Consider the following 56034-nt stretch of genomic DNA (forward strand, 5'->3'; position numbering starts at 1 on the left):
ATGGTGTGGGCGTTTTGATTAAGCGTTAGAAACTAAATCATGCCAGAAATGGGCGCCCACCCCCACCTTTTCGCTTGCGCTGCCAAGCAATTTTCATCCGTTCCGCTAGTTTTGCAAGAGGCTCATAGGTGACCGAGGCGTTCGACTCTTCCATGACGTACCAGGAAGATCGCACGCTGGTGATGTGGTGCGCACAAGCGGCGAGCGCGCTTCCCAGGACGACGATCAGCAGCCTTCTCATTGCCTGCCTCCGTCCCCGGCACTCACATTCGTTCTCGGATGGGCACGGTTCACACCCTCCTCGATTCCGACCAATCTTTTACCGATTTCCGCTGACTCGAGCATTTTCTTTGTGTCATCAAGCTTATTTAAGATCAAGCCCAAGTGCGGATCGGAGACGACGACCGGATCCTTTTTCAAGGCCTCTCTGAATTTAAGCAAGACGTCCAGGGTGACGATCGGTGCGGCTGCTGAGTCCTTGCCACGCGCCAGCTTCATCAATTCGATTTCGGATCGCAGTAAAGCATGCATCTCGGCGACCGTGCGCGCGCTGTCGGCATTCACGGCGCCGACCGATCTTTCCAGTTGCGCTGTGGCGGAGAGGAGTTGCGTGAATCGCTCGGTAAGCGCTGCTTGAAAGGCATCTGCGTTGAGGTCGACAGTCACGTGAACGTTGTGCTGCCCCGCTGCTCCTCCGTCAGAGCCTGGGGCCGCTGGGGCCGGGGGGAACGCCTGACCTAAGGCAACAATTGCCGCGAGGCCGAGCGCCACGACTGCCGGAATAGCGACTGAACTCAAACTCATCAACCCGGTGGCGCTCAACATGTGCAAGGCGCCACTGTTGTCGCCTGCTGCGACGGGGACCTCGCTATTGATCTCCGATGCGGCCACTTCAGCTTCGCTGGCGTCGACCGCGCCCCTCTCGGGCGCCGGCCAAGCGCCTCCTGCCCTAGCATCGCGACCGAGAATCTTGTCGCGCATAACACTGTGGTAGCCCAATTCCCGATAGCTTTCAAATCGCACCTCGTCAAAAAATTGATCGGCTGTCGGATGGTGCGGAAAGGGATTGCGCTGATTCTTTTTTGCCAGAGCCGCGTAGCGGGTGATGTCGAGCGGTTCATCGCCGCTCAGCAAGGGTTTGATGTAAATCAGGACGCCATCGGTATCGTCGCCGTCGATGTCGGAATAACGAATGGTCGCCACCGAAGAGTGCTGATGCTTGTTCAAATCGCCGCGCGACCATTTTGGCGTCGGCAAGCCATGAGGAAAGACGATCGAGATGCCCAAGTCGATACGGATCTTCCGGACGGCATTCTCCAGGTCTTCAAACTGATACTTCGGATCGCAGCCAGCGTCGACCAAGACGATATGGTGACAGCGGCGTCGCACCATTTCATACAGTCCCAAATTTTCAAAATGCCCGCCGTCCGATAAATAGACATAAGCATTTTCATCGGTCGTACTTGCCAGCGATTCTTTTACCAACGAGGCCATGCCTCCCTTCGGTTCGCTGCGATCCCAACATTTTTTGCCGGCGTTGCCCGGATTGGGAAGCCACCAGCCGAGGCGAATATTAAAGAAAGTCATGGCGAAGGCGACCAGTGCCGATGTGTGATAGCCCATGTTCGGCGTTGCCGCCGCGCCAGAGATCGTCATGGCGCGCGCCAGAGAAATGCCATCTTGTCCGGTATAGGTGCCGGAGGGCTGAAACCCGGTGCAGGCAGCGCCCGCATGTAAGGGGGAAATCGTGTAACCGGCGGCCTTGCGCTGCTGCCATTCCAGGCGGCTACTCGATGGCTTGACCAGATTGAGGGCAATGTTCACCACGTGAAAGAGCTTACGGTCTGATCGATGCCTGGCATTCATCGCGTTGAATAAGTCGCGCATATTGCGGTTGTCGTTCGGGTCAAAGCCGGTGAATGGGTTCGGGTCCCGCCGGCTGTTGGATGCTCCCAAATACGCCCTGACGAGGCGGTTTCCGTACATGTTGTGCAGGGAAAAAGTGTTTGCACCAACAAAATATGATGAAGCGAACATCAGCGCCAGCAGACAAATGAAAATGGCGGCCACACTGCCGATCGGGGCTGACCTCGTAAGGTTAGCGTATTTTTCTGCGTGCGTCTGGCCGGACGAGTCCACGCCACACGCTACCGCGAGCACAAAACTGATCGCTATAACGATCGTAACGATAAAAACGGCGGCAGAGATTTCGAAAACCCGGTCGCCCAATGTTGACACCGCACTTTTCAGCTTACGCTGTACTGCGGAACCATGCTTGCTCCAATATCCATATGCGCCTGTCGCCAAGCCGAGCAGTCCTGCTGACCCGGCTGCCTCTTTCCCCCATTTGCATTCCAGAACCAGCCACGGTCCGAGGATAACCACAGAGGTAACGATAAGCCATGCAACTATCGTCCAGAAGATGTAAGCACTGGCGCGCGCCCACCATTCTCTTTCATCTTCGCGCGTATGGGTGGGATGCGACAGGCCCACATGAAGTGTCATGCAGATCCAGAGCGCGGCCAGCAGCGCCGGAACGCCAACGATCGCATACTTGCCGGAGAAATCGAATCCTGCATCGACGGCCCCGCCGCGAAAGGCCAGGCCGCCAACGAATTGTGCGATTGTGAGCAGGAGCGTACCTGACAGGGCCCCGGCGATGGTGAGCGGAATCATGCCGGCCCAGCGATTGTCCCGACTATGCGGGTTGCTTGGCTGCAGAAGAACAGCGGTCGCTTTGCAAGCAAATAATAAGACCGCACCACAAAAGGGAAAGAAAATGGCGCGAGGAAGATATGGCATGCCACGATGCTGGCTGAGAGCAGGAACGATCCAGCTGAGTAGCACGTTTGCGATCAAAATCGGCAGGTAGCAGTGGCCGATAAAGCTATTTTTGTTCGGGGGAGTTGTGGAATAGCCTGGGAGATTCCTGAGTATGTTCAAGAACCCAAAAATGCCGATGCTGAAGCTTAGGGTGAGCAATATCCAGAACGACCAGTTGTTCGGGTTTCTCATGAAGTGGAGGAGCATTGCCAAATGCGCGCGGGGCAGCATGATCAGCGCCGCCAGCAAAGGAAGCAGCACCATCCAGTGTAAAGCCAGGTTGCGCACGAACGTCGCCACCAAGGTCACCAAATCCATCGACAATCCATGTACCGGACTCAGGTAGTTGCTGTACGCCCGTAGCCGCTTGATCTGCGCTGGCTCCGGCGCAGCTGTCCTTGCAGGCGGGAGAGGATCCGCTGCAATCCTGTTAATCACAGCGGCAGTATCCCCGCCACTGCGCTCGATCCAACTTGAAAGCCAGCTAGCAATATATCCGCCGCCGGAAACCGATGACATGTAGTGAAATTGCTGCAGCCACCCCTGCTTCGCCAGCGCCTGGATGACGCCAAGCCCAAACGTTGCACTTCGTACGCCCCCACCGGACAGGCATAACGCCGAACGCTTATCATGGACTGGCAGATCGTGGATGCATCGACGCAAATAGATTTCGCGCCGCCGATCATTGCACTCCTCATCGCTGCAACTACCTCGGTCTTGCGCCGATAAGGTGCCAGCGTCGAATGCACCGTTCCGCTGTGCTGCGGCCGGTAGTGGATGATGGAGAAACTCAAACTCGGCTTCCAGGACTTCGATTAGTCGCAATGGACGCGCGCTGGCATTTTCTTGAGTCATAAGGCCCCGCAAAAGTTGGGCAGTAATCGCAAAAAAATGCCGGCGGTGCAGTGAGCGAGCCACGCGCCGGCAATTATACTTCTAGCATGTAGACTGATTAATATACGCCAAAAATCAGCGTGCGCCGGAGGAATATGTTTTTGACACGTATTTACAACGGTCCGGTTATTTCGTTGCATAACCACTTGGCAACCGCACCTTGGTCTTGGGCGGGAACTTAGAGTCCGGGATAACGCAATAGCGTCCGGGACAGATTGCATTTTGCGGAGAAACCCATCCACGAACCACCCGTGCGCCACGGCATGCGAGATGCATGGCGCCGCCGACGTAGCCTGCCCCCGCTCAGTTCATCACGGATACAAGCCGCGCACCTCGCGCCTGCAGCACGCGCGTGCACGCCACCACGAACGCGGCCGTCCTCAGCGACACGTCCTTGTCCTGCGCCACCTGCCAGATGGCTGCGAACGCATCGCGCATGATGCGCGTCAGGCGCGCGTTGATGTCTTCCTCGCTCCAGAAAAAGCTCGAGAAGTCCTGCACCCATTCAACGTAGCTGACCGTGACACCGCCCGCGTTGGCGATCACGTCCGGCACTACCAGTACGCCGTTCTCGCGCAGGATGTCGCCGGCCTCCGGCGTGGCCGGTCCGTTGGCGCCCTCCAGGATGATGCGCGCGCGAATCTGGCCGGCGTTATCGTTGGTGATCTGCTGCTCCAGCGCGGCCGGAATCAGGATGTCGCAATCGACGTTCCAGAAGCGCTCCGGCGCAATGCGGTCCTCGCGGCCGGCAAAGCCCACCACGCTGCCCGTCTGCGCCACGTGCGCCAGGCCGTTGATGACTTGCGCATGTCGTGGTGGCCCGTCGCCAGGTACACCATGCCTTGCGGCGTGCACCACATTAGCGCAGCACCGCCGGGACAGCGCCCAGCCACTCCATGTGTGCCGGGCTGCCCAGGCGTATTGGCGTCTCCACTTCCAGCATGGCGGCGCTCCGGGTGGGATCAGGCAGCGCGATGAATGGCGACGCGGGCGCGCCGGTAGTGGCAAGGCGTTCGCGCCAGTAGTGAACGCTCGCTTCCATGACGCCGATGAAGGCGCACCAGGCGCGCATCGTTTGTCCGGATTCGGCCTGTGCCTGCAGACGCGCTGGCCAGCGTTCGTGCTTCGTTGGCTCTTGCATGTCCGTGACTCCTGAGTCGATGGAGCCCCGCTTCCGGATGCCGAAAATGAGCAATGGAAGGTGGGTAAACAGACCGTTTACTTCCTGGTTCGGAAAGTTATGTACGTTATGCGCCTGCACATGGCGAAAGACGCATAGATACAAATGGTCAAACTGGTTAGTCTACATTCACCGAAGCAATTTTCGTAACCATGGCTTCGGCATGCATCAGATATGGCGCGTTCCAGTCGGCTTAAAGCACGCAATTCGCGACGCTACTTGGCACAAGCGGACCAACGGCTTGAGATCGAAATATGCATGTTGCATAGACCTATAAGCCCGGCATGCCGTTCACCAAATACCGATGGACATAGCCGGACAAAAACACAGAAATCAACTAACCAAATGTTGGGGAGACACGCGTGAAAGAGAAATCGATTTGTGCAGCGATACGACTTCTATGTATGACAGGTCTGATCGGCGGCAGTACTGCATTTTGCCTGAGCGCTAACGCTCAGGAGGCGGGAATACAGCGAGTGGAAATCACTGGCTCGGCGATCAAACGCATCGCCAAGGAAGGGGCGCTGCCGGTTCAATTTTTGAGCGCGGCGGATATCCAAAAAACCGGCGCCAAAAGCGTTGAAGAGCTCGTTCAGTCGCTCTCATCGATGCAAGGCTTTACCACTGCATCGGAGTCCGTGAACGGCAGCGGCGGCGGCGTTCAAAATGCCTCGATCCACAGTATCGGAGCCGCTTATACGCTGGTATTGCTGAACGGTCGCCGCATGGCGTCCTACGGATCGGGCAGCGCCGTCAACCTTGCCAGCATTCCGATGAGCGCGGTCGAGCGCGTGGAAATTCTGACTGACGGTGCTTCAACCTTATACGGGTCCGATGCCATTGCCGGCGTCATCAATTTCATTCTCAAAAAAAACCAGCAGGATTTTCGCTTTGATGCTGGCGTGAATCGCCCAGGAAAAAAAGGTGGAGGAAACTCCAATTTCTCGCTATCCAAAGGGTTCGGGGACCTCGACAAGGATGGCTACAACTTCCTGGTGACGTACGCGCATGACGCTCAACGCGAACTCAAGGCGAAGGATCGTGATTTCGCAAAAACCGGACTGCGGCGCTTTACCGAAAACGGAAAGAATTATTCCACTTACCTTCTCGCGGCCAATACCGCACCGGCGTCGGCCACGTTGAGCCTCAAGGACAACACGGTGAAGATATTCTCGCCTAGCTACTATAAAACCGGCGCCTGCGCTCCTGACACCGCATTTGTTGGCACGGCAGACGACAAGTCGTGTTGGTTCGACTACGCGGGGACTGTGCAGCTGGTTCCTAAGTCTGAGCGGGACAGTATCTTCTCGTCTTTCAACATGAAGCTCAATCCTGACCTGAATATTTTTGGTGAGCTTGTACTCTCAAAATACAAGCAGACGGCGCAATATGCGCCCGCTGCTCAGCGCCTGACTCTGCCGTTGAGCGGGGCTCTGTATGCCAATGAAGTGGCGCCGTATCTTGGTAAGATTGGCGTGTCGCCAGGCGACGTGGCATCCGCTTCGATGAATATCCGGTTCACGGACGCCGGAGGCAGGGCCAGGGACTATATTACAGAAGCAAAGCATCTCGCCTTGGGCGCTTCAGGCATGAAGAATGGGTTCGATTACTCGGCATCGTTTACGCACTCCGAGAATAGTCAGGAATCAAATTTTGTAGGCGGCTTCCTGAGCAAGAATGCCTATAACGACATTGTCGCTTCCGGTAAGTTCAATCCATTCGGTCCATCGGGTAGTTCGTCTGCTGTTCTGGCGCCGGCAATTCTGCATACCAACGAAAACAAGACCGAAGTAAAACTGGACAGGATAAGCGGGACGCTCAGCCACGCCTTGTTCGACGCACCTGGTGGCACTTCCCAGTTGGCGCTCAGTGGTGACTATTCGCAGCAACGTTACGATTTCATGCCGAGTCCAATCTCGCAGGGGGCGAACGCGCAACAGCCCAATTTTACCGATACCCCTTTGGGTGACTCGGCCGATCACCTGCCTGTCGCGGCCAAGCGCAACAACTGGGGCGCTTCCGCCGAGTGGATGACGCCGCTGTTCAAGACCTTGGAAGTGACGGCTGCGGCCCGCTACGATGCGTATTCGGCCGTGAAAAACAGCATGGTCTTCGATCCATCGGACGGCAAGCTGCTGCCTCCAGCGGAACAGGGTAATTCCAACAAGAAGGCGACCTACAAGCTCGCTTTCCGCTTCACTCCCGTCGAGAATTTGCTGCTCAGGGGATCGTATGGGACGGGCTTCAAGGTGGCGAATATGGATTCGATCGCTTCGCCGACCGTTCAGTCCGGCAATACTTCCGGGGCGTATGCTTGCCCTGTCAAAGCCCCGGATCCTCGCGCGGCGTACTGTACGGGAACGACGCAGCAGTACTTGCTCACGGGCGGAAATAACCTCTCCGGGGAAAGTGGGTTGCGGCCTGAGACGTCCAAGCAATACGCAGTTGGTGTTCGATTCGATCCGGTCAAGAGCCTGTCGCTAGGTCTGGATTTGTGGTCGGTGAACATGAAGGACCAGCTCACTACCCTTCCGGAACAGTTTCCCTTCGCAGATCCGGCCAAATTCAACAATAATTTCTCCGTTGTCTATGATCAGGGTATCGGCGCCAACAAGCTGGTCACACTGCTTCCGACCTTTAACCTGGCCGCAGCCCGATACCGCGGGATCGACTGGGACAACTCGTATTCAATGAAAACCGGCGTGGGCAAGTTCGACTTCAAGTGGAACGGCACCTACATGTTGAAATCCGAGGTCGACGTGCCTGGATCTCCTACGGAAAGCAGCGTTGGCCGGTTTGATGCATACAACAACGTCACCGCGCGCATTGTTTCGCGGCTGTCGGCCAGCTGGGCCAGTCATGATACCTACACCAACACCTTGGCGGTCAATTTCCGCTCCGGTTATCACGACCAGGAGTTGACGGCAGACGACAACACCTTAAAGCTGGTCAACGATGACGGCACCTTGCCGGTCGGGTTCACCGGTCTTAAACGTGACGTTAAAGCGTTTACGACCGTTGACTGGCAAACGCGAATTGTGCTGAAACAATACGCTAACCTGGGCATTTCCCTGGGCATTCGTAATGTGTTTGATGCAGAACCACCTCTCAGTATTCGTACTGCGGGCGGCGGAAATCAAGCGGGATTCGACGCGCGCTATGCAAGTCCGTTGGGGCGTCAGTTCTACGTCACTGGCGGCGTCAGCTTCTAAAACAAAGGGAAGTGCTCCTGGAGCACTTCCCGCGTTAGTGAGGTGTTGGATCGTCACGGTTTTGGCAAGCTGAGCTTGCCAAAACCCCGCTCAGTCCATCACGGATACAGGCCGCGCACCTCGCGCGCCTGCAGCACGCGCGTGCACGCCACGACGAACGCGGCCGTCCTCAGCGACACGTCCTTGTCCTGCGCCACTTGCCAGATGGCTGCGAACGCATCGCGCATGATGCGCGTCAGGCGGGCGTTGATGTCTTCCTCGCTCCAGAAAAAGCTCGAAAAATCCTGCACCCATTCAAAGTAGCTGACCGTGACACCGCCCGCGTTGGCGATCACGTCCGGCACCACCAGCACGCCGTTCTCGCGCAGGATATCGTCGGCCTCCGGCGTGGTCGGTCCGTTGGCGCCCTCCAGGATGATGCGCGCGCGAATCTGGGCGGCATTCTCCCTGGTGATCTGCTGCTCCAGCGCGGCCGGAATCAGGATGTCGCAATCGACGTTCCAGAAGCGCTCCGGCGCAATGCTGTCCTCGGCGCCGGCAAAGCCCACCACGCTGCCCGTCTGCGCCACGTGCGCCAGCAAGGCTGCCACGTCCAGGCCGCCTTCATGCACGATCGTGCCGCCGTGGTCCTGCACCGCCACCACCAGCGCGCCGGCCTCCGAAAACAGGCGGGCGGCGATTCCGCCCACATTGCCGAAGCCCTGTACCGCGACCCGTGCGCCCTCGATCTGCATGCCGCACTTGAGGGCAGCCTCGCAGCCGGCCACGTACACCCCGCGCCCGGTGGCGTCGCGCCGTCCCAGGCTGCCGCCCAGCGAAATCGGCTTGCCGGTCACCACGCCGGTGGCCGTGCTGCCCTGGTTCATCGAGTAGGTATCCATCATCCACGCCATGGTCTGCTCGTTGGTGTTCACGTCCGGCGCGGGAATGTCCTTGTTCGGCCCGATGATGATCCCGATCTCGCTGGTATAGCGGCGCGTCATGCGCTGCAGCTCGCCCTGCGACAGCGTCCGCGGGTCGACCCGGATCCCGCCCTTGGCGCCGCCGTACGGCACATTGACGGCGGCGTTCTTGACCGTCATCCATGCCGACAGCGCCATCACTTCCGACAGCGTCACATCCTGGTGGAAGCGCACCCCGCCCTTGCCGGGGCCGCGCGACATATTGTGCTGTACCCGGTAGCCCTCGAAGTGGGCGATGCTGCCGTCGTCGCGCTCGATCGGTACGTCGACCACCAGGATGCGCTTGGGCCGCTTGAGCGTCTCGACCCAGCGCGCCAGTCCGCCCAGGTGCGGCGTGACGCGGTCGATCTGTTCGAGGTAAACGCTCCAGGGGTTGTTTTCCTTGGGGACGAGGTAGGAGGGAATGTCGTGCTGGCGTGTCATGCGGCGGCTCCGTTGTTGTAGTTTGAAGGTGGTATCTTTTAGTGGATGATCTTGGCCAGGAAATCGCGCGCGCGGTCCGAGCGCTGGGTGCCGAAGAACTCGTCCTTGGTGCAGTCCTCGATGATCTTGCCCTGGTCCATGAAGACGATGCGGTTGGCCACCCGCTTGGCGAAACCCATTTCGTGGGTGACCACCATCATCGTCATGCCCTCCTGCGCCAGGCCGACCATCACGTCAAGCACTTCGTTGATCATTTCGGGGTCGAGCGCGGAGGTGGGCTCGTCGAACAGCATCGCGATCGGATCCATCGACAAGGCCCTGGCAATGGCCACGCGCTGCTGCTGGCCGCCCGACAGCTGGCCCGGAAATTTATCCTGCTGCGCCAGCAGGCCGACCCGGTCCAGGTACTTCAAGCCCTTGGCGTTGGCCTCGTCGGCGCTGCGCCCGAGCACCTTGACCTGCCCGATGGTCAGGTTTTCCCGGATCGACAAATGCGGGAACAGCTCGAAATTCTGGAACACCATCCCGATCCGCGCGCGCAGCTTGGACAAATTGGTTTTCGGGTCGCCCACGGCCACGCCGTCCACGCTGATGCTCCCTTGCTGGAACGGCTCAAGGCCGTTGACAGTCTTGATCAGGGTCGACTTGCCCGAACCCGACGGGCCGCAGATGACCATCACATCGCCTTTGCCCACCTGCGTGGTGCACTCGGTGAGCACCTGGAACTTGCCGTACCATTTGCTGATATTGTTAAGTTCTATCATTTTTCTTCTCCAATTGGAAAGCGCTAGCGGATGATCGCCACGCGCTGCTGCAGGCGGCGCACCAGGGACGACAGCCCCAGGCCCAGCACCAGATACACCAGCGCCACGAAGCTGTACATTTCGACCAGGCGGCCGTCGCGCTGGGCGACCTTGCTGGCGGCGCCGACAAAATCGGGAATCGACAGCACGTACACCAGCGACACGTCCTGGAACAGGACGATGGTCTGCGTCAGCAGCAGGGGAATCATGTTGCGAAACGCCTGCGGCAGCACCACGTGGCGCATGGTCTGCCCGTAGGTCATGCCCAGCGCCCGCCCCGCCCAGACCTGGCCGCGCGCGATCGAGCCGATCCCGCCGCGCATGATCTCGCAGTAGTAGGCCGCCTCGAACATGATGAAAGTGATCAGCGCCGACGTGAAAGCGCCCACCTGGACCGGCTCCTTGGCGCCGATGATCCAGGCGGCGATATACGGCACCAGGAAGTAGAACCAGAAGATCACCAGCACCAGGGGGATCGAGCGCACCAGGTTGACGTAGCCGGACGCCAGCAGCGACACCGCGCGGATGCTGGACAGGCGCATCAGCGCCAGCAGCGTCCCCAGCACGATCCCGCCGGTCATGGCCAGCGCGGTCAGCTTGACCGTGAAAACCATCCCGGTCTGGAACAGATAGACCCACGAGCGTGCGATCACGTCGAAATCGAAGTCGAGCGCCATCTCAGTGTCCCCCCGCCGCGCCGCCGGCGACGATCAAGCCGGGAATTGCGACTTTTTTCTCGATCCGGTGCATGATGAATACGACCACGGCGTTGACCAGCACGTAGACCAGGGTCGCGGCGCTGAAGGCCTCGAATACCTGGAACGAAAACTCCTGGATTGCGCGCGCGCTGGCAGTCAGTTCCATCAGGCCGATGGTCAAGGCCACCGAACTGTTCTTGATGATGTTGAGGAACTCGCTGGTCAGCGGCGGCAGGATCACCCGCGCCGCCATCGGCAGCAGCACGTAGCGGTAGGTCTGCGCCAGCGTCAGGCCGAGCGCGGTGCCGGCCATTTTTTGCCCGCTCGGCAAAGCGGCGATGCCGGTCGAGACCTGGACCGCCACCCGCGCCGAGGTAAACAAGCCCAGGCACAGCACCGCCGTGACGAACGGCGCGTTGGGCAGGGCCTTGATCCAGTCGCCGGCGGCTTGCGGCAGCACGTCGGGAGCGACGAAATACCACAGGAACATCTGCACCAGCAGCGGCACGTTGCGAAACAGTTCGACATAGCCGTTGGCCAGGCGTACCAGCCATTTGTTCGGCAGGGTGCGCACGGTGCCGACCACCAGGCCGAACGCCAGCGCCATGATCCAGGCCGTCAGCGCGGTGGCCAGGGTCCACATCAAGCCTGAGAATAAGGTGTCGAGATAGGTGCCGGCACCATCGGGCGCAATCTCCCAGAAGATGCGCCAGTTCCAGTGATAGTTCATAGTATTGTTCCAGGCTGGGCTACAGAAAAATTAACGCTTTTTGGAGGCTGCTTTTTGCGCGTCCGGCACCACCGCATACGCGGCCGGGTCGGGCGAATCGGTCGGCCTGGCGAGCACGTTGATCAGCTCGGGCGGCATCGGGAAGTGCAGGTTGATGCCCTTGGGCGGAATCGGCGACAGGAACCACTTGTGGTACAGGCGATACACGTCGTCGCCCGACTTGTAATAGGCGATGAGGGCGTCGTCGACCGCCTTCTTGAAGGCCGGGTCGTCCTTGCGCAGCATGATCCCGTACGGCTCGACCGACAGCGCGTCGGCCGTGATCTGGTAGTCGTCCGGCCGCTTGGCGTTGGCGCGTTGCGACGCCAGCAGGATGTCGTCGTTGGCCTCGGCCGCGGCGCGCCCGGTCTCGACCATCAGGAACGATTCGGGATGGTCCTTGCCGACCACGATGTTCATGCCCAGGTTTTGCTCGCGGTTGAGGATCGTCATCTGCTTGAGGGTCGAGGTGCCGGCAGTGGCCACCAAGGTCTTGCCCTTCATGTCGGCCAGCGTCAGGATGTTCGACGTCTTTTTGGCCAGCAGGCGGTTGGCGACCACGAACATGGTGGGGGCGAAGGCGACCTGCTGCTGGCGCTCCAGGTTGTTGGTGGTCGAGCCGCATTCGAGGTCGATCGTTCCGTTGGCCATCAGCGGGATGCGGTTGGCCGAGGTCACCGGATTCATCGCCACCTTCAGGGAGCCCAGGCCCGGCTGCTTTTGCAGGGCGGCGACCACCTTCATGCACAGGTCGATCGAATAGCCCTGGTACTGCTGCTTGTCGTCCAGGTAGGAAAAGGGAATGGAGCCGTCGCGCACGCCCAAGGTGATGACGCCGGTTTTCTTGATCTTGGCCAGCGTGCCGGTCGGTTCCTGCGCCTGCGCGGCGCTGCCGAACAGGGTTGCACTGAGCAGTACAACGAGATATTTTGCATGATTCATGTCAGATAATTCCAAAGGAGGTGAGAAAAGCACGAAGCGATAAACCGGCCGCCGGGCGGCCGGGGAGGAACTCGGCCGGATCAGAAGGCGTGGCGGATGCCAAGGTTGGCACCGGTGTTGCCGGTGCCATCCGTGGTGGCGTTGCCGACCTTGAAGGTGGCGCCATTGCGGTTGCTGATGCGCGCATACGCCGCATACACGTCAGTGCGTTTGGACAGGGCATAGGTGTAGCCGAGCCCCCATTGGGAAGCGTCGCGGTTGGCGTGCGTGGTGTCGTCATGCCGGACATACGAGGTGGTCACCTTGTGCGGGCCGAAAGGCACGTTCACGCCGACGATCGCGTCCTGGCTGCGCGCACCGAGCAGGCCCTTGTTGCGCGCGTAGCCCAGATGCCCCTCGAGCACGCCCCAGTCGTACCTGGCGCCGAGCAGGGTATTGGCGCTGCTGTCGGTGGCCAGCGCATTTTGCTGCTGATGCCAGCCCAGCCTGACGGCCAGGGCCTTGGCCGTATACGACAGCACCGTGCTGTAGGCGCGCTTGGCGGCTGAATTGTCCGGCACTTCACCCATGCCCACCGCCAGCTCCGCCGCAAAGCCAGATAATGTCGGCGACGTGTAGCCGACCATGTTGTCGAGGCGGGCGTTGGAGGCCGTGATGTTGCCCGCCTGGCCGGCCAAACCGTCGCAGAACGGATCGACGACGTCGCGCATGGCGCGGTAGTACGGCGAATACTGGCGCCCGAAGCTGACCGAACCGGGCGTGCCGGACAGGCCCAGGTAGGCCTGGCGTCCGAACAGCAGGCCGCCCTGGGCCGCGCTGCCGGTATCGATCTTCATGCCGTTTTCCAGGACGAAGTAGGCCTTGACGCCGCCGCCCAAGTCTTCCGTGCCTTTGAAGCCCAGCCGCGAACCGGAGGCGACACCGCTGCCCAGGGTGTTGACACTGCCCTCGGCGCCGCCCGTTTCGCGCACAAAGCCGACGTCGGCCACGCCATACACGGTCACCGCCGACTGCGCCATGGCGGCCGCCGGAACCAGGCTCGATGCCATGATGGCGATAATGATCTTATTCATTTGTTTCCTCTATTGTTTATCGTTTTTATATTTGATCGGCAATACCCGTCCATTCCACGCCGTGCATGGAACAGCTGAATTGACGCGTTGGGGAGTAAGCTAAATGGCGCCGCCGGGATAATCCGGAGCGTGCCGCAGGATATGCTTGGCCTTGTGGACCTGTTGCATAATGCCGAGTGCATGGCCGCGGAATACGTGGCCTGCCGGCGTTAGCGAGGGAGGATTGCAGCTGCGGTCCACCAGCGTGGCGCCGAGCCAGGTTTCAAGCGAGCGGATGCGCCGGCTGAACGCCGGCTGGCTGGAGTGCCGCTCGCTGGCGGAACGCGAAAAGCTGCGCGTATCGGCCAGGCAAAGAAAGTCTTCGACCCATTTCATGTCCACTGTTGTCTCCCGCTTATATTTATTTTTAATGGGCCGGCGCGATTGACCGTCACCCATTGCACTGCCGATTAGTCGGCATGTGTTTCCATCCCTGCCTCCTATCCATAGCAGTTTGCATGCCAGCAATGTAAATATTGCGAGAAGCGCCGCACCGCCTTGATTGGAATGGATATTTTCAATTATCAAGAAACGCCGATCAGCAGCGCGCGTGCGGTATTCCACACAAACCCGTTTTGCGGCGTGTGGATTTGGAAACCTGAGCTGTGGGATATTGCCGAAACTAATATCCGGCAGAATTTTCTGGGGTAAGATAGACCGCAGTCGCCTCCTCTTGCCGGACCGCGCCAACCCTAACCACACGCGCCGAGGTGAGCATTGCAGGCGTTCCGACAATTTGCCGTTCCCCGCTCCGCCGGCACGTTCGCGGCATGGGCCGCGATCATCGGCCTGTGCGCCGCCGTCGTCTTCGTGTATGCGTGGAGCGAACGGCGCGGCTATGCGCAGCTGGGCGAAGTCCAGGCGCAGCAGCTCGACCTGTACGCGGCGGCCCTCGAAAGCGAACTGGGCCGGCATGAATACCTGCCCGGCATCGTCGCCCTCGATCATGACGTGCATGCCCTGCTGCGCAACCCGGGCGGCGCCGGCCTGGGCGAGCGCGCCAACAAGCGCCTGACCAGCCTGAACGCGCGCGCCGGCTCGCTCGCCATCTTCGTGCTCGACACGGCGGGCCTGGTGCGGGCGGCCAGCAACTGGTACCAGCCGGAGACCAGTGTCGGCATGGATGTGGCAGCCCTGCCGTATTTTTCCGGCGCCATGCAGGGCGGGACTGCGCGCTATTTTTCGCGCGCGGCGGCGCGCAACTCGCCCGAGTATTATTTCGCCCAGCAAGTGCTGCAAGGCGGCCTGGTGCTCGGCGTGGTGGTGGTCAAGATCAGCCTCGACCCGATCGAATCGACCTGGGTCGCGTCGGCCGCGCAGTCGCACAACGATTTTTTCATGGTGCTCGACGCCGACGGCGTGATCGTGCTCTCGTCCGCGCCCCAGTGGCGCAACCGCAAGGCCGACCTGCAGGCCATCGACCAGGGCAAGCCGGTCGTCGCCTGGCGCGCGCTGAACCCGGGCGCGCCATCGACCCGCTACGCAAGCCAGAGCCGGCCGATGGCGCGCCAGGGCTGGCGCCTGCTCACGCTCACCAATGCCGCGCCGGTCAAGCTGCAGGCCGGGCAAAACGCCGTGGTCGCTGGCCTGCTGGCCGGCTTCCTCGGTTTGCTCGCGCTGTTCGTGGCGATGCGCCGGCGCGCGATCGCGAGCCGCCTGCACGCGCGCGAAGCGCTGCAGCGCGCGCACGACGAACTGGAACGGCGGGTGGCCGACCGCACCGCCGAATTGCATGCGATGAACGGCGCACTGCTGCACGAAATCGGCGAACGCGAACACGCCGAACAGGTGCTGCGCGCTTCCCAGGACGACCTGCTACACGCCAGCAAACTCGCTCTGCTCGGCCAGATGTCGGCCGGTATCACGCACGAAATCAGCCAGCCGCTCACCGCGCTGCGCTCGCTTTCCTTCAATGCCCAGCTGCTGCTCAAGCGCGGCGACCTGGCGCGCGTGGAAAAAAACCTGCGCTCGGTCAGCGACCTGACTGAACGCATGGGCCGCCTGACCGAGCAGCTCAAATCCTTCTCGCGCAAGACGCCCCTGGCCATGGCCCCGCTCACCCTGTCCAAGGCGGTCGACAATACCTTGCAGCTGCTGGAGAACCGGATCCGCACCGAACACGCCTGCGTGCAGCTGGACCTGGCGCCCTCGGTGCGCGCCCTGTGCGACGCCAACCGGCTCGAACAAGTGCTGATCAACCTGTGCGCCAATGCGCTCGACGCCATGCTGGACGCGCCGCTCAAGCACCTGGCCATCCGCCTGTGGAGCGATGACGGACGCGCCCACATCCAGGTCAGCGACAGCGGCGCCGGCATTCCGGAAGCGGTGATGGCGCGCCTGTTCGAGCCGTTTTTCAGCACCAAGCTGCCGGGCCAGGGTCTGGGACTCGGCCTGGCCATTTCGGCCGACATCGTGCGCGAGTTCGGCGGCACCTTGCGCGCGTCGAATTGTCAAGGCGGTGCCGTCTTCGAACTGGACCTGCCACTAGTAGAGGAAACAAGTCATGTATGAAGGTTTCACCATCGTGTTCGTCGAAGACGACCTGGCCGTGCGCAGCAGCGTCACCGAAACGCTGGAGCTGGCCGGGTTCGACGTGGCGCCGTTCGAGTCGGCCGAGGACGCGCTCGGGCAACTGCGCAGCAGCTTTGCCGGCATCGTCATCAGCGACGTGCGCCTGCCTGGCATCGACGGCTTCGAACTGCTGCGCCGGGTGTGCGCCTTCGACGCCAGCATCCCGGTCATCATGGTGACCGGCCATGGCGACGTCTCGATGGCGGTCGAGGCAATGCGCTGCGGCGCCTACGATTTCATCGAGAAGCCGTTCGCGATGGAGCGCCTGGTCGAGGTGGTGTCGCGCGCCATGGAAAAACGCGCGCTGCGCCTTGAAGTGGACTCGCTGCAGCGCCAGCTGCAGGACCGGCGCGGGATCGAGGCGACCTTGCTCGGCAACTCGCCGGCGATCCGCGAACTGCGGCGCCAGATACTGAACCTGGCCGATACGCCGGCCGACGTGCTGGTGTTCGGCGAAACCGGCACCGGCAAGGAAGTGGTGGCGCGTTGCCTGCACGAGCACAGCAAACGCAGCAAGGCCAACTTCGTCGCGATCAATTGCGGCGGCCTGCCCGAAAGCCTGTTCGAGAGCGAGATCTTCGGGCATGAAGCGGGCGCGTTCACCAGCGCCAGCAAGCGCCGCGTGGGCAAGATCGAGCATGCCGACGGCGGCACCCTGCTGCTCGATGAAATTGAAAGCATGCCGATGGCGCTCCAGGTCAAGCTGCTGCGCGCGCTCCAGGAACGCAAGATCGAGCGGCTCGGCTCGAACCAGGGCGTGCCGGTCGACTTCAGGATCGTGGCCGCCACCAAGAGCGACCTGAAGGAACTGAGCGCGCAGCAAAAGTTTCGCAGCGACCTGTATTACCGGCTCAACGTCGCCGTGCTCGAACTGCCGCCGCTGCGCGAACGGCGCGAAGACATTCCTATCCTGTTCGAACATTTTTCGCTGCAGGCGGCGCTGCGCTACGGGCGCGATGCCCCGGCCCTGGCCGCACACGACATGCTCAGGCTGATGGCTGGCGACTGGCCCGGCAACGTGCGCGAACTGCGCAACGCGGCCGACCGTTTCGTGCTGGGACTGCCGGGGATGCACCTGGACGCCGCCGCTGCGGCTGCGGCCCCGACGACGCTGGCGCAGCAGATGGACATGGTCGAAAAGACGCTGGTGGAGCAGGCGCTCAAACAGCACGGTGGACGTCCGCAAGCGATCTGCGAGGCGCTCGGGATCGGCAAGAAGACCTTGTACGACAAGCTGCACCGGCACGGCATCGTCATCGACGACTTCCGGCCGGCGCCGGGCGGCGCGCTCTAGCCGCCCGGGCAGGGGGCCTGCCCTGCAGGGCAGGCTCCGAGGTGGAACTTAGTAGGTATAGAACATCCGCTGAATTTCCTTGGTGCTGGTGGTCTTGGTCAGCGCCAGCATCAGCAGGATGCGCGCCTTCTGCGCATTGAGGGTGTCGGCCACCACGAAATCGAGCTCGTCGTCATTGGCTTCGCCGTTGCGCGCCAAGATGCCCTGGCCCACGCGGCTGGCCCGCACCACGACCGCGCCCTTGGCATGCGCGGCAACCAGCGCCGGCTTGACCTTGTTGGCCAGGCTGCCGTCGCCCACGCCGGCGTGGATGATGCCCTTGGCGCCCGCGGCCATGAACGCATCGACTGCTACCGGTCCGACGTTCGCATAGCCATACACGATGTCCACTTGCGGCAGCACCTGCAGCGCGCCGATGTCGAATTCGGTCTCGCTGGTGTGCTTGCGCATTTGCTGGCGATAGAAGAATGGCTTGCTGCCCTGGATATAACCGAGCAGGCCCAGTTCCGGCGTGCGGAACGAGTCCAGGGTCGAGGTATTGACCTTGGTCACGTCGCGCGCCGACTGGATCTGGTCGTTCATCGCCACCAGCACGCCCTTGCCGACCGCCTCGGGACTGGCCGCCAGCATCACCGAATTGTACAAATTGATCGGGCCGTCGGCCGAGATCGCGGTCGATGGCCGCATCGCGCCCACCAGCACCACCGGCTTGCGGCTCTTGACCACCAGGTTCAGGAAGTACGCGGTTTCTTCCAGCGTGTCGGTGCCGTGGGTGATGACGATGCCGTCCACGTTCGATTGGGCCAGCAGCACGTTGACGCGCTTGGCCAGGGTGAGCCAGTGCTCGTTGGTCATGTTCTCGCTGGCGATCTGGAACACCTGTTCGCCGCTGACGTTGGCCACCTTGGCCAGTTCGGGCACCGCCGCGATCAGGCGCTGCACGCCGACTGTGGCGGCGGTGTAGCCGACCGTGGTAGTGCTGCTGGCGCCGGAGCCGGCGATGGTGCCGCCGGTGGCCAGGATGGTCACGTTGGCCAGCTTGGGCGTGGCAGTTTCCGCCTGCGTGGCCGAGGCCATGCAGAACCAGAGGGCAAACAGCGCGATCATCGATTGCGCGGGATTTTTGTGAAGCATGCGATCTCCTAAAGGAACGGTGGTTTTGTGTAGGCGACGCCATGGTTCATGACGCGCTTTACTGCTGCGGGACGGCGAAAAGTCTGTTCGGCGATTAGCCCTATGATAACGGGCGAAGGAAGCCTGCCTTGCAAGGCAGGCTCGTTGCGCAGGGGCGCGGTGGAGCGCGCCAATTGCCTGCTTCACCGGTAGGCGGCCGGGTCGCCCGAATCGGTGGGGGCGGCAATCGCCTTTTTCAGCGCCGGGCTCATCGGCAGCTGGAGTGGCGCGAACCACTTGCGGTAGATCTGCTGCACTTCGCCGGACTTGAACAGCGCGACGATGGCTTCGTCCACCAGTTTCTTGAATTCGGGGTCGTTCTTGCGCACCACGATCCCGTACGGCTGCACCGGCAAATCGGTGGCGACGATGGCGTAGATGCCCGGGTCCTTGGCGGCGGCGACCAGCCCGTGCAGCAGCACATCGTCCATCACGAAGGCGACCGCGCGGTCGGCCTCGACCAGCGAAAACGCTTCGGCGTGATCCCTGCCCAGAATGATGTGCAGGTCGAGCCCCTGTGCCTGGGCGGTGTCGCCCAGCGCGTTGATGGCCGTGGTGCCGGCCGTCGAGACGACGGTCGAGCCCTTGAGCGCTTGCAGCGAATCGATGCGGGCCGTCTTTTTCGCCACCAGGCTGGTGGCCGCGACGAAGGTCGTCACCGAAAACGCCACCTCCTTTTGCCGCTCGAGCGTGTTGGTGGTCGAGCCGCATTCGAGGTCGACGATGCCATTGAGCATGAACGCGCTGCGGTTGGCGGAGGTGACCGGGCGCAGCATCACTTCCAGGCCGGGCGCCTTGAGCCGGGTGCGGATGGCGTCGACGATGCGATAGCACAGTTCGATCGAATAGCCGGTCGGCCGCTGCTGCTTGTCGAGATAGGAAAACGGGATCGATTTGTCGCGAAAGCCAATGCTGATGACGCCCGTTTCCGCGATTTTCCGCAAGGTCGGCGACTCCTGCGCCGCGCCATGGGGGGCGAGCGAGAGCAGTGCGGCAAAAGCGAAGAGCAGGTGTCTGTTATTCACGTCGTTTTTTCCTTACGGCCCGGGAATCCCAGCCGTCGCATGTTGTAATATTCCCATGAACAGGTGGCAACGACAATGCTTATGCAAAATTCACATGGGAGGCGATGGTGCTCCGGGCGGCAAGAGTAACGGGAGAGTGGGGCTCGATCAGCTTGTGCAGCTTTCCCCACGGCGTAACGCTGTCGCTGTCGGCGAGGAAGCGGTGGTTGCCCACCAGGCGTGGCCGTCACTTTAATTTTTTAGCTGTTGAGTCATCGTTGCAATGGGTAGAAATCGAATGCTTCGCAGCATGTGTGCTTGAGAAGCGCGAATAGCGGCGGGAACGTCCGTGCGCGCCACGAATTGCGCTTCCAGTTCTGCCGCCGCCGCTTCAATTCCTCCGACCATTCTCGTGAATTCGCGATTGAAGCTGCCGGCCCGGATGCCAAGCTGGTTGGCAAACGACGCCACATGTTCTTTGCGCAAGTCCCGGTAGTGCATCACTTCCGCGACAGGAAACGACATCGGAATGTCGGGCCATTGCGCTTCCCCCTGGCCGAGCAACTCGGGACGCACCCATGTACTGGTGCTCAGAAGGTCATAGTGCGGCGCGAGTTCATACCCCCCGGGGCCAGCGATCAGTGAGATGTTTTTCAGGTGTGCATCACTGTTCCCTATCAGGATGTTGTAGAGAGTCCATCGAAACAGCGTCAGCCGCGCCGTCGCGGGCGTACGGCATTTGCTCAATATATCCGTCAAGGCGGTGATGCCCGACTCGGCATATTTCGCCTGGGCGGACAGGGTCAGCAGCTGCAGCGCGTCGAGCGTGTGCAATCTGTCGACCTGGTCGCCGGTTCTCGTGCGGTCGAAACGTTCGATGATGTAAATCGGCGACGGCACATACCGCAATTCCACCTGTGGAACGGAAAGACCCATTCGCTGTGCAAGCCGCGCCGAAAACCATTCATTCACAGCGCTGCAAGGATAGTGCTCGCTCAAGACATCCGGTTTCAGGATATGGGTGGAAGCGCGCGCCCCGGTCGGTTCGAAAAGCTGCCCGTCAATCATGACGATGGCAAGTTTTTGCTGGGCTCCCGCCAGCGACATCTTTTTCGGTGCCTTGGCCGAGAGCGGTTGTCGCGGCATCGCCTTGATGCGTGCTTCAAGGTCGTCGTCGGACAGCGGCAGCAGGCCTGCTTCCGGCAACGCGTTGCCTGGTGGGAGCAAGGTCAGGGCGCCTGCCGACTCCGCGCCAAAGTGCGACAGCATGGTCCAGGCATCCACCCCGACCGTGACGTCGTTCTTCATGTACGTCATCAGCTGCTGCCTGGCTTGCGCCTCCGGTAGCAGATTATCGAAGAACCACTGGACTGGACGAATGGTTCCGCCGTCTTCATGTGGAACCGTCCTCAGAGGAAGGCCAGGAGAGAGTTCATATCCATGTTTGACCCAGGCCTGATCGTATTGAAACGACCAAACCCCGGTGTTTTCCGACAGCGTTCCGACGAAGGACTTGTCGAGGTAGGCGCACAGTTCGCGCTTCATGGTCGAGCTCGCTTTCTTGTCGTCGTCTTGCCATCCAGGTCAATGGAATTCTCATCAATTGTCGACGGCATGGACAAATGCATTTCGATTCCGAGCTCTTTCATTGTCGCAAAAAGTTTCTTGAGCGCTACCGTAGAGTGGCCTTGTTCCTGCCGCCGCAACAGGGTTTGGGAAGTCTCCAATGTCTCGGCCAGGTCGGCCAGCGGGACATTCAGTGCGAGCCGGGTAGCGCGGAGAACGGCACCCATTTGCTCAAACGATTTGATTTTCATGCTGCGTCCGTAACAGTGCAATTTTGCTCTATTGTAGCACTTCGCGTTTCGGGTTTTTACTAAGAGAGTGAAATTGCAGTATTGTCCTGAAATTGACGTTTGAAGCGAGCTAAAAGAGTAAAAACGCACTTTTAAGTTAATTTTGCCATGAACATTGCCTTAACAATGCAAAAATACTCTTTTACTTTCTGAGTCAGCCTCTGCAGGAAATAGCGTGGAGCCGAAACAGACCGCACTCGCGCGTTGATCACTTTCCTGGACAAATCTGACGAACGTGTTTTCTATGCAATAGAATTCCCGTTAACCGTGCTAGTCTCGCTGCAGTTTCCAGCAAGGAGGCACTATGCAAGGATGGATCACTCCCCTTAAATTGTTTGCGTACCTGCTCATCCTGCTGATGCTCGCATCCATCGGCTATGCGGCCATCATCTCGGTGCGTTACTGGCCCGCCATCTCGGTCTAGGAGGCGCCATGAACAAACGCCAAGCCCGCCTGTTTGCCATTGGCTCCTCCGTGCTCGCCGCGCTCGCCTTCCTCGCCCTGACGCTCGACAGCCACCGCCAGTTCGGCCGCCTTACCAACGCCGACAAGATCACTGCCCAGGTCACCCGGGGCAAGGATGTGTGGCACGAAAATAACTGCATCAACTGCCACACGATCTTTGGTGAAGGGGCTTACTACGCTCCCGACCTGACCAAGATCACCAAGCTGCGCGGCAACGCTTACCTCACCGCGTACATGAAGGACCCGTCCAAGTTCTACGACGAAACGCGGCACCGGCGCCTCATGCCCAAGCAGGACATCAGCGACACCGACATTGCGGCCTTGATCGCTTTCCTCGATTGGGTCTCGAATGTCGACAACCAGGGCTGGCCGCCGCGCCCCATCCTGGTCACCGGCGCCACCTTTCCCGGCACCGACGTCGGCGCGGCGGCCCCACCCGGCGCGCCCGCCGCCACGCCACCGGCGGCGCGGCCCACCACCAGCGACGACAATCCGGCCGCGCTGGGCGAACGCCTGTTCCGCACCACCGTGCCGGCATGCACCGCCTGCCATTCCACCGCTCCCGGCGTCAATCTGGCCGGGCCGTCGCTGGCCGGCCTGGTGGGCCGCACCACGGCCCTGCTCGCCGGCGGCGGCTACCAGGGCAAGGCCAGCGATGTGGACGGGTATATCCGGGAGGCGGTGACCTCGCCCAGCGCGCACGTCGTGCCCGGTGACATGTACTCGGCCAATGGCCAGTCCTTCATGCCCGACACCTATGGCAAGAGCCTGACGCCGGAGCAGATTGCCCAACTGGTCGCCTACCTGTCCTCGCTGAAATAAGCGTCATTGCCCAGCAACGCTGGAGCCGAATCGTTTTGCGGAGCTATTGCCATGAGATATAAGTCGCAGTCTGTCGCCTATTGGTACTTCGCCGTCGCGCTGTCCCTGTTCGGACTGCAGCTGGTGTTCGGCCTGCTCTCCGCCACCAAGTACCTGGGACCCGATCCCTTGCTGTACATCCTCCCTTTCGATGTTACCAAGGTCATCCATACCAACCTGCTGATCGTCTGGGTCCTGTGCGGCTTCATGGGCGCCACCTACTGGATGGTGCCGGACGAATCGCGCACCGAGCTGCACAGCACCAAGCTGGCCTACATCCAGCTGGTGCTGTGGGTCCTGATGGGCGTCACCGCCATCGTCGGCTACCTGTTCCGCTGGGGCACCGGCAACAAGCTGCTGGAGCAGCCATTGCCGCACAAGATCGTGATCGTGATCGTCATGCTGATGTTTCTCTACAACGTCGGCATGACGATCAAGAAATCGGGACGCCTGACCACCACCGAGGGCGTGCTGCTGGGCGGGCTCGGCCTGGCCGCCGTGCTCTACCTGCCGGCCTTGCTGCACTATGAAAACTACACCGTCTCGATCTACTACCGCTGGTGGACCATCCACCTGTGGGTGGAAGGGGTATGGGAAATGATCCAGGGCGGCTTCCTGGCCTATCTCCTGATCCGCCTGTCCGGCGCCGACCGCGAGGTCATGGAGAAATGGCTGTACGTGATCGTGGGGCTGGTCTTCATTGCCGGCATCCTGGGCACGGCGCACCACTACTACTGGATCGGCGTGCCGGCCTACTGGCTGCCCATCGGCGGCGTCTTCAGCGCCCTGGAACCGGTGGCCCTGGTCGGCATGGCCATGTACGCCTACTCGACCATCAAGCGCTCCGGCGTGGCGCATCCCAACAAGCTGGCCTTGCACTGGACCGTGGGCAGCGCCGTGTTCACCCTGTTCGGCGCTGGCCTGCTGGGCCTGGCGCACACCTTCCCCTCCGTGAACAAATGGACCCACGGCACCCTGATCACGGCCATGCACGGCCACGCCGCCTTCTATGGCGCGTATGTCATGATCGTGCTGGCCATGATCAGCTATGCCATGCCGGGGCTGTCGCGGCGCCCGGAACAAGGCACCGCGATGGGCTACTGGTCGTTCTGGCTGCAGCTTGGCGGCATGTTCGGCATGACGCTCTCGTTTGCGACGGCCGGCATCGCCCAGGTTTATCTGGAACGTATCATGGGCCTGGGCTTCCTGGATGCCCAGCTCAAAATCCAGATTCACTTCGTCATGCTGCTCGCTACCGGATCCATGTTCGCGATCGGGGTGGCGCTGTTCATCATCGACTTCTTCCGCTTCGCACCGCGCCTGGGGGCGCTTGAGGAAGGCGACCCGGCGGCGCCGCTGCCAAGGGCGCAGCCGGCGTGAGCAAGGACGATCCCGCGCCAGCGGCGCCCTATTACCTGGAAAACGCGGGCGAGGTGGCCTTGTTCGAGCAGTGCCACCGGCGCCAGCTGGCGGTCATGCTCAAGGGGCCGACCGGCTGCGGCAAGACGCGCTTTGTCGAATACATGGCCTGGCGCCTGCAGCGCCCGCTAATCACCATTTCCTGTCACGACGACCTCAGCACATCCGACCTGGTGGGACGCTTCCTGATCGGCGCCAGCGGCACCGCATGGCACGATGGCCCGCTGACCCGCGCCGTACGCGACGGCGCCATCTGCTACCTGGACGAAGTGGTCGAGGCGCGCCAGGACACGGTGGTGGTGCTGCATCCCCTGAGCGACCACCGGCGCATGCTGCCGATCGACAAGACCGGCGAAAGCGTGATGGCGGCGCCCGGCTTCCAGCTGGTGGTGTCCTACAACCCCGGCTACCAGCGCATGCTCAAGGACATGAAGCCGTCCACGCGGCAGCGCTTCGTCGCCTTCGATTTCGACTTCCCGCCGCCCGCGCGCGAGGCCGCCATCGTGGCGCACGAGGGGCAGGTCGACGCCAGCCTTGCCATCGCCCTCGTCACGCTCGGCACCCGCTTGCGCCAGCTGCGCGACCGCGGCCTGGCCGAAGTGCCCAGCACGCGCCTCTTGATCGCCGCCGCGCGCCTGATCGGCGGCGGCATCCCGGTGGCCGAGGCCTGCTGCGCGGCCATCGTCGCCCCCCTGTCCGACGAGCCGGCCCTGGTGGGCGCCATGCGCGACCTAGTCGGCGCCAGTTTCGTCTAGCCATGGCGGAGGCGGAAGACCTCATCACCGATGCCGCCCGGCACGCCACCATCTTCGTGCAAGCTTACTGGCGGCGCCATCGCCCGCGTCCCGGCCCGGCGCAGCTGGAATTGTGCGACGTGGCCGCGCGCCTCGATCTGCTGGCCCACGCCGTCTTCGGCCGCAGCTTCCGCCTGCGTCCCTCCCAGCCGCCGGCCCCGCGCACCTTCCTCGACAAGCTCCTGCGCCGCCACGAAGCGCCGCCGCCGGCCAGCGCGCTGCCGGGCACCGACGGCCACAGCATCTGGCTGCCGCGCGCCATCGCCAGCGGCATCGACGGCGTGCAACAGCGCGCGCTGGCGCGCTATCGCCTGCTGCTGCTGCAACAAGCCATGCGCGCCACGCGCGGCAGCGCGCTGCACTACCCGCAGCGCGAGAGCGCCTGGGTGCAAGCCTGCTACCACCTGCTCGAAGCGCGCGCCGCCGACGCCGCGCTGGAGCGGCTGCTGCCCGGCATCGCGGGCGCCCTGCAGGATTGGCGCCGAACGGCGCTGGCCGCGCGCCCCCCGCTGCGCACGCTCGCGCCCTCCCTGCACCCGCTGGAACAGGCGCTGCAAGCCGTCCTGGCGGGCACCCCCGCCGATGATGCAGGCACGCCGCTCCAGGTGCTGGAGCAGGCGCGCCGCATGGCGCCCAGCCTGGCCGCGCCGGGCGGGCAGGCGCAGCGCCGGGTCCTGGCAGGCGACGACTGGCTGGGCGAATTCATGCCGGCGCCCGCCTGCGCTGCGGCAGCTTCCCGCGCCGGCGAGCGTGAGGAGGAGTCCGGAGCGCGGCGCAGCGCCCGGCTGGCGCGCCGCCCGCGCGCGCGCCGGCAGGACGAGGATGACGAGCAGCCGCCGGGACCGATGATGGTGCAGACGGCCCAGCCGCACGAGCAGGCCGAAGACGCCCTGGGCGTGCAGCGGCCCACCGACCGTGATACCGGCACCGCCGCCGAGGACTTTGCCGACGCGCTGTCCGAACTGCCCGAAGCGCGCATGGTGTCCACGCCCGGCGCAGCGCGCGAAGTGCTGCTCTCGGACGACCCGCCCGACGCCCAGGCCAGGCGCCAGGGCATGGCGCCGCAGGCCGCCGACGGCGAAGCGTGCCCTTATCCGGAATGGGACTGGAAAACCCGTCGCTACCGCGACCCCGGCGCCATCGTCACGGTGCGCACCGCGCTGCCCGGCGCGCAGGCCACGGTGGACGCCATCTTGCGGCGCCAGGCGCCGCTGCTGCGCGCAGTGCGGCGCCAGTTCGAACTGCTGCGCACTGAGCGCACCCGGCTGCGCCAGCAGCTCGACGGCGATGCCATCGACCTGCAAGGCTGGATCGACAACCAGGCGCAGCTGCTCGCCGGCGGCAAGCTCGACCAGCGCCTGTACGAGGCCGAACGGCGCGGCCGGCGCGACCTGGCCGTGATGCTGCTGGTCGACATCAGCGGCTCGACCGACAGCTGGGTGTCCGGCCAGTGCCGCGTGATCGACGTCGAACGCGAAGCCCTGCTCATGGTCTGCGCGGCGTTGCAGGGCCTGGGCGAGCCGTTCAGCGTGCTCGGCTTTTCCGGCGAGGGGCCGGGTGGGGTGGTGGTGCATGCCATCAAGCGCTTCCCTGAACCGTATGGCAATGAGGTGGCGCTGCGCATCGCCGGACTGGAGCCGGAAAACTTTACCCGCGCCGGCGCCGCCCTGCGCCATGCCAGCGCCGCCCTGATGACGCAGGCGGCCCGGCACAAGCTGCTGATCGTGATTTCAGATGGCAAGCCCAACGACGTGGACCAGTACGACGGGCGCTATGGCGTGGAAGACTTGCGCCAGGCTGTCATCGAGGCGCGCCTGCAGGGCATCGCGCCGTTCTGCCTGACCATTGACCGCCAAGCTGCGAGCTACCTGCCGGCCGTGTTCGGCGAGCATGCCTACGCCCTGTTGCAGCGCGCCGAGCTGCTGCCCACGGTGCTGCTGGGTTGGTTGCGCAAGCTGGTTGCGTCGTGACGCGCCCGGCATCGGTGGGCGTGGCCCGGCCGCTGCTAAAATAGCATCGCTAAACTCCTGTTTCATAACCCAGCCACATGCGGGAAAAGATGCAGGATCGCCCGCCTCGAATATCTCCACGCGCCAACGCCCACCATGCACTATTATCAATATGCCAGTATACGGATCCATTATTTCGTCTTCGGCGCCTTCCTGACGCTTGGCATGATTGCCGGGATCTTGAACACGTCGTGGACCACCGTTCCTCAGAACGCGTTTCTCGGTACGGCTTCCTTGATTATTCCGTTCCTGTGCGGTGGCGTATGGCTGGTGACGACCTCGCTGCGCTTTCGGCTGACATTGACACCACATGCCCTCACCCTGCGCCGCGCTTATACGACCCGGACAATTGAACGCAGCGACATCGAGAGCTTCAAGGAGGTATACGATCGCAACTACGGCTCAGTCTTGTGGGTGCAGTCTCGTCGAAGAAAACGGTCCAGCATCGTTATCCCGTGCGTCTTCAAGGAGAAAGACGCCGTGATGGCATGGTTCCAGGGCATCCCGGCTTTAGCCGCTGGAATGACATGGCTGCAGCGACACGCGGCGGCCAGCCCGATCACTTGCCACGGCAGCGGTGACGACGAGGTCTTGCCGGCGTCCTGCTTGGCCAACTGACACACTGCGTTTGCTTCCAATTCATTCAAGGACCCAAGGATACATCCGACCATGGCAACCGAACCCGTCACGCTCTTCGCCGAGAAAAAAGAATCCCGCACTTGTCATTGCCGTGTTGCGGAAAATGAAGGCCTTGTACACGGTGGTCGGAACGGAAGACGCGTGGAGCGAAATCGTCGTCAACACGGGTGGACGGCTGGCGAATCATCGGCTGAGGATCACCCACGATCCCGATTACTACAGCGGGCCGGGGTGGCAGCTTCAGATGAACGGCATGCGCGGCTATTTCTCGCGCTTTCCGGAGGCGCCGGAACAGGCAAAGGTGCTCGCCCTGACTGAAAAATTCGGTTTCGTACTGGGCACGATCTGCGATCCCGATGCTGAACCCGGTGACGAACGATACGCCGTTTTGTCGGCGATCGCCGAAGCGCTGGACGCGGTATGGTTCACCCCATCGGCCATGCGCGATGCCCATGGCAGGGTGCTGTACGGCCTCACGGAATGCGACCCGGGGGCCACGTGGCCGGCATATGCCCCCATCCTGCCAGCGCCGGACGCGCTCAAGAACCAGCAACTGGCATTGAAACAAGGGGTATTCAGCGAACTGGCCTCACTCGGCTTTCAGCCTGCCGATTCCTTGCCCCTGCCCGACCTCGACGTCCGTGTGCGTGATGCGCACGAGGTCTGCACGCGGCTGATGGCATTGCAGGCCGTGTTCGCCTGGGCCGCAATACCCGAATATGTCGCCGCGACTGCGCTCCTGCAAGGCTACATCGAGCGCAACGAGCTGCGCGCATCGATGACGGAAAGCGAACTTGCACTGATTAATCTGCCGCGCCAGCGGTCGCAATCGCTGCATGCCAATACGGTCGGGTGGCGGCTGGAAAACATGTGGGCACTGGCATGGATCGCAGGCTTTGAGCGGGTGCCGGGACTCGATGCCAGCCAGATTTCCGATGACGTCGTCAAGGCGATGCTGTTCGACTTTCTGCCTGGCTGGAATGGCAATGCCGCCGCTTTCTCAGCGGGCGTCTCAGTGCGCCCGGCCAGCGAGGTGATCTACATGGAGTACAAATTCTACTGTGCCCATAACGCAGTCAGAAGTGCCCAACTGGGTGGCGCCACCGTGCCTGCGGGTTTCGACCCCGTCATGCATGGCGGCACCGTTCACGAACGCCGCCACTCCCTCACGTGGGCGCTGGCAGCAGGGGATGACTGGGACGATACCGATCTGAGCACCTGACGCACGCGCGCCCAGCCTCGATGGCGCCGGGTGATCGACGCATTCGTCCGCTGTTTATTTGTCGAGAATCACGATCGGCTGATTTTTTTCCACCACGTAGGTGGCCAGCTCGGACGTGATGCCGGTGCCGGTATTTTTTGCCGAGTGCACCGCGCCGGCCGGAATGTAAATCGATTCGCCGGCCTGCAAACGCACCGTCTTGCCGTTCAATTCATACTCGATCGAACCGCTCAGCACATACGCAATTTCCACACCCGGGTGCGAGTGCTTCGGAAACGAGGCGCCTGGCGCGAAGTCGACCCGGACCTGGATCGCCTCGCGTTGACTGTCGAACTGGCTGCGCACGGTTTCGGTGCGCGCAATCCCTTTGGCATCGAACTTCGGTGCCGGCTGTGCCATGACCTGCGTGGACACCAACACCAGCGATACCGCGCTGACCGCAATCTTCATAATGAAACTCATGATTTCTCCTGTGGGGCGGCTGGCCTCATGCCAACCGTATTTCTCGTTAATCCGAACGGACAAGCGGCGCTCGCCGATTGCCCTGCCGGTTTGTGTATTAAACTGCACGCCTTTCCGCCGCCCACCATCACGGAGTGCAAGTCTTGAGCAGTACTGAACCATCCAGCAGCAAGCCGATCCGCATCCTTCTGGTCGACGACCATCCCATGATCCTGGCGGGACTGGCCGACACCATTGCCAGCCAGGCCGGCATGTGCGTGGTGGGCGAACTCGAGGACGGCGTCGGCGTTCTCGATGCGTTCGAGGCGCTGCGCCCGGACCTCACCATCATGGACATCGCCATGCCCCGCATGGACGGCTTGCAGGCGCTCGAAGCGATACGCCGGCTGCACGGCGATGCCCGCGTGATCATGCTCACCACCCTGGCGGGCGATCACCAGATGCGCCGCGCGGTCGAACTCGGTGCCGCCGGTTTCCTGATGAAGCACAGCCTGCGCAAGGACTTGATCGATGCGATTGTCGCGGTGCACGCCGGCAGGCGCTGGATCCCGTCCGACGTCGCGCGCACGCTGGTCGAGCAACTGGGCCAACCCAAGCTGAGCGAGCGTGAGGCCGAGGTGCTGCGCAGCGCCGCCGCCGGCAACGGCAACAAGCAGATCGGGGCGCTGCTGGGGATCGCCGAAGACACCGTCAAGGCGCATATCCGCACCATCCTCGCCAAGCTGCACGCGCATGACCGCACCCACGCGGTCGCGCTTGCGGTCAAGCGCGGCATCATTTCCCTCTAGCCTGCGCCCTTGAGAAACGCCAGCAGGTCGCTGTTCACCCGGTCTTTATGGGTGTCGGTCAGGCCGTGCGGCGCGCCCGGATAGACCAGCAGTGTGGCGTGCTTGACGATGGCCGCGGCGGCGCGCCCGGAGGCGTCGATCGGAACGATCTGGTCGTCGTCGCCATGGATGATCAGGGTCGGCTTGTCGAATTTACGCAGGTCGTCGCGGAAATCGGTTTCGGAGAACGCCTTGATCGAGTCGTAGGTGTTCTTGTGGCCGGCCATCATGCCCTGCATCCACCAGCCGTCGATGAGGCCCTGCGACACTTTCGCGCCCGGGCGGTTGAAGCCGAAGAACGGACCGGCGGCGATATCCTTGTACAGCTGCGAGCGGTTTGCCAGCGATCCGGCGCGGATGCCGTCGAACACGTCGCGCGGCAGTCCGCCGGGATGGTCCGCGGTCTTGAGCATCAGCGGCGGCACGGCCGACACCAGCGCCAGCCCGGCCACGCGCTTGGTGCCGTGACGCCCGACGTAGCGCGCCACTTCGCCGCCCCCGGTGGAAAAGCCGACCAGGACCGCACCCTTCAGGTCCAGCGTCTCGATCAGCTGGGCCAGGTCGTCGGCATAGTGGTCCATGTCGTTGCCCTCCCACGGCTGGCTCGAACGGCCGTGGCCACGGCGGTCGTGCGCGATGCAGCGGTAGCCATGATCGGCCAGGAAGATCATCTGCGCTTCCCAGCTGTCCGAGTTCAGCGGCCAGCCATGGCTGAAGACCACCGGCTGGCCGTTCTTCGGCCCCCAGTCCTTGTAGTACAGCGTGACGCCGTCGCGCGTGGTCAGGGTGGCGGGCGGGCGCGTCCGATTCGATGGAGTGGCGGCGGCGGCGCTGGCGAGCGAGACGCCGGCGGCAGCGGTGGCCGCGCTCAGCAGCACGTTGCGGCGCCGCTGGTCCGGATTGGTATGGTTGGTCATGCTTTCCTCTGTAGTAGTCAATAGCGGGCATGGTGAACATGCCGGCCATAGCGTACCGTGCAGGGCCGCCGGCGCCATCGTCACGCGGAGTGCAAGCGCTCTAGCTCATTCGGGCTAGGCGCTACGCCGCCTCGGCATGCACACGCCGCCGCTGGCGCAGCCTTTGGAACAGGGCCGCCGTGCGGCGCCCGGGGTAGGCCTGCTCGGCCGGGATGTCGAGTTGCATGGAGGTGCCCTGGCCGGGCGCCGAGAGCAAGGTGCAGACCGCGCCCAGCGCCCGGGCGCGCTCGCACATGCCGACGATGCCGAAGTGCTTGCGCGGCGGCGCCGTCCCCGCAACCGGCGCCGCCATGCCGCAGCCGTTGTCGCGCACCAGCACGGCAAGTGCCTCTGGGCGGTAGTCGATGAGCAGTTCCACCTTGCTCGCGCCGGCGTGGCGCGAGGCGTTGAACAGCGCTTCGCGCGCGATCGCCTGCACCTCGTCGCGCACCCGCGCGCACAGGGTGCGCGGCTTGCCCTGGATGCTGGCCGTGAAACGCTGCTGCAGCAGCACGCGGCCGTACTGCGCCAGCGCCTGGCCCAACTCTTCCGGCTCACCGGCGCTGCGCAGGTCCGAAATGCAGTCGCGCCCTTCGCTCATCAGCTCGTCGGCAAGATCGAGCGTTTGCTCGATCTTGCCGCGCTCCTCGGTGCCGATCGGCAGGCTGCGCGCTTGCTGGCCGAACAGCATGATCAAGCCCTGCACGCTTTGCAGCAGCGTGTCGTGCAGGCCGCGCGCGATGCGTTCGCGCTCGGCCAGGCGCTCCTGCATCCGGTCGCGCAGGCGTTCGGTCAGGCGCCGCACGCGCAGCCAGTACAGCGCGCCCAACAGCGCCGCACCAAGCAGCACCATCAGGGCGATAAACCATCCGGTTTCGACGAAGCGCGGCGGCAGCACCAGTTCCAGCGTGGCGCCGGTATCGTTCCATACCCCATCCTCGTTGGCGGCCGCCACGCGGAAGCGGTAGGCGCCGGGACGCAAGTTGGTGTACACCGCTTCGCGGCGCGTGCCGGCATCCTGCCAGCGCTCATCGAACCCGTCGAGCTTGTAGCGGAAGCGCACCCGTTCCGGAATCGCCAGGCTCAGTGCGGTGTAAGCGATGCGCAGGTCGCGCGCGCCGATGGGCAGGCGCAGGCGTCCCTGCGCCGGGTAGGCGACATCGCCCGAACGCAGCGAGAGTACTTGCACCGGCGGCGCCAGCCGGTTGCGCGAGACGGTGGCCGGATCGATACTGGCCACTTCGCTGGCGGTGGCGAACCAGAGCCGGCCGTCGCTGCTCTGCGTCATCGATGGCAAGGGACGCAATTGCTCGGCGCTGCCGACCAGGCCGTCGAGCCCGTCGAAACGCTCGAACGGCAAGGGCCAGGCCGGCTCGCGCAAGAGACGCCCGACGTCGGCGGCGCCAATGCGGCTGATGCCATCGGAGCCGTACAGCCACAGCTCGCCCGTGGCGGTACGCACCATGCCCGAGATGCCGCGCAAGCGCTGCCCGCCGGCGACGCTGGCGCCGTGCCAGCGCAGGCCGTCATACCAGGCCAGCCCGTCGCGCCCGCCGGCCCAGATGCGCGCGCCGTCCACCAGCAGCGATTGCACGTCTCCCAGCTGCAAGCCGTCGGCCTCGCCGAACACCCGCACCCGCGTGTCGTCGATCAGGGCAATCCGGTTGCGCAGGAAGCCGGCCCACACCCGCCCGGCGGGGTCGGTCGCCAGCGCCAGGGCCAGGCCGTCCGGCATGCCGGGCAAGCCGCCGTCCTTGCGCCAGGTGTCGTCCTCGATCCTGAACACACCCTGGCGCGAGAGCGAACCCCACATGCGGCCCTGGCCGTCGATCGTCATGGCCTGCATGTCGTAACCGGCCAGGTGCGCCGGGTGCGGCAGGCGCGTGAGCGCACCCGAGGCGGCGCGCCGCCAGCGCTCGTTGAAGCTGGCCAGCCACAGGGCGCCGTCGGCGGCGCGGTAGGCGGCGGTGAGCGTCAGGTTCCCCACGCTCTCGTGCGCGCCCTGGGCGTCGTAGCGGCGCAGCGGTTGGCGCCGGTCGCCGATGATCACGCCGCCGCGCTCGTCGGCGATCACGCCCGGGCGGTCGAACGCGGTGGCGGCCGGCACCGGCCGCAGACGCGTGCGGCGCAGGCGGTCAAGGCCGGCCGAGGTGCCGATCCACAGATTGCCTTCGCGGTCCTCGAACGCCGATTGCGGCAACGGACCGCTCATGCCATGCGCGCGCGTCAGCTGTTGCGCGCTGGCGGCCTTGCCGACATACGGGGCCTGGCGCCGTTCGAGCGCGTTCACTTTCAGGATCCACATCGTGCCATCGCGGTCGAACAAGGCGCCGTTGCCGCCCAGTTCGGCGCGGGGCTGCGGCTTGCCGCGCGGCGTGGCGGGCAAGACCCGGTAATGCTTGTCGACGCCGTCGGAGCCCCACAAGGTGCCGTCGGGCGCTTCGGCCATGGCCATCAGGTCGATATGCGGCCACGCGCGCCGGTAGGATGCCTGGCCCGGATCGCGGAAGTAGATGCCGCCTTCGACCGATACCCACTGGCGGCCGTCGCGGCCATACAAGATCTGGCGGGCCGGCTTTTCCGGCAAGCCTTCTTGCAGGCCGACGCGGCGAAAGCGCGCCGCGCCCGGCGCCAGGTGGCCGAGACCGGTGCTGGTGGCGGCCCACACGCTGCCATCCGGTCCCTCGGTCATGGTCATGACGGCGCCCCGGGGCAGGCCGTCCGCTTCGGTAAACAGGCGCATGCGGCCATCCGCGAACATGCTGATGCCGCCGAAGCGCCCGCCTACCCACAAGCGCCCGTCGCGCGTGGTCAGCAGTCCCAGCGTATTGGTCGAGTGCAGGCGATGGCCCTGCACGCTGTCCATGCGCTCGAAGTCGACGCCGTCGAAGCGAAACAGGCCGTTGGGTGAACTGATCCACAGCCATCCATCCAGGGTCTGGGTGAACTGCACGACGTCGGCGGGTGCGCCGCGCTGGCCGTTCCAGGCGGTGTGGGCGTAACTGGACAGTGGGGGCGTGCCGGCCTGGGCGGCGCAGGACAGCACCAGCGCCGCCCACGCCAGGCTGCGGCGCAGCACAGCGGCAGTCATGCTCGCGGCCATGCTGGGGCGCTCGCTGGGCGCCGCGTTTTTTTCCTCGAGAGTGTTTTTCATAATTTCGCGCACATCATACTTGAACGCCAATCACAGCCGCTGCAAGCATGCCGCGCCAGCCACCCCGGGCAAGCTGCTTTTTACCATTTTCACCACTGTGACAATCGGTGAGATTGTCTGTAAATACAGTACCTATACTGATTTTGGTCAATCGTTCTCTGGTTTCCTGGAAGGATGCAACATGGACTCTCTACGCTCGCTCCCGCGCCGCTTTCGGCTGCGCCCATTGCTCGCTGCAATCTCACTCCTGGCGGGCAGCTGCACCGCCCTGGCAGCCGGGCCGGCAGCCAACCTGCAAGTGAGCACGGGCCCCGGCCCGTCGGAAGTCGTGTTTCCATCGATCGATACCCCGACCATCAAGCCGGGCCGCGCGCCGACGGTGGATTTGCGCGTCTTGCCCAAGGGCGCGCAGGTGTCCTTGCCCAACCAGGACATGGGCCACGTTTTCATGCGCATCCCGCCAACCGAAGCGGTCACGCTGTCGGGCGCCGATGTCGCCAACAAGGTGATCGTCCCGCTGCTGAGCGCGCTGCATTTCGAAGGCGGCATGCGGCGTCTGCGGCGCGCCCCCGAGGCCGGCCTGCCGCAGACGCGGCCGCAGCTCGACGGTGTCGCCCAGTTGCTGGCCCTTGAATACCAGGGCAATGAAAAAGCCACCCGCCCGCGCACCCTGGACATGGTCGACGCCTTCCTCGGCAAGCGCGCGCCCACCGACGATGTCGAGCGCAACCTGCTGATCGCGCGCGGCCTGACCTTCGCCCAGTACAAGGCCGACATCGAACGCCAGGAAATCATCTACCCCTTCATGCAGGTCGAAGGCGACGTGCCGATCGAGCACACCCTGCTGCTGGCCTCGCGCTGGGAAGGGCAGAGCGTCACCAGCGTGCGCGGCTCGCTGCTCCACCGCTATTCGATCGCCAACGCGCGCCCGCAAAGCGCCGAGGGTGCCGACCTGCGCGCGTACGCGGCCTTGAGCAGGGTCAAGGGCATCGACAGCGTCGACGGCAAGCGCGTGCTCGACGGTCCATCGCTGGTGCTGCTGCCTTTCGGTAACGACAGCGCTGGCGGTGTTTCCCTGCGCTACGCATGGCGCATGGTCGTCGAAGGCATCAGCTTTGGCCAGGCGGTGCCGTTCAGGGTCTGGTCCGATGCCGCCACCGGCACCATTCTGAAAATGCGCCCGCTCGTCTCCGATGTCAGCGCGACCGGCAATGTGTGGCGGCGCGATCCCGGCACCGGGGCGACCCAGGTGCGCAGCTTCGCGGTCGACCCCGCGGTCGGCGGACAATACACCCTCAAGCTGGCCGGCGTGGTCTCGCGCGTGGACCACCAGGCCGACGGTTTCGATGCCGAGGATGTGTCGGTATCGAGCACCCTGGGCGGGAGCAGTGCAACCTTGGCGAACTTCAACCAGGCACCCATCAACAACGGCGCGACCGCGACTTGCTTCAGCGGCGCCAATCCACGGTTCCAGCAGGTGAACTACTTCGGCGTGTTTCACCTGAACTGGAAGCAATCGCTTGCGCACGGGATCTACACGCCCTTCCCGACCAGCCCGTGGAATCCGCGCATAGAGTCGGCCTCGGCCGGCTGCAATGCCTGGTCCAGCATGAATTTCGGGGCCTGCCAGGGCTACTTCGACGCGACCTGCCCCAACTATTCGGATGGCACTGCCAGCGCCACCAACTTCATGAACTTTGCCCACGACAACACGGTGGTCAGCCACGAACTGGCGCACAACGCGGTGCAACGTTTCACCGACGGCCGCCCCGCCAACTGGTGCGGCATGGCGCCCTGTGCCATTCCGTTCGGCATGGGCTCGATGCACGACCTGGCCGACGCCTGGGCCGATCATTTCGATAACACCAACTGCACTTCCGGCTGGGCCGCCAAGAACCTGGGCGGCGTCAATGCCAGCAATAACTGCCAGGGCAGCCGTGGCCACAGCGAGGCCGGCAGCCTGCCGCGCCTGCATGAAGTCACGACCCCGTTCAATCCCGCCATCCCGGGCGACCATTTCCCGGAACACCGCGACCTGTCGAGCATCGACTACGCCGACATGCAGATCGGCTCGGCGATCCTGTGGCAAGTGCGCGAGGGCATGCGCAGCAAGTGCCGGCCATCCGGGCATCCGCAGTATTTTGTCCGCTTCACGCGCGCGCTCAAGAACGCCGGCTTTTCCGGCAGCGTGGGCGGCGGCGACCGTGGCATCTATAACGTGCTGCGCGACCTGGAACTCGAAATGGTCGAGCAATGGGCCACCTCCGGCTTGCCGGGCGGGCCGCCGGCATTCGCGCACAACGGCAACCACACGACCAACAAAGTGCTGGCCGGCTTCGCCAAGGGCGGCGTGTTTGCCATTCCATCGGCCTGCATCGACGGCGACCCCGGCACCTCCGACGCGGCCATCTGCCCCACCGGCGAGAACGGTGCCGATGCCGTGATCGACATGAACGACAACGACCTGGGCGACGATCCGGTGGTGGACGGCATTACGCACCGGGAAACGGATTTCCTCAAGCTGGGCGGCCCCGCACCGACCTTCCAGGTCTGGACCGGCCCGCGCTTCCGCTTTACCGGCACCAGCGCCCGGCCGGTCAGCGGCACGGCGATCTGCAATGCCAAGTACATCGTCGAAGCATCGACCGATCAGGCCTTTTCGCCGGCATCGACCATCAACAGCGGCTGGCGCGTGGTCGACCTGAACACCGCCACGCCGGCGTCGCCGGAATGCTCCGACACCTGGACCCCGAATGCGGCCCAGTGGACCACGCTGCAAAGCGGCGGCCACCTCACGCGCGTGTACTACCGGACCCGCACGCGTGACGCCCTGGATGGCAACGAACGCATCTCCACCTCCCCCGGCGCGGGCCTGTGGACGGTTCCGCCGCCCTATGCGGTCATTACCACCACGGGAGGATCGGACTATTGATGCGCGCCCCACATGAGAGCAAGCACGCCCGGCGCGTGCTCGCCGCCCTGGCCGCCGCCGCCGCGCTCGGGCATGCGTTTGGCGCCGGCTTGCCGTCGGCGCAGCGCGTGCTCGATCCCCCCCTGGCCGGGGCCGCCATGGCCGTGGTCGACGGCCGCCTGTGGGTGGCCAGCCGTGGCGGCGGCCTGGTCGGGTTCGAGCGTGGCGCGCGCAGCATGCGCTTCGATCTCGGCCAAGGCTTGCCCTCGGCCGTTGCGCAGGAACTGGCCGCCTTGCCCGATGGCCGCCTGCTGGTTGGTACCCGCGCCGGGCTGGTGCTGGTCGACCCGCGCGATGGCAGCGCCAAGGCGCTCGCGCCAGCGGGCACGGGCCGCGACAACCTGGCCGCCGACCTGGTGCTGGCGGCCACCCGGGACAATGCGGCGATCTTCCAGCTCAGCCAGCCCGACCCCGACGGCGCCGGGGGCCAGGCTGACGCATCGCTGTGGCAGTGGGATGGCACGCGCGTGCAAGCCTGGGATCCGGGGCTGGGCGGCGGGGTGGTGGCCACCGCCGGCCTGGTCGACCGCAACGATGGCTGTTTCCACCTGGCCGGCATCCAGGTCGATGGCGCCGGACAGCGGCCCTGGTACGCGCGCCAGTGCGGCGCGCAACTGCGTACCTGGCGCCTGGCCGACGGCGCGCCCGCCGGCACGGTCGGCGTTGCCGCCATTGCCAGGGCAGCCGATGGCCGCTCCACCATCCTGGTGATGGTGAGCCAGTCCGCGGCCAATCCCGCCTCGCGCCGCCATGTCGTGATGAGCCTGGACCAGGATGGCCGGCTCAGCCCGCACTGCTCGCGGGCCAGCTTCAGCGAGCCGGTGACCGGCCTGGTGCAAGCCGGCCCGGACCTGATCGTCGCGCGCGCCGGTGCCGGCCTCCATGCGCTGGGCTGCGGTCCGCTCAAGCCGCTTTCCGCCGACCCGCGTGTGAGCAACGCCACCGCCTTGCTCCATGACGCCCGTCTCGGCCTGCTGGTGGCCTCCGATGGCGCCGTCTGGCAACTGGGGAAGGACGGCACGCCGCTGGCCCTGACGCCTGCGTCCGGGGGCGCGATTCCGATCGACGCCTTGCCGATGGAATACAAAGCGAACGGCGCCCTTGCGCTTCTCAGTTCGCCGGCCAGCGGCCCGCTGGAGCTGGCACGCACGGCGGACGGCTGGCGCGTGGTACGCCAGTGGCGCGCCGGTATCGACCTGCCGGTGGGCGTCTACGGCGCGGCCGCGTACGCGGAGCCGGACCAGGTCATTGCGGTGCAACTGTCGCAGGGCTTGCTGCGCCTGCGGCAAGGAGCAACGCAAGCGCTGGCGCTTGAGCCAGGCGCGATGCCGCTCGATGTGGCGATCACGTCCGGCGGCATGTGGATGGCGGCCGGCGCCGCGCCCTTCGGCGGCGCCGGCGCCGGCCTGCACTTCCTGCCCAACGATGGCAGCGCCCGCTTCGTGCCGCTGCCCGGCCGCCAGGCCGAGCCCAGCGGCCGGCTGCTGGCCTGGCCTGACGGCCGGGTATGGGCCGCTACCCGCCTTGGCATCATTGAAGCCGATGCCAGGGGCGCCGCGCGGCGCATATCGGCAGGCCGTGTTGAGGTGCTGTACCGCAATGCCTCACGCAATATCATCGGTGCGGTGGGTGCCAGCGTGCAATACTGGGACGGCGCGCGCATGGTGCCCGTGCTGTTTGCGATCGAGCCCGCGCCGGCGCGCCCGCTCGGGCATCCGGTCGATCTGGTCATCGACGATGCGGGCCGCTGGTGGATTCTGTTCTCGGGAGGGCAAGTGGTGCTGCTCGATGCGGAGCGGCGCCATGTGGCGACGCTCGATGAGCGCTCCGGGGTCGCGCCGTCGAGCCGGCGGCTGCTCTATTTGCCCGGCTCGCGCGAGGTGCTGATCGGCTCGGCCCGGGAAGGCTTGTTTTCGCTGGCCTGGCCCTGACACGGCGCGTGATCGGCGGCGCACATGCGACGGTGACGAGCGGGACCAGGAGGTACGGTTGTTAAGCAGTCTCTAATTATCCAGCCCTACACTCGGCGCCAGTCGATTCCTCTGGAGAACAGCATCCTTCCCGCCACCCTGTTGCGCTTTCGCCTGCGCTGGTATGCCGTCAGCACGGCGCGCGTCTTGCTGCGGCGCTGGCAGGCGCTGGTGCTGTTGTGCGGCATCCTGGGATCGGCCAACATGTCGCTGTTCTCGAATGTCGATTCGCTGGCCACGCCGCTGCTGGCGCTGCTGTCGCCTGCGCATGGCGCCGCGTGGCGCTTCGCCTATCTCATCGCCTTGCAGGCCATCGCCGTCATGTGGGCCCTGATGCAGCGCGAGCAGATCGGCGGCGGGGCATTCATGGCGTATGCCCGCTCGCTTCCGTTCACCGAGCGCTACCGGCGCCGGGTCGACACCATCGTGCTGGTGCTGGCCGACAGCCCCCTGCTGGTGCCGCTGGTGTGCGCGCTGCTCGTCGTTGGCCCTGGCCGCGGGCAGGCAGCGAACTTCTTGCTGATGCTCGTGGTCGGCCTGCTGGCGCTGGCAGCCCAACTGGGCGCGCTGGACCGGCGCCGGCTGGCCTGGATCGCGGTCGCGGCGGGCGACCTGCTGCTGGCGGTTGCCGTCAACACCGGCTTCCAGGCTGGCGCGTGCCTGCTGGTGGGGTGCGCTGCCTGCGCGTTGCTGGCGCTCCGGCTTGCGCGCGCGGGCAGGCGCTGGCAAGCCGCGTTTGCGCGCGCTGGCGCGCCGTTCGCCGCGCTGCTGCTGGCGACGGGCCGCCGTCTTCATCCCGCCATCCTGGTTTCGGCCGGGGTCCTGTTGCGCCAGCGCCGTTCCGAGGTAACCGGCAAGGCCATGGGTGCCGCCTGCATCGCAGCGGCCGCACTCGCCTTGATGCAAGTGTTCGGCCATGACCGGCGCGCGTTGGGGGTTGCGGTGATCGCACAGGTGCTCATGGCGCTGTCGATCAGCGGCCTGTATCGCGGCCTGCAGATGGCGCATGCCGACGCTGCCCGCTACTTCGCGGCGCTGCCCCTGCGGCCGGGGTGGTGGCGCAGCTTCGACATCGCGGTGGTGGTAACGCTGGCCCTGCCTTTTCTTGCGATTCCCGCCGTCGCCCTGCTGGTCCATCGCGTGGGCTCGCCGGTGAACATGATTGCCGGCGCCGCGTCGAGCGTCGCGCTGTTGTGCGTGCTGCGCGTGCCGCAGCTATTCAATGAGCGCCATTCGGTGGTGCTCAGTTCAATCGTGGCCGGCACGTGGGGCGCCTTGACGATTGCGTTGATCTACCAGGAGGATTACCTTGCTGCGCTTTGAACAGGTTTGTAAGTCATATGGCAGCAAGAGCGTGCTGCGCAATGTCAGTCACCATTTCGCGTCCGGCGCATTTGTGCTGCGCGGCCCGAACGGCATCGGAAAGTCGACCTTGCTGGGTGTGTTGGCCGGTGCGGTGGAAGCCGACAGCGGCATGGTCTGGATAGACCGCCAGCCGCTGCGGGACGCATCCATGCAGGCCAGGGCGCGCCTGGCCTACGCGCCCGATGAGTGCCCGGTCTATCCCTTCATGACCGGGCGCGAGCTGCTGGCGTTCGTGGCGTTCGCCAAGCGCTGCGCGCTCAGCGCGGAGGTGATGGATGTCTGCGCGCGTTTCGGTCTGGGCAGTCATCTGGACACGCGCTGTGGCGATATGTCGCTCGGTACGCAAAAGAAGTTGATGCTGGCCGCGGCGTGGATCGGCGATCCGTGCGTGATGCTGTTCGATGAACCCTCGAACGGGCTCGATGCCGCCGCGCGCCTGGTCCTGATCGAGCTGCTGCGGGCGCGCAGCGGCGCCAACGTCATCCTCGTTTCCACGCACGACCACGAGTTCGCGCACGCGATCGGCGCCACTGTCATTGAGTTCGATACATTGAACGGCTGACTTGGAAAAACCATGAAGATACTTACCGGCGACCTCCTCCAGCTTGCACTCGATGGCACTGTCGATGTCATCGTTCACGGCTGTAATTGCCAGTGCCAGATGGGCAAAGGCATTGCGCTCTCGATCAAACGCCTGTTTCCCGAAGCGTTCGCAGCTGATCAAGCCACAGCAAAAGGAGACATGTCGAAGCTGGGAACGATTTCTGTTGCAGAGATCGACCGCAACGGACGAAAATTCTTCATAGTCAACGGTTACACGCAGTATCACTGGCGCGGCGACGGCAACAAAGCCGACTACGCGGCAATCCGGCTGGTGATGAAAGCGGTCAAATCCCGCTTCACGGGAAAACGGATCGGCTATCCCAAGATCGGCGCGGGTCTGGCCGGAGGGGATTGGGCGCGCATTGTGCCGATCATTGAAGAGGAACTCGATGGCGAGGATCATCGCTTCGTGGAGTTCGTTCCAGAAGCCAGGGCCTGAAGGTCCGCGCGGACGCATCCTGACGGAACCATGGTTCCATCGAGTACGCTGAAGGCCGGAAACGGTAGTGATCGCGCCGCGCGGATTCATCCCGCCTGGCGCGAGTCCGGCACACGTCAAAGCAAGAAACGGATAGATCGGCGCTACCGCCTTCCTTATGCTCGAAGCCCGACAGACAACCAGCATAAGGATCGGCAAATGAATCAGTTATCAGGCAAGGTGGCGATTGTGACGGGGGCAAGTACAGGCATTGGCTACGAGACAGCCAGGCTGTTTGCGCGCGAGGGAGCCAAAGTGGTGGTCACGGCGCGCCGCCAGGCCGAATTGGACGTGCTCGTCGCCGAAATCGAACGCAGCGGCGGCGAAGCGATTGCCGTCGCCGGCGATATCAGGACAGAGGACACGGCGCGCGCCCTGGTCGACGTGGCCGTCCGCAGATTCGGCGGCCTCGATATCGCCTTCAATAACGCCGGCACCACAGGCGACAGCATGGCGCTCGCGGATATGTCGGCCGAGGCCTGGACTGCGATTCTTGACACCAACCTGACCAGCGCCTTTCTCGGCGCAAAATATCAGATTCCCGCCATGCTCGGACGCGGCGGCGGCTCGCTCATTTTCACATCGAGCTTCGTCGGCCATACCGTCGGCTTGCCGGGCATGGGTGCCTATGCGGCCAGCAAGGCCGGCCTGATCGGCCTGATGCAAGTGATCGCGGTCGAATATGGTGCGCAGGGCATCCGCGCCAATGCGCTGCTGCCCGGCGGGACCGATACCCCGATGGGACGCGCCTGCGCCAACACGCCCGAAGCGCGCGCCTTCGTCGAAGGGCTGCATGCATTGAAGCGCCTGGCGCGGCCGCAGGAAATGGCACAATCGGCGCTGTACCTCGCTTCCGACGCATCGAGCTTCACGACCGGATCGAGCCTGATGAGCGACGGCGGCGTGTCCATCAACCGGACGTGAAGCGCCATGCGGGCGGCGCGTCCGCCCCGGCTATTGCTGGGCGCGCAGCGCTTCCGCCTCGGCCCGCAAGGCGCTGCGGTCGGCATTCGACGCATCGAGGCGCGCGCGCAGGTCCTTGATCTCGGCCTCGAAATTGTCGCGCGCGGTCACGGCCCCGATCAGCTCCATCTCGGCGGTAAGACGCGCATCCGATACCGCCGCCTGCGACGCCACATTGCGCTCGATCTGCAGGCGCAAGTCCACCAGCTGCTCGTTCTTGCCTTCGATGGCCAGCTGGTCTTTTGCCTTGCCCACCAGCGCCTCGGTGGCCACCAGGCGCGCGTTGCGCAGTTCCACCGTCAGGCGCTGGATGTCCTGGTCCCGCTCGGTGACCGTCGCCAAGGCTTGGTCGCGCGCGATCGTCATGCCGGTCAACTGCGCGCGCAAGTCGTTGCGCTCGGCTTCGAGCTGCTGGCTTGCCGCGAGCAGGTCCGCCATGTCGCTGTCGGACTGCGCCAGCGCGTCGCGCACGCCGGCGCCGGCGTCGTGCGCGAACTGCTGGGCCCAGTTACCCAGCACGGTCGCAACCGACTCAGGAATATCCGCCCTGGGCGGCTCCGGCGGTGTGGCCTCGCTGGCGCGCCAGGCAAGCAGATGCTGGTGAATCGTGTTGGGGGAACCGGCGCCGAGCGCCTGGCGCACCGCGTCGATGCTGATCCGCGTGCCGTCGTCGCGCAGGCTGATGGCCGCCGCAGCAACCTCGTCGTAGGTGACTTCCTGACGTGCCATAACATCTCCGGTAGGGGTAGCGTTGTAGATAGCTAATATCATACGCCGCGACGACAATCCGCCGCGCCCTTCTGCTCGCCTGGCATTCACGCCTGCGCAACGCCGGCCGGCGCGTGGCCGGCATGCAACGTTGTGCACAATTTCCCGCTCCCTGCGCCACATGAGCAATGTAAAGAGTTCTTTACATTTGCATTGTAAAGTTCTACAGTCTGCGTCGTGGCACACCGATATCCCGACCAATCCGAGGAGCAGCATGCAGACCTGCACTTTCAGTGACCCGATGTACCTGACCAGGATCCTGGCCGCTGCCGGCCTGGGGGCCGCGCTCATGGCCGGCGCCGTCGTCAGTGGCGACAGCGATCTCGGCGCCCCCTGCGCAGCACGCTCGCCGCCCTGCTGATCCTGCCCTTCGTGCTGATCTATCCGCTGCTGTGGCGCTGGCACCGCCGGGTCGATGAAATGCTGCAAATGGTGCATTTCCGCGCCTGCCTGTTCAGCGTCTGCACCAGCGCCGGCCTGTTCGGGGCGGCCGGGGTACTGCAGGCTTGCGGCCTGATCGGCCCACTGCACGCTTTCCTTGGCTTCATCTGCGTCGTCGCCACCTGGTCGCTGGGCCTGATGCTCGCCGACCGCGGCCAGCACTGATGGCCACCATTACCGTCACCGGCGCCGCCGGCTACCTGGGATCGTGGGTCGTGGCCGAAGCGCTGGCGCTCGGCCACACGGTGCACGCTACCGTGCGCGACCTTGCCGACGAGGCCAAGACCGCGCATCTGCTCCAGCTCGGCGCGCGCCATCCCGGGCAGCTGCATCTGTTCGCGGCCGACCTGCTGCGCGATGGCTCTTTCGACGCCGCCCTGGACCAGGCCGAGTACCTGATCCACACCGCCTCGCCCTACACCCGCGCTGCCCTGCGCGACGTGCAGCGCGACATGCTCGGCCCCGCCGTGGACGGCACGCGCAACGTGCTGGCCAGCGCCAACCGCTGCCCCACCTTGCGCCGGGTCGCCCTCACCAGCAGCATGGTGGCCATGATGAGCAGCCTGCGCGACGCCTGCGCCCATCCCGGCCACACGCTGGACGAGTCGCACTGGAATACCGGCAGCACCGCCGACGACGAGCCCTACAGCTACGCCAAGACCTGCGCCGAACGGGCGGCATGGGACATCTGCGGCGCGCAAGCGCAATGGCAGCTGGCCGTGCTCAATCCGGGCGCCATCTTCGGCCCCTCGCTGTCGCGCCGCAGCGACGCCGAAAGCGTCAAGATGATGCAGCAGTTCCTGAAGGGCGCCTTTGCGGCTGGCGTGCCGGCCCTGCATCTGGGCGCTATTTGCTGGTTGCCGAAAGCTGCCCGCTGCTGCGCATCGGCGCCACCATCAGCGGCTGCTGTCCCGCCTACCGGGCCAGGATGCCACGCCGCGAATTGCCGCGCTGGCTGATCTGGCTGGCGGCACCGGCGATCGGCATGCGGCGCGACTATGTGCGCGATAACGTCGGGTTTGCGGCGCTGTACAATACCGCGCGCAGCCGCAGCGGGCTGGGGCTGAGCTATCGCAGCATCGCCAGCACGCTGGGCGATCATGTGGAACAACTGGAGCGCGATGGCTTGCTGGCCTGAGCGCGGGGAGCCGGGAGCGGCGATGAAAAACCGGATAAGCGAATTGCGCAAGGCCCGTTCGATGAACCAGTCCGACTTGGCGCAGGCGCTCGACGTCAGCCGCCAGACCGTGCACTGCATCGAGACCGACAAGTACGACCCCAGCCTGCCGCTGGCCTACAAGATCGCGCGCCTGTTTGGCACCACTATCGAAGAAGTGTTCGACCTGGAAGCGTGATCCCATCCGGGCTTGCAGCCGTCATTGGCCGGCGCTGGCCTGGCGGAGACGCGCTCCGGATGGCGCGCGCCACGCCGACCAGCCCCACACCAGGCTGCCCAGCGTGGCCATCAGCATGTCCTTGTGCGCATCCCACATATCGCCCTGTTGCCCGTTGTACGACTCGGCATCCTCCGACGACAAGATCATCGCCACCGCGAACTCGAACCATTCGTACCAGAGACTGGTGACCATCACCGCGGACACGGCAATATAGAATCCCAGCCGCACCGACAGGCCGCGCCGGGACGTCAGGTAGGAGATGGCGCCGGGCGTGAAACACAGGCCGAACAGGAAATGCACGAGCCGGTCGAAGTTATTGCGCGTCCATCCGAACGACTGGTCGATGGAAAAGTGAAACAGCGCCTGTCCCCACGCATCGTAAGGCACGTTGGAATACATCCAGCGCGCGGCAATCGAATGCACGGACAGGAACACGGCAATGAGCAGGAAGTCCAGGTCGGTAAGACCACTGCGTTTGGAATACTTCCACAGGAGCGCAAAGCCGACCAGCGTGAGCGAACTATGCAGCGCCTGTTCCACCGGCCACAGCGGATTGATCCACGTGACGGCGAAGATGAGCAGCATGATGACGGTGGAGGTGCGCTTGGAAGGATACATGGCTGTGAAGGAAAAATGAAACAAGAACTGGTCCGTTCCCGGCAGTTCGCTTGGGACGCTATGGTATGCGATGAATCAGCTTTGTTTGGCGAAAATATATCCTGTTCTCCATCGCCGCAGCATCGCCAACGCGGCGGAAAACGGCAATGTCGTGCTCACGGTCGGGAAAATGGTATCGTTTCGCCATGCTGCGTCTCCGGGACGATACCGCCGGCACCGGCTGACATGCTGTTCCCGGCAGCATGCATGCCGGCGGTCCGGCCGGACAAATCGAAAGCGCCATGTTCAGACAGGCTACAATCCTGTCTCCCTCGTCTGAACCCAGATCCCACGCACCGGAACTCCAGCATGCGCCATCGTCTAGCCGCCCTCGTACTTTGCTGCATCACCACCACGAGCATGGCGCAAGCCGGCACGTATGAACCGTCCATCGGTGTGTCGTTTCCTTCCGACATCGCCGGCCTGACCTTGGATGGACGCACGGAATTTCCGCAAAAGGCACTCGGCGTGGTGATCGAATATTCCGGCGGCGACAGGACGCGCGGGGCGCTGTATATCTACAATGGCGGGCTGGCCTCGGTGCCGGCCGATATCGATGCGCCGGTCGTGCGCAAGCATTTTGAACGCGTCATCGCCGACCTGAAAGCATGGGATGGCAAGGGCAAGGTGCGCATGACTCAAGCCGTCGGAAACACCGAAAGGACCACCACCTTCGCCGGTTGCGGCCCCCAGTTCATCGTGCGCGAGTTCGAGATCGACCTGCCGGAAGGCACACTGGCGTCGGCGTCTTATCTGACCACGATGAAAAACAACTTCGTCAAACTGCGCGTGAGCTATATGAAAAGCTCGGCGCAGGGACCGCAGGCGGCGCAGAAATTCGTGCAGCAGGTTCGTCATCTGCTTGGTGGCTGCCGATAAGCCCGGCTGGCCGCCCCGTTGTCGTTTAGCGCCCATCAACGCCCTACGTTGATGAATCGCGACCATCTCGAGTCAATCGTCACGGTCCTGGCCATGTTCGCGGCCGGGCTCAGCAAGCCAGTCAACTATCACGCCATTGAGATGACCGAGGACGGTTTTCATTTTTACCAATACGAGGGACGCTGCGACAGTACGCGCTGGGACGAGATACGCGACGTCCGCTTCATGCGTTCCTACGACGACCTTAGCAACAACATTGAAACCGAGTGGCTGATCGACACCGCTGACGGCCGCCACATTGCCGTGCTGGTGGAGTTCATGCACCGCCGGCGCTTCGGCCGGGCGCTGGCGCGCCATGTGCCCGGGTTCCTGGCCGCCCCGGCGCGGGCCGGGGTCGCATCATGGAAAACCGGTGTGTGGCAGTGCTACGCGCCCGCCGGCGGCCAGCAATAGCCCTTGCCACGGCCGTTTGGCGCCTGGGTTATCATCGTCATCCGCCCCTTTTTCCTGGCCTTCCCATGCACATACGCCGTCTTGTTCCCTCCGATGCCTCCGCGTTCCAGTCGCTGCGGCTGGCGTCCCTGCGCGAATGCCCGTCCGCCTTCAGCTCCAGCTACGAGGAAGAGTGCGATACGCCGCTGTCGGCCATCGAAGCGCACATGGCCCCGGACTCGGGCCGCAACCGCTTCGGCGCCTTCGATGGCGCGGAACTCGTTGGCATCGTCGGCGTGGGCCGCGAGAGTGCGCCCAAGCTGCGCCACAAGGGCTTCGTGCGCGGCATGGCGGTGGCGCCGGCCTGGCGCAACCAGGGCGTCGGCCGCCAGCTCCTCGCGCACGCGCTGGCCTTCGCCGATGCCATGCCCGGGCTGCGCCAGGTGACGCTGACCCTCACCGCCGGCAACGTGGCAGCGCTGGCGCTATATGAATCGATGGGATTTCGCATCTTCGGCCACGAGCCGCGCGCCCTGTGTGTCGACGGTGTGTTTTACGACGACGTCCACATGCTGCGCGACGCCGGCGCAGGCTGATTCTCCAACTGCGTCACCACAGGTGACGCTGATGATCGATGCGCGCGACCGGCGGCTTGCTTGCCATCAGTTCGTTGGCCCGCAGCGCCGGGCCGTGGAAGATGTTGAACACGACCTTGCGATACGCCCAACCGCTTTCTTGCGCCACGCGATAATTCCCGATGATCCGCACCCAGCAGTTCGGTTCCAGCAGCACGTTGGAAACGGCTTTTGCCGGTCTGCGCCGGGCGTGATAGCCAAGGAAAGCGACATGTACGCCTGCCGCCGTGTGCTCAATAGTGAGCGGAAAGGCCTCGCTGTGCTGTTGGGCGAAACGAACCACTTCCGTACCATGATCGATGGCGAACCAGCGGCTTTCATCATATCGCACAAGATGCAACAGAACCGGGTCGGACAGCGTGCAATCGGGAATCGAAACGCGCTCCGGAACGGCGTTTCGCAAAAACGATCCCGGCGCGCCGCGCGATGCGCCGGTCCACCACGTTTCGATGATCTGAATCAGTGTCTGCATGCGGATACCTGAAATGAGCATCGGCTGGCGCAAAGTGCGGGCCGACCGTTCCGATTCTACCGCACGACCCATGTAAAATGGCCGGGTCAGGGATGCCCAGGCGCTGTCCAGCGGGCCCCCGACAGGAACAATGAAGGCGCCGATATGAATGCAAACGTCCCTCCCCTCATCGGCTGCGTCACCGCCATCGCCGCAATCTCACGCAACCAATTCATGAAGCCGCTCTGAGTTTCTACACCCGCAGCGCGTCCGCCGGCAGCATGCGCATCGCCAGCCACGCATGGCGCGCCACCGCCGCCAGCGCCGCCGCCACGGTCGACGCCAGCGCAATCAGCAAGGTCCAGTAGCCGATCGGCGCATGCTCGACATAGGTCGCCAGATAACTGTTGATCGCCACCGCCGCCAGCGGCAATGCGATCAGCGCCGCGATCGCGGTCAGCGCGCCGATTTCACGCACCACCAAGAGGCCAATGGCGGACCGGCGCGCGCTTCATCATTGCATTTTGACGGCGCGCGCCGTGTAGAATCCGGCACATCGTCAACCTACAGAAGGACATCCGTGAAGGCAATCCACCTCAAGCTCGGTATCGCCACGCTGTGCGTCGCCGCCGGCGCGGCGTACTGGTACTACTCCCCCCTGATCGCCCTGAACCAGATGCGCGCGGCGGCCCGCGAGAACAACGCCGAGAGTTTCAACGAGCGCGTCGATTACCCGCGCCTGCGCGAAAGCGTCAAGCTGCAGCTCGGCGCCGCCATGAACGAGGAAGTCAAACGCAGCGACACCAGCGCGTTCGGTGAAGCCGGTACGGCAATCGGCAAGATGCTGGGAATGGCCATGGCCGACAAGATGGTCGACGCCATGGTGCGGCCGGAATTCGTCATGCGCGCGATGGAACAGGGAACGCTGCATCCGCGCCCGCATGGCGCGCAAGAGAATGGGCCCAGGAAGCCGGACCGCAAGTACACTTCCGAGCGCGTCGGCCTCGGCCAGTTCATCATGCACCTGGAACCGGACAATCCGGGCGAGCGCCGCATGTCGCTCGTGATGGAGCGTCACGGCCTGGCATCGTGGAAGCTGGCGGAGGTGCGCATGGGCGCCCCCGCCGCCGCTTCCAGGTAGGCCAGGGCTGCCTGGTTACGGTGCGATCCAGGCGTCCTGCCAGTTGGCGCCCACGCCCGGCTCGTAATGCGTCGACGCCGCGGTCCACTGCGTGCACCAGCCGCTGTACGGGAACGGCTTGCAGGTGTAGACCTTGCCGTTCTTGGATTGCAGCACGCGGGTGCCGGCCTTGTAGCTGGCCAGCGAGGCCGGGAACACATGATCGTAGGCCGCGCTGCCTTCTTCCGTCAGCGTCAGCGGGAAGGTCTTCTGCAGCACCGCGCCGCCGTCCTTGACCACCGCCTTGAGCACCAGCTGGTGCGCGCCCGCCTTGGGTGCGTTCAGGTTCACCGCCAGTGCCGCGCTGTTGTTGTTCAGCGGCGCCGTGGCAAAGCCCTTCGATACGCCCGCCTGGTCGTACACATACGCGCTGACCTCCATGTCGGCATTGGCGCTGACGCTGAAGTTGATCGCCAGTTGCCCGCCCTTGATCACATATGCCGTGCGCAAATCGCTGACGCTGAAGTCGGCCGGCGGCGGCGTCTGGTCCTTGTTGATCTGGACTTCGACCCGGGTCAGCGCACTGGACGTTTTTGCGTACACCGTGTTCTGTCCGTACACCGGGGTGATCTTGCCATCCTGGCCCAGCTGGCCCGCGTGCAGCTGCGGTTGTTCGGCGTTGATGCGGGTGGCCAGCAGATAGGCCCAGTTATTGCGCAAGCCTTCGCTGGCGCTGCCGATGGTGACCTTGGTTTGCAGTTCCGGATGCTCGCCCGCCGCGTCGAACACGCGCGTGGCCACGCTGTCGCCGGCGGCCAGGTCGACCGATGGATAGATCGCGCCGCGCTGGGTCCATTCCGGCACCGGCACCGTGCCGCCATCCTTGAACAGCACATCGACCATGTTATAAAAACTGTTCGGCGTATCGGCGATTTCCCATACGCCCAGGATCACCTGGTAGCCAGTGCGCTGCGGTACCGTGCAGTTGTGGCTGACCTGTGCGGGCGGCTGGCGGTTGCCGCCGTCGATCACGCAGAAGGGGGTCAGGTCGAACGAGGCGCGGGTGAGCTTCTGGTTCGGATTCCAGTTCGATTTGGTGATGTAGTAGCGCCAGTTGCGCGTGGCGTGGTTGGCCGTGAACTGCCACTTGAACACATTCGCGCCGGCCTGCATGGGGCGCTTGGTCCAGCGGCTGCTGGTCTGTTCATTGAGTTCGCCGAATTGCGCCAGAGCGGCCGAGGCGATGACGCCGTCCGCCGGTCCCTGGGCCGGAAAGCCGGATGGCGCTTCCAGGCTTTGCGGTTCCCACTGGATGGCGCCGCAGGCGCTGTTGCCGCCTTGCTTGCACAGCAGGTTGCGCGATTCAGGCTGGGTGATGTAGCCGTGTGCCATGGCACTGGCGCTGCATAACAGCGCGCAGGCGCCGGCGATGGTGGTGAGTGTTTTCATGTTGATTTACCTTTCGGACGGGACGACATCGGTAAGCACGCATACAGCCGGGCCGGCCGACATCGCGCGCTCGCATGCAGTTCAAAATCAATGAGGATGCGGGCCGGGAAAGTGGTAGTCAACTGGTTTTCAAAATTACCCTATGGAGCAATACCAGTGCGTAAAGGAAGGTTCTGTTGCAGGCATGCGCGGGCGCTTTCCGGCACCCGCAAAATAGCCGGCGGGCCGGGCCCGGCCGATTGACTTGCGGGTATGTTTGCCGCACAATCCAACAATCAAAACGTTATTTATTTGCCAATGAAAACGTTTTCATAATCCCTTGCATTTAATGTTGCAACCTATAAAAACCATTCTGGAGACCCGATGCGAATTTCTTCCGCCACGTTCAGTTTATGCCTGCTCCTGTCCGCCTGCGGCGGTGACGCCGATCCCGGCAGCCGCACGGCCGCGCCAGCGCCACCGGCGGCCGATGTCGCAGCCGATACGATCCCGGCGCACGACGATGCGCCCCCGCCGGCCCTGGCCAGCGAGGCGGACGACGGCATGACCGGCGTTGACTCCGGCTCGTCCGGGAAGACCAGCGCGACCGGCGTGAGCAAATTAAGCAAGCTGGCCACGTTCCCGGTCGGCGTCTCGCTCTCCTATGGCAATGAAGCCTTCAGCTACACCAACAGCCCGCCGCAACAGGCTGTCATCAAGACCCATTTCAGCCAGCTCACGGCCGGCAATATCATGAAGATGAGTTATCTGCATCCGGACCGGGATACCTATAACTTCACCCAGGCCGACGATTTCCTGAAATTCGCCAAGGACAATGGCAAGACCCTGCACGCGCATACCCTGATCTGGCACGCCGATTACCAGGTTCCGGCCTTCATGAAAAACTACCAGGGCGACAAGGCGGCTTGGCTGGCGATGCTCAAGACCCACGTGCAAACGATTGCCACGCACTTTTCCGGCAAAGTCGCGAGCTGGGATGTGGTGAACGAAGCCATTAACGATGGCGGCGGCTACCGCAATTCGATTTTTTACCAGAAGACGGGTACCGACTATATCGAACAGGCGTTCATCAATGCGCGCGCGGTCGACAAGAAGGCCGACCTGTACTACAACGATTACAACATCGAGGCCGACAGCGCCAAGCTGCAAACCCTGACCAATATGCTCGATGGTTTCAAGGCGCGCTCGGTGCCGATCAGCGGGGTCGGCTTCCAGATGCATATCTTTATGGATTATCCATCGGTGAGCACCATTTCGGCGGCCTTCAAGCGCGCCGTGGACCGCAATCTGAAGGTGAAGATCACCGAGCTCGATATCCCCATCAATAATCCCTTCAGCGCGCCGTACAAAGCCGGCGACATCAAGCGCGAACTGACGCCGGCACTGGCGCTGGCGCAGAAAAAGCGCTATTGCGAAGTGGTGAAAGCGTATATGGACACGGTACCGGCCAAACTGCGCGGCGGCGTGACGGTATGGGGCGTGAGCGACCCAAGCAGCTGGCTCATTTCCGACCTGTTTAAAAACGCGCACGCCGACTGGCCGCTGCTGTTCGACGGCGCCTACCAGCAAAAGCCGGCCTTGCGCGGCGTGGCCGATGGCTTGTCCGGCAAGGCTTGCACCAATACCTGAGTGGCGGGGCGGCGCGCGGGAGGGGCGCCAGGCGCCCGGTTTTATGCATACCAATTTGGCAAGCGTAAAAAATGTGGTATTAACGCCCACGCTACCGTTATTCGGCATATCGTCAACTTATGTTGACAGAATCTCCCGCCTGGCTTATTGTCCCACCCATGATCGATCCCCGCCACATGCCCTCGCCCGACGACCCTGCCGATGCCCTGGCGGCGGTGGTGGCGCTGCGCCGTTACGCCGATGCGCTGGAACGCAAGGCGGTCAACGCGGCGCTCGGGCAGGGCTGGTCGTGGAGCGACATTGCACAGGCGCTGGGCGTGTCGAAGCAGGCCGCCCACAAGCGCCTGGCGGGTTCAGTGACGGATGAAGACAGTTAATCGGGAGGCAGTCGATGTTTCAACGTATACGCCAGCGTCTGGGCGACATGAAGACGATTCAGTATCTGTGCCAGGGGGCGGAAAAATACGCCCTGGCCGACCAGCAGCATGCACCGGCGGCGGAGCATTTCCTGCTCTCCGCGCTCGACCTGGAAGACGGCACGGCGCGCCGCGCCTTCGAACAGGTCCATGCCGATCCGGCGCAGCTGCCGCAGGCGATCGCGCAGCAGTATCGCGACGCGCTGCGTTTTGCGGGACTCACGCCCGACCCGGCCCTCGACGCGCCCGAACCGCTCAAACCAAGCCGGCGCCTGTACGATGCGGCGCCCTCGGGCGCTGAACTGATGCAAACCCTGGCGCAGCAGCGTTCGGGCGAGCGCGGCCCCTTGCTGGGCGCGCACGTGGTGGCGCTGGTGGCGGCGATGCGCCAGGGCGTGGCCCCGCGCTCGCTGGTGGCGCTGGGCGTCGATGCGGAAGCGCTGCGCGCGGCGGCCCAGGCTGAAATCGGCGCTTACCGGGGTGCTTAGCGCCCGGCGCCCGACAGCGTGAAAATCTCGACGCCGCTCTCCGTCACCGCCACCGAGTGCTCGAACTGGGCCGACCACTTGCGGTCCTTGGTCACGGTGGTCCATTTGTCGGGCAACACCGTCACCTCGCGCGTGCCGACGTTGACCATCGGCTCGATCGTGAAGATCATGCCCGGTTCGAGAACGATGCCGGTGCCGGCGCGTCCGTAGTGCGTCACCTGCGGCGCATCGTGGAACACCTGGCCGATGCCATGGCCGCAAAAATCGCGCACCGATGAAAAGCCCTGCGCCTTGATGCAGGCCTCGATCGCCGCGCCGACGTCGCCCAGGGTGGCGCCCGGACGCACCGTGCGCACGCCCGTCATCATCGACTCGTACGCGGTATCGACCAGGCGCCTGGCCAGGATCGATACCGTGCCCACTTCGAAGGTGCGGCTGGTGTCGCCGAACCAGCCATTGAGTTTGGGCGTGACATCGATGTTGACGATGTCGCCCTCGCGCAGGATCTTCTTGTCCGACGGAATACCGTGCGTGACCACGTGGTTCACCGAAATGCAGCTGGCGTGCTTGTAGCCGTGGTAATCGATGGTGGCCGGAATGCTGCCGGCGGCGCGCATGAATTCTTCGCACATGGCGTCCAGGGTGGCGGTCGACACGCCCGGCCGCACGTGCGGCGCGATGAAATCGAGCGTCTCGGCGGCCACGCGGCCGGCTGCGCGCATGCCTTCGAAGCCCGCTTCGTCGTACAGGGGAATCGGTTTGCCGTGTTCTGTTTGTGAGGAGTAGCGCATAGGGTTTCTCAGTGAGGTGAGGCGGCCAGCGCGCCGACCGCGTCGTGCGAGGCGCGCAGGATCGCGTCGAGCGTGGCGGGGATCGCCTTGTTGTGGGCCAGGTAGGGTTTGACGATGGCAATCGGCGCGTCGATCAGCATGAAACGCAGCGTATGGGCCGCATCGTCGCCATCGGCGCCACGGCGCCGCAGGCAGCGCTCGAAGCAGGCGTCGAGGCGCGCCTGCTCCGCTTCGAGCAGCTCGTTCAGTTCCGCCGAGGGCGGCGCGCCCAGGTCCGGGCAGTCTTCGTATTGCAGCAGAAAACGCGCATACACCGGTTTGCCGCGGCACCAGTCGAGCAGCGCCGCCACCGGTATCCACGTGTCCTCTTCATCCCAGTGGCGCGCCACCTGTTCGCGAAAATCGGCTTTCACCGTCAGCCAGGCGTGCGCCAGCAGCGTGCTGCGCGAATCGAAGCGGTGATACACCGATCCGATCGGCGCGCCGGCCCGGATGGCGATCGCCGCCATCGACACCGAGCCGATGCCGCAGGTGGCGGCGATCTCGATGGCGCCGTCGATAAAGGTATGTGCGTTGTATTTTGCGAGTCTGACCATTCAAATAGAATATAGATTCTATTTGAGTTCGTCAAGCGCACTGTCCTTCAGCACTTGCTCAAGGCGCCGCAACTCCTGCTCTTCTTCTGGCGTGCGGGCGCTTTTCGCGCGCAGCGGCGCGGCGCGCTCGCCCGCCCACAAGTAGGTCAGGCCGGGCGAGGCTTGTTCCTGCGCCGGTTGCCGGGCCGTGGCGCGGCGGCGCTCGGCCACGACCTGCGGCGCCGCCGGTTTCCAGCCGCTGAGCAGGCGTACCAGGTCGTCGTGCAGCGATCCGATGCGCGGCACGCGTGACAGCGCGGCCACGCCATCCATCTTTTCCCACAGGACGTTGGGACCGGCGAGCGCTTCCAGGGCGATCAGGCGCACCTGGTCGGGGCGCTGCTGGTAATGCTGGAGCAGCGCGTCCGCCATGCCGGGCATGATCGGCTGCGGCCCGTGGATCCATACCACCGCGCCGTCGCTGCTGGCCGCCGCCCATTCCCAGGCCATCAGCAGTGCCGCGCTGTTGTCGTGCCCTCCTTCGTACGCGATGTCCTGCAAGTGCCGCACGCTGGCCAGCGGATCGGAAGGATCGTGCAGGAACACGTGCGGCGCCCGGCCGCCGGCCACGATCACGCCCAGTTCCAGGTTGCCCGGGAAGGAGGTCGCGGCGCGCGCCAGCTGCTCGCGCTGCGCGGCCAGCGCGATCGAAGCGTCGATCACCAGCGCCACGCGGCGCGGAATGCGCGCACTTTTCTGGCTGATGGTTTGCACGATCGCGCCGCCCTGCGTGGTCGGATCGTGGCTCCACGCATGCGTGTCGGCCGGCGCGCGCACGGCGCTGATGATGGCCGCGCCGACGCCAGGGAGCGGCTCGGCGACGTCGCCGTGCACCGCGAACGGCAGCGTGGCGCCGGCCCGCTCGCGCACGCCGGGCGCGCCCCGCAGCGCGCTGGCCGATTGCACCGACACCGCATGGCGCAAGGCCGGCGCGATCTCGAAATTGCGTTCGCTGAACGAGGGCAGCTGAGG

The 56034-nt window shown here is 64.0% G+C and carries 55 protein-coding genes and 1 pseudogene (1 of these 56 only partly in view); 29 read left to right on the top strand and 27 right to left on the bottom strand.

The window, feature by feature from the left end; genetic code table 11:
- Positions 1-37: 37 nt before the first annotated feature.
- The 4 genes and pseudogenes from F2P44_RS25795 to tnpA all read right to left on the bottom strand — a co-directional run bounded on the left by F2P44_RS25795 (position 38) and on the right by tnpA (position 4858).
- Entirely contained in the window at positions 38-241 is a 204-nt protein-coding gene (locus tag F2P44_RS25795; RefSeq protein ID WP_167090780.1) for a hypothetical protein, read from the bottom strand.
- A complete protein-coding gene (locus tag F2P44_RS25800; RefSeq protein ID WP_167090783.1) occupies positions 238-3678 on the bottom strand; it encodes a patatin-like phospholipase family protein in 3441 nt (1146 codons plus the stop codon). The genes F2P44_RS25795 and F2P44_RS25800 overlap by 4 nt, the downstream gene beginning before the upstream one ends.
- Before the next feature lie 350 nt (positions 3679-4028).
- A pseudogene (locus F2P44_RS25805) lies at positions 4029-4503 on the bottom strand (Glu/Leu/Phe/Val family dehydrogenase); the annotation flags it as partial.
- Between the two features lie 73 nt (positions 4504-4576).
- Positions 4577-4858: an IS66 family insertion sequence element accessory protein TnpA gene (gene tnpA, locus F2P44_RS35820; RefSeq protein ID WP_229423759.1), complete on the bottom strand. Its 282-nt coding sequence runs from the start codon at positions 4856-4858 to the stop codon at positions 4577-4579.
- Positions 4859-5301: 443 nt separating this feature from the next.
- Here tnpA and F2P44_RS25810 point away from each other — a divergent pair, with 443 nt between their 5' ends.
- Entirely contained in the window at positions 5302-8109 is a 2808-nt protein-coding gene (locus tag F2P44_RS25810; protein ID WP_167090788.1) for a TonB-dependent receptor domain-containing protein, read from the top strand.
- Between the two features lie 98 nt (positions 8110-8207).
- Here F2P44_RS25810 and F2P44_RS25815 read toward each other — a convergent pair whose 3' ends face one another.
- From F2P44_RS25815 to F2P44_RS25845, 7 genes are all read right to left on the bottom strand, one after another.
- Positions 8208-9494 carry a Glu/Leu/Phe/Val family dehydrogenase gene (locus tag F2P44_RS25815; protein WP_167090791.1) on the bottom strand — a complete coding sequence of 429 codons (1287 nt, stop codon included), beginning with the start codon at positions 9492-9494 and terminating at the stop codon, positions 8208-8210.
- 38 nt (positions 9495-9532) lie between these two features.
- A complete protein-coding gene (locus F2P44_RS25820; RefSeq protein ID WP_167090794.1) occupies positions 9533-10258 on the bottom strand; it encodes an amino acid ABC transporter ATP-binding protein in 726 nt (241 codons plus the stop codon).
- 23 nt (positions 10259-10281) lie between these two features.
- A complete protein-coding gene (locus tag F2P44_RS25825) occupies positions 10282-10974 on the bottom strand; it encodes an amino acid ABC transporter permease (protein ID WP_167090797.1) in 693 nt (230 codons plus the stop codon).
- Position 10975: 1 nt separating this feature from the next.
- Positions 10976-11725, bottom strand: coding sequence for an amino acid ABC transporter permease (locus F2P44_RS25830; protein ID WP_167090800.1), 750 nt, complete (start codon positions 11723-11725; stop codon positions 10976-10978).
- A 30-nt stretch (positions 11726-11755) separates the two neighbouring features.
- A complete protein-coding gene (locus F2P44_RS25835) occupies positions 11756-12706 on the bottom strand; it encodes a transporter substrate-binding domain-containing protein (protein WP_167090803.1) in 951 nt (316 codons plus the stop codon).
- An 80-nt stretch (positions 12707-12786) separates the two neighbouring features.
- Positions 12787-13779, bottom strand: a complete 993-nt coding sequence (locus F2P44_RS25840) for a porin (RefSeq protein ID WP_167090806.1) — start codon at positions 13777-13779, stop codon at positions 12787-12789.
- Between the two features lie 99 nt (positions 13780-13878).
- The gene (locus F2P44_RS25845; RefSeq protein WP_187363429.1) at positions 13879-14217 is read right to left on the bottom strand and encodes a LysR family transcriptional regulator; all 339 of its coding nucleotides are present in this window, start codon (positions 14215-14217) and stop codon (positions 13879-13881) included.
- Positions 14218-14325: 108 nt separating this feature from the next.
- On the opposite strand from F2P44_RS25845, the gene F2P44_RS25850 reads away from it, so the two are divergent.
- From F2P44_RS25850 to F2P44_RS25860, 3 genes are all read left to right on the top strand, one after another.
- On the top strand, positions 14326-14469 hold the full coding sequence (locus F2P44_RS25850) for a hypothetical protein (RefSeq protein WP_167090809.1): 144 nt from the start codon (positions 14326-14328) through the stop codon (positions 14467-14469).
- Positions 14470-14535: 66 nt separating this feature from the next.
- Positions 14536-16329 carry a sensor histidine kinase gene (locus tag F2P44_RS25855; RefSeq protein WP_167090812.1) on the top strand — a complete coding sequence of 598 codons (1794 nt, stop codon included), beginning with the start codon at positions 14536-14538 and terminating at the stop codon, positions 16327-16329.
- Positions 16322-17683 carry a sigma-54-dependent transcriptional regulator gene (locus tag F2P44_RS25860; protein ID WP_167090815.1) on the top strand — a complete coding sequence of 454 codons (1362 nt, stop codon included), beginning with the start codon at positions 16322-16324 and terminating at the stop codon, positions 17681-17683. The genes F2P44_RS25855 and F2P44_RS25860 overlap by 8 nt, the downstream gene beginning before the upstream one ends.
- 48 nt (positions 17684-17731) lie before the next feature.
- Here F2P44_RS25860 and F2P44_RS25865 read toward each other — a convergent pair whose 3' ends face one another.
- From F2P44_RS25865 to F2P44_RS25880, 4 genes are all read right to left on the bottom strand, one after another.
- On the bottom strand, positions 17732-18817 hold the full coding sequence (locus tag F2P44_RS25865) for a type II asparaginase (protein WP_167090818.1): 1086 nt from the start codon (positions 18815-18817) through the stop codon (positions 17732-17734).
- Between the two features lie 182 nt (positions 18818-18999).
- A complete protein-coding gene (locus F2P44_RS25870; RefSeq protein ID WP_167090821.1) occupies positions 19000-19881 on the bottom strand; it encodes an amino acid ABC transporter substrate-binding protein in 882 nt (293 codons plus the stop codon).
- Between the two features lie 231 nt (positions 19882-20112).
- Positions 20113-21405, bottom strand: coding sequence for a HipA domain-containing protein (locus tag F2P44_RS25875; RefSeq protein WP_167090824.1), 1293 nt, complete (start codon positions 21403-21405; stop codon positions 20113-20115).
- Entirely contained in the window at positions 21402-21677 is a 276-nt protein-coding gene (locus tag F2P44_RS25880; protein ID WP_167090826.1) for a helix-turn-helix domain-containing protein, read from the bottom strand. Before F2P44_RS25880 ends, F2P44_RS25875 begins: the two co-directional genes overlap by 4 nt.
- A gap of 471 nt (positions 21678-22148) precedes the next feature.
- On the opposite strand from F2P44_RS25880, the gene F2P44_RS25885 reads away from it, so the two are divergent.
- The 6 genes from F2P44_RS25885 (at position 22149) to F2P44_RS25910 (ending at position 29125) form a co-directional block, all read left to right on the top strand.
- Positions 22149-23003: a c-type cytochrome gene (locus F2P44_RS25885; RefSeq protein WP_167090829.1), complete on the top strand. Its 855-nt coding sequence runs from the start codon at positions 22149-22151 to the stop codon at positions 23001-23003.
- Positions 23004-23054: 51 nt separating this feature from the next.
- Positions 23055-24422, top strand: a complete 1368-nt coding sequence (locus F2P44_RS25890; protein WP_167090832.1) for a cbb3-type cytochrome c oxidase subunit I — start codon at positions 23055-23057, stop codon at positions 24420-24422.
- Positions 24419-25216 (top strand): CbbQ/NirQ/NorQ/GpvN family protein, encoded by a 798-nt coding sequence (locus F2P44_RS25895; protein ID WP_167090835.1) that lies wholly within the window; start codon positions 24419-24421, stop codon positions 25214-25216. The genes F2P44_RS25890 and F2P44_RS25895 overlap by 4 nt, the downstream gene beginning before the upstream one ends.
- A 2-nt stretch (positions 25217-25218) precedes the next feature.
- On the top strand, positions 25219-27225 hold the full coding sequence (locus tag F2P44_RS25900) for a nitric oxide reductase activation protein NorD (protein ID WP_167090837.1): 2007 nt from the start codon (positions 25219-25221) through the stop codon (positions 27223-27225).
- A gap of 135 nt (positions 27226-27360) precedes the next feature.
- Positions 27361-27882: a hypothetical protein gene (locus F2P44_RS25905; RefSeq protein ID WP_167090840.1), complete on the top strand. Its 522-nt coding sequence runs from the start codon at positions 27361-27363 to the stop codon at positions 27880-27882.
- Between the two features lie 124 nt (positions 27883-28006).
- Entirely contained in the window at positions 28007-29125 is a 1119-nt protein-coding gene (locus tag F2P44_RS25910; RefSeq protein ID WP_167090843.1) for a DUF4272 domain-containing protein, read from the top strand.
- Positions 29126-29179: 54 nt separating this feature from the next.
- Here the strand turns inward: F2P44_RS25910 and F2P44_RS25915 are convergent, their stop codons facing one another.
- Positions 29180-29587, bottom strand: a complete 408-nt coding sequence (locus tag F2P44_RS25915; RefSeq protein WP_229423760.1) for a cupin domain-containing protein — start codon at positions 29585-29587, stop codon at positions 29180-29182.
- 143 nt (positions 29588-29730) lie between these two features.
- On the opposite strand from F2P44_RS25915, the gene F2P44_RS25920 reads away from it, so the two are divergent.
- Complete coding sequence (locus tag F2P44_RS25920) at positions 29731-30375, top strand: response regulator transcription factor (protein ID WP_167090846.1); 645 nt, start codon at positions 29731-29733, stop codon at positions 30373-30375.
- On the opposite strand, the gene F2P44_RS25925 is transcribed toward F2P44_RS25920, so the two are convergent.
- From F2P44_RS25925 to F2P44_RS25935, 3 genes are all read right to left on the bottom strand, one after another.
- Complete coding sequence (locus F2P44_RS25925; protein WP_167090849.1) at positions 30372-31331, bottom strand: alpha/beta fold hydrolase; 960 nt, start codon at positions 31329-31331, stop codon at positions 30372-30374. The two genes, F2P44_RS25920 and F2P44_RS25925, sit on opposite strands and share 4 nt — an antisense overlap.
- A gap of 121 nt (positions 31332-31452) precedes the next feature.
- Positions 31453-34524: a sensor histidine kinase gene (locus F2P44_RS25930; RefSeq protein ID WP_167090852.1), complete on the bottom strand. Its 3072-nt coding sequence runs from the start codon at positions 34522-34524 to the stop codon at positions 31453-31455.
- 13 nt (positions 34525-34537) lie between these two features.
- Positions 34538-34675 (bottom strand): hypothetical protein, encoded by a 138-nt coding sequence (locus tag F2P44_RS25935; RefSeq protein WP_167090855.1) that lies wholly within the window; start codon positions 34673-34675, stop codon positions 34538-34540.
- 30 nt (positions 34676-34705) lie between these two features.
- On the opposite strand from F2P44_RS25935, the gene F2P44_RS25940 reads away from it, so the two are divergent.
- From F2P44_RS25940 to F2P44_RS25965, 6 genes are all read left to right on the top strand, one after another.
- Positions 34706-37456: a hypothetical protein gene (locus F2P44_RS25940; RefSeq protein WP_167090857.1), complete on the top strand. Its 2751-nt coding sequence runs from the start codon at positions 34706-34708 to the stop codon at positions 37454-37456.
- The gene (locus tag F2P44_RS25945) at positions 37456-39426 is read left to right on the top strand and encodes a hypothetical protein (RefSeq protein ID WP_167090860.1); all 1971 of its coding nucleotides are present in this window, start codon (positions 37456-37458) and stop codon (positions 39424-39426) included. The genes F2P44_RS25940 and F2P44_RS25945 overlap by 1 nt, the downstream gene beginning before the upstream one ends.
- 141 nt (positions 39427-39567) lie before the next feature.
- Entirely contained in the window at positions 39568-40788 is a 1221-nt protein-coding gene (locus tag F2P44_RS25950; RefSeq protein WP_167090863.1) for a DUF6136 family protein, read from the top strand.
- Positions 40775-41392, top strand: coding sequence for an ABC transporter ATP-binding protein (locus tag F2P44_RS25955; protein ID WP_167090866.1), 618 nt, complete (start codon positions 40775-40777; stop codon positions 41390-41392). The genes F2P44_RS25950 and F2P44_RS25955 overlap by 14 nt, the downstream gene beginning before the upstream one ends.
- 12 nt (positions 41393-41404) lie before the next feature.
- A complete protein-coding gene (locus tag F2P44_RS25960) occupies positions 41405-41872 on the top strand; it encodes a macro domain-containing protein (RefSeq protein ID WP_167090869.1) in 468 nt (155 codons plus the stop codon).
- Positions 41873-42070: 198 nt separating this feature from the next.
- Positions 42071-42835: an SDR family oxidoreductase gene (locus F2P44_RS25965; RefSeq protein ID WP_167090872.1), complete on the top strand. Its 765-nt coding sequence runs from the start codon at positions 42071-42073 to the stop codon at positions 42833-42835.
- 30 nt (positions 42836-42865) lie between these two features.
- On the opposite strand, the gene F2P44_RS25970 is transcribed toward F2P44_RS25965, so the two are convergent.
- A complete protein-coding gene (locus tag F2P44_RS25970) occupies positions 42866-43603 on the bottom strand; it encodes a DNA-binding protein (protein ID WP_167090875.1) in 738 nt (245 codons plus the stop codon).
- A gap of 253 nt (positions 43604-43856) precedes the next feature.
- On the opposite strand from F2P44_RS25970, the gene F2P44_RS25975 reads away from it, so the two are divergent.
- The 5 genes from F2P44_RS25975 to F2P44_RS25995 are packed head-to-tail and all read left to right on the top strand — an operon-like array spanning position 43857 to position 45438.
- Positions 43857-44003, top strand: a complete 147-nt coding sequence (locus F2P44_RS25975; RefSeq protein ID WP_167090877.1) for a hypothetical protein — start codon at positions 43857-43859, stop codon at positions 44001-44003.
- Positions 44004-44014: 11 nt separating this feature from the next.
- Positions 44015-44248, top strand: coding sequence for a hypothetical protein (locus F2P44_RS25980; protein WP_167090880.1), 234 nt, complete (start codon positions 44015-44017; stop codon positions 44246-44248).
- Positions 44248-45042: an NAD-dependent epimerase/dehydratase family protein gene (locus F2P44_RS25985; RefSeq protein WP_167090883.1), complete on the top strand. Its 795-nt coding sequence runs from the start codon at positions 44248-44250 to the stop codon at positions 45040-45042. The genes F2P44_RS25980 and F2P44_RS25985 overlap by 1 nt, the downstream gene beginning before the upstream one ends.
- The gene (locus F2P44_RS25990; protein WP_167090886.1) at positions 45012-45221 is read left to right on the top strand and encodes a hypothetical protein; all 210 of its coding nucleotides are present in this window, start codon (positions 45012-45014) and stop codon (positions 45219-45221) included. Before F2P44_RS25985 ends, F2P44_RS25990 begins: the two co-directional genes overlap by 31 nt.
- Positions 45222-45243: 22 nt before the next feature.
- Positions 45244-45438: a helix-turn-helix transcriptional regulator gene (locus tag F2P44_RS25995; protein WP_167090889.1), complete on the top strand. Its 195-nt coding sequence runs from the start codon at positions 45244-45246 to the stop codon at positions 45436-45438.
- A 21-nt stretch (positions 45439-45459) separates the two neighbouring features.
- On the opposite strand, the gene F2P44_RS26000 is transcribed toward F2P44_RS25995, so the two are convergent.
- Complete coding sequence (locus tag F2P44_RS26000) at positions 45460-46122, bottom strand: DUF2238 domain-containing protein (RefSeq protein ID WP_223165105.1); 663 nt, start codon at positions 46120-46122, stop codon at positions 45460-45462.
- Between the two features lie 324 nt (positions 46123-46446).
- On the opposite strand from F2P44_RS26000, the gene F2P44_RS26005 reads away from it, so the two are divergent.
- From F2P44_RS26005 to F2P44_RS26015, 3 genes are all read left to right on the top strand, one after another.
- Entirely contained in the window at positions 46447-47016 is a 570-nt protein-coding gene (locus F2P44_RS26005; RefSeq protein WP_167090892.1) for a hypothetical protein, read from the top strand.
- 51 nt (positions 47017-47067) lie between these two features.
- Positions 47068-47469 carry a hypothetical protein gene (locus tag F2P44_RS26010; RefSeq protein ID WP_167090895.1) on the top strand — a complete coding sequence of 134 codons (402 nt, stop codon included), beginning with the start codon at positions 47068-47070 and terminating at the stop codon, positions 47467-47469.
- A 65-nt stretch (positions 47470-47534) separates the two neighbouring features.
- Complete coding sequence (locus F2P44_RS26015) at positions 47535-48044, top strand: GNAT family N-acetyltransferase (RefSeq protein ID WP_167090898.1); 510 nt, start codon at positions 47535-47537, stop codon at positions 48042-48044.
- A gap of 13 nt (positions 48045-48057) precedes the next feature.
- Here the strand turns inward: F2P44_RS26015 and F2P44_RS26020 are convergent, their stop codons facing one another.
- On the bottom strand, positions 48058-48555 hold the full coding sequence (locus F2P44_RS26020) for a hypothetical protein (protein ID WP_167090900.1): 498 nt from the start codon (positions 48553-48555) through the stop codon (positions 48058-48060).
- A 232-nt stretch (positions 48556-48787) separates the two neighbouring features.
- A complete protein-coding gene (locus F2P44_RS26025) occupies positions 48788-49015 on the bottom strand; it encodes a hypothetical protein (protein ID WP_187363430.1) in 228 nt (75 codons plus the stop codon).
- Positions 49016-49114: 99 nt separating this feature from the next.
- Here F2P44_RS26025 and F2P44_RS26030 point away from each other — a divergent pair, with 99 nt between their 5' ends.
- Entirely contained in the window at positions 49115-49675 is a 561-nt protein-coding gene (locus F2P44_RS26030; protein ID WP_167090903.1) for a DUF2939 domain-containing protein, read from the top strand.
- Positions 49676-49690: 15 nt separating this feature from the next.
- Here the strand turns inward: F2P44_RS26030 and gbpA are convergent, their stop codons facing one another.
- The gene (gbpA, locus tag F2P44_RS26035; protein WP_167090906.1) at positions 49691-51103 is read right to left on the bottom strand and encodes an N-acetylglucosamine-binding protein GbpA; all 1413 of its coding nucleotides are present in this window, start codon (positions 51101-51103) and stop codon (positions 49691-49693) included.
- Between the two features lie 363 nt (positions 51104-51466).
- Between gbpA and F2P44_RS26040 the strand changes: the two genes are divergently transcribed.
- The 3 genes from F2P44_RS26040 (at position 51467) to F2P44_RS26050 (ending at position 53636) form a co-directional block, all read left to right on the top strand.
- Complete coding sequence (locus tag F2P44_RS26040; protein ID WP_223165106.1) at positions 51467-52732, top strand: endo-1,4-beta-xylanase; 1266 nt, start codon at positions 51467-51469, stop codon at positions 52730-52732.
- A 158-nt stretch (positions 52733-52890) separates the two neighbouring features.
- Positions 52891-53109, top strand: coding sequence for an RNA polymerase sigma factor sigma-70 region 4 domain-containing protein (locus F2P44_RS26045; RefSeq protein WP_167090909.1), 219 nt, complete (start codon positions 52891-52893; stop codon positions 53107-53109).
- A gap of 14 nt (positions 53110-53123) precedes the next feature.
- Complete coding sequence (locus F2P44_RS26050; protein ID WP_167090912.1) at positions 53124-53636, top strand: Clp protease N-terminal domain-containing protein; 513 nt, start codon at positions 53124-53126, stop codon at positions 53634-53636.
- Here the strand turns inward: F2P44_RS26050 and map are convergent.
- The 3 genes in view from map to F2P44_RS26065 are tightly spaced (at most 18 nt apart) and all read right to left on the bottom strand, a layout consistent with a single transcriptional unit that may run on beyond the window.
- On the bottom strand, positions 53633-54427 hold the full coding sequence (gene map / locus F2P44_RS26055; protein WP_167090915.1) for a type I methionyl aminopeptidase: 795 nt from the start codon (positions 54425-54427) through the stop codon (positions 53633-53635). The genes F2P44_RS26050 and map overlap by 4 nt on opposite strands.
- A gap of 8 nt (positions 54428-54435) precedes the next feature.
- Complete coding sequence (locus tag F2P44_RS26060; RefSeq protein WP_167090917.1) at positions 54436-55023, bottom strand: TetR/AcrR family transcriptional regulator; 588 nt, start codon at positions 55021-55023, stop codon at positions 54436-54438.
- An 18-nt stretch (positions 55024-55041) separates the two neighbouring features.
- Positions 55042-56034 carry the final stretch of a hypothetical protein gene (locus F2P44_RS26065; RefSeq protein WP_167090920.1) on the bottom strand. Its footprint extends 1242 nt past the window's final position, so 993 of the gene's 2235 nt are visible here — the last part of the coding sequence; the start codon falls outside the window, past its right edge; the stop codon is at positions 55042-55044.

It is taken from the genome of Massilia frigida, assembly GCF_011682175.1.
GTDB lineage: Bacteria > Pseudomonadota > Gammaproteobacteria > Burkholderiales > Burkholderiaceae_D > Telluria_A > Telluria_A frigida.

What these genes read in the sequence shown, in the direction of transcription:
- F2P44_RS25795 (WP_167090780.1), bottom strand. Translation starts at nt 241, where the DNA reads ATGAGAAGGCTGCTGATCGTCGTCCTGGGAAGCGCGCTCGCCGCTTGT.
- F2P44_RS25800 (WP_167090783.1), bottom strand. Translation starts at nt 3,678, where the DNA reads ATGACTCAAGAAAATGCCAGCGCGCGTCCATTGCGACTAATCGAAGTC.
- tnpA (WP_229423759.1), bottom strand. Translation starts at nt 4,858, where the DNA reads ATGCAAGAGCCAACGAAGCACGAACGCTGGCCAGCGCGTCTGCAGGCA.
- F2P44_RS25810 (WP_167090788.1), top strand. Translation starts at nt 5,302, where the DNA reads ATGACAGGTCTGATCGGCGGCAGTACTGCATTTTGCCTGAGCGCTAAC.
- F2P44_RS25815 (WP_167090791.1), bottom strand. Translation starts at nt 9,494, where the DNA reads ATGACACGCCAGCACGACATTCCCTCCTACCTCGTCCCCAAGGAAAAC.
- F2P44_RS25820 (WP_167090794.1), bottom strand. Translation starts at nt 10,258, where the DNA reads ATGATAGAACTTAACAATATCAGCAAATGGTACGGCAAGTTCCAGGTG.
- F2P44_RS25825 (WP_167090797.1), bottom strand. Translation starts at nt 10,974, where the DNA reads ATGGCGCTCGACTTCGATTTCGACGTGATCGCACGCTCGTGGGTCTAT.
- F2P44_RS25830 (WP_167090800.1), bottom strand. Translation starts at nt 11,725, where the DNA reads ATGAACTATCACTGGAACTGGCGCATCTTCTGGGAGATTGCGCCCGAT.
- F2P44_RS25835 (WP_167090803.1), bottom strand. Translation starts at nt 12,706, where the DNA reads ATGAATCATGCAAAATATCTCGTTGTACTGCTCAGTGCAACCCTGTTC.
- F2P44_RS25840 (WP_167090806.1), bottom strand. Translation starts at nt 13,779, where the DNA reads ATGAATAAGATCATTATCGCCATCATGGCATCGAGCCTGGTTCCGGCG.
- F2P44_RS25845 (WP_187363429.1), bottom strand. Translation starts at nt 14,217, where the DNA reads ATGGGTGACGGTCAATCGCGCCGGCCCATTAAAAATAAATATAAGCGG.
- F2P44_RS25850 (WP_167090809.1), top strand. Translation starts at nt 14,326, where the DNA reads ATGGATATTTTCAATTATCAAGAAACGCCGATCAGCAGCGCGCGTGCG.
- F2P44_RS25860 (WP_167090815.1), top strand. Translation starts at nt 16,322, where the DNA reads ATGTATGAAGGTTTCACCATCGTGTTCGTCGAAGACGACCTGGCCGTG.
- F2P44_RS25865 (WP_167090818.1), bottom strand. Translation starts at nt 18,817, where the DNA reads ATGCTTCACAAAAATCCCGCGCAATCGATGATCGCGCTGTTTGCCCTC.
- F2P44_RS25875 (WP_167090824.1), bottom strand. Translation starts at nt 21,405, where the DNA reads ATGAAGCGCGAACTGTGCGCCTACCTCGACAAGTCCTTCGTCGGAACG.
- F2P44_RS25880 (WP_167090826.1), bottom strand. Translation starts at nt 21,677, where the DNA reads ATGAAAATCAAATCGTTTGAGCAAATGGGTGCCGTTCTCCGCGCTACC.
- F2P44_RS25885 (WP_167090829.1), top strand. Translation starts at nt 22,149, where the DNA reads ATGAACAAACGCCAAGCCCGCCTGTTTGCCATTGGCTCCTCCGTGCTC.
- F2P44_RS25890 (WP_167090832.1), top strand. Translation starts at nt 23,055, where the DNA reads ATGAGATATAAGTCGCAGTCTGTCGCCTATTGGTACTTCGCCGTCGCG.
- F2P44_RS25900 (WP_167090837.1), top strand. Translation starts at nt 25,219, where the DNA reads ATGGCGGAGGCGGAAGACCTCATCACCGATGCCGCCCGGCACGCCACC.
- F2P44_RS25905 (WP_167090840.1), top strand. Translation starts at nt 27,361, where the DNA reads ATGCACTATTATCAATATGCCAGTATACGGATCCATTATTTCGTCTTC.
- F2P44_RS25910 (WP_167090843.1), top strand. Translation starts at nt 28,007, where the DNA reads ATGAAGGCCTTGTACACGGTGGTCGGAACGGAAGACGCGTGGAGCGAA.
- F2P44_RS25915 (WP_229423760.1), bottom strand. Translation starts at nt 29,587, where the DNA reads ATGAGTTTCATTATGAAGATTGCGGTCAGCGCGGTATCGCTGGTGTTG.
- F2P44_RS25925 (WP_167090849.1), bottom strand. Translation starts at nt 31,331, where the DNA reads ATGACCAACCATACCAATCCGGACCAGCGGCGCCGCAACGTGCTGCTG.
- F2P44_RS25930 (WP_167090852.1), bottom strand. Translation starts at nt 34,524, where the DNA reads ATGAAAAACACTCTCGAGGAAAAAAACGCGGCGCCCAGCGAGCGCCCC.
- F2P44_RS25940 (WP_167090857.1), top strand. Translation starts at nt 34,706, where the DNA reads ATGGACTCTCTACGCTCGCTCCCGCGCCGCTTTCGGCTGCGCCCATTG.
- F2P44_RS25945 (WP_167090860.1), top strand. Translation starts at nt 37,456, where the DNA reads ATGCGCGCCCCACATGAGAGCAAGCACGCCCGGCGCGTGCTCGCCGCC.
- F2P44_RS25960 (WP_167090869.1), top strand. Translation starts at nt 41,405, where the DNA reads ATGAAGATACTTACCGGCGACCTCCTCCAGCTTGCACTCGATGGCACT.
- F2P44_RS25965 (WP_167090872.1), top strand. Translation starts at nt 42,071, where the DNA reads ATGAATCAGTTATCAGGCAAGGTGGCGATTGTGACGGGGGCAAGTACA.
- F2P44_RS25970 (WP_167090875.1), bottom strand. Translation starts at nt 43,603, where the DNA reads ATGGCACGTCAGGAAGTCACCTACGACGAGGTTGCTGCGGCGGCCATC.
- F2P44_RS25975 (WP_167090877.1), top strand. Translation starts at nt 43,857, where the DNA reads ATGCAGACCTGCACTTTCAGTGACCCGATGTACCTGACCAGGATCCTG.
- F2P44_RS25985 (WP_167090883.1), top strand. Translation starts at nt 44,248, where the DNA reads ATGGCCACCATTACCGTCACCGGCGCCGCCGGCTACCTGGGATCGTGG.
- F2P44_RS25990 (WP_167090886.1), top strand. Translation starts at nt 45,012, where the DNA reads ATGCCACGCCGCGAATTGCCGCGCTGGCTGATCTGGCTGGCGGCACCG.
- F2P44_RS25995 (WP_167090889.1), top strand. Translation starts at nt 45,244, where the DNA reads ATGAAAAACCGGATAAGCGAATTGCGCAAGGCCCGTTCGATGAACCAG.
- F2P44_RS26005 (WP_167090892.1), top strand. Translation starts at nt 46,447, where the DNA reads ATGCGCCATCGTCTAGCCGCCCTCGTACTTTGCTGCATCACCACCACG.
- F2P44_RS26010 (WP_167090895.1), top strand. Translation starts at nt 47,068, where the DNA reads ATGAATCGCGACCATCTCGAGTCAATCGTCACGGTCCTGGCCATGTTC.
- F2P44_RS26015 (WP_167090898.1), top strand. Translation starts at nt 47,535, where the DNA reads ATGCACATACGCCGTCTTGTTCCCTCCGATGCCTCCGCGTTCCAGTCG.
- F2P44_RS26020 (WP_167090900.1), bottom strand. Translation starts at nt 48,555, where the DNA reads ATGCAGACACTGATTCAGATCATCGAAACGTGGTGGACCGGCGCATCG.
- gbpA (WP_167090906.1), bottom strand. Translation starts at nt 51,103, where the DNA reads ATGAAAACACTCACCACCATCGCCGGCGCCTGCGCGCTGTTATGCAGC.
- F2P44_RS26040 (WP_223165106.1), top strand. Translation starts at nt 51,467, where the DNA reads ATGCGAATTTCTTCCGCCACGTTCAGTTTATGCCTGCTCCTGTCCGCC.
- F2P44_RS26045 (WP_167090909.1), top strand. Translation starts at nt 52,891, where the DNA reads ATGATCGATCCCCGCCACATGCCCTCGCCCGACGACCCTGCCGATGCC.
- F2P44_RS26050 (WP_167090912.1), top strand. Translation starts at nt 53,124, where the DNA reads ATGTTTCAACGTATACGCCAGCGTCTGGGCGACATGAAGACGATTCAG.
- map (WP_167090915.1), bottom strand. Translation starts at nt 54,427, where the DNA reads ATGCGCTACTCCTCACAAACAGAACACGGCAAACCGATTCCCCTGTAC.
- F2P44_RS26060 (WP_167090917.1), bottom strand. Translation starts at nt 55,023, where the DNA reads ATGGTCAGACTCGCAAAATACAACGCACATACCTTTATCGACGGCGCC.